We start from the raw sequence: 47,644 nt of genomic DNA on the forward strand, positions 1-47,644 counted from the left end.
CAGCCGTAGATCCTGCCGGCATCCTTCAGATAGCTAGCGAAGAGCTTTTCGAATTGCGCCTCGGAGACCAGCAGATCGTCATCCTGAAACCAGATCGTGTCGTTGTCGGCCAGCGCGACCAGGCCGTATCGCGCAAGGCAGCCGAAATTCCGTCCGGAATTGATAATCGTGGCGCCCGGGAGTGTCAGGTTTTGATCGGGATTGTTGTTCCAGACCATGATCTCGCCAATCCGCTTCCAGGTCCGAAGCTCCGCGACAATGCGTGCGATGTTCTCCGGCCGCCGCCACGACAACAGAATCGCGCTCACCCTGGAATCGGATGCCGGTGCGCGAACCGGTAGCGGCGGTCTTGCGTCAACACCCGGAAGTTCACGCACGACGAACCGATCCTTTTCTGTTGAACGCCGGGCGGCGCCTTCGAAACTCCTGCCGCGGTCGCGCGCTTTCTGGTCGGCTGCCACGTCGCGGTTGCATTACCCGGCTTTCTCCTCGCCAGCCTATGGTGACAAATACCGAATTTGGTTACAATCTGGAAATAGCCGGCCCGGCACCCAGAAGTAGTCCCCCAAGAACTATCTTATTGAGGTAGGATATCTCCGCCATCGTCCTTTCAATGGTTTGGCTGTTGGGCGGCATATTGGTTTCTTGCGCCCTGGTTGAAGCGTTTGAACTGATTGAACTGCAGGCCGCAAGCTCGAATATTCCCGCCATCGTCCCGCCGCCCGGGCAAACACAGCCTTTTGTCAGCTTTCACGTCCCCATCTGCTCCGAACCGCCTGAGGTCGTCGCCCGGACGCTTCGCGCGCTGGACAGGCTCGAATACGATTCGTTCGAAGTGCTTGTCATCGACAATAACACCCAAGACGAGCAACTGTGGCGTCCGATAGAGGCGCTTTGTCGCGAGCTGGGCCCCCGCTTCCGGTTTTTTCACCTCGAGAATTGTCCCGGCTTCAAGGCCGGCGCCTTGAACTTCGGCCTGCAACGGACGGCGGAAGCGGCGGTCCTGATCGGCGTGGTCGACGCCGATTACGAAACGGTTCCGAAATTTCTCGCCGAGCTTGTCGGGTATTTCAGCGAACCAGAGATCACGTTTGTTCAGACGCCGCAGGACTATCGCGATTGGTCATCGAAGCCGTTCTCACGGATGTGCTACTGGGAATATTGGCAAGTCTTCGCCATTTCGATGCTGGTTCGCAGCCGGCACAACGCGATTCTGATGCATGGAACGATGAGCCTGATCCGCAAGGACGCCATTGCGCGCGCCGGCGGCTGGGCGGAATGGTGCCTGACCGAAGATTCGGAGTTGGGCCTGCGTCTATTGGGGAGCGGCTCCCGCAGCGTCTACACCACCAAGACCTATGGCCGCGGCCTGGTGCCGTTTACTTTCCGCGATTACAAGCGCCAGCGCCGGCGCTGGGTGATCGGTGGAGTCCAGCAGATCAAGCGCCATTTGCCGATCTTCCTGTCGAAGCCGAGCCACATGACGGCGATCCAGAAATTTGAATATATCCGCGGCTGGCTGCTGTGGTTTCGTGACGCCGTCATCGTCTGCTCGATCCCGGTGCTGCTGCTCGCCGCCGCCGGTATTTTGGCCGGCGTAATGAACCCGCACGTCCTGGCCCCGCTTTCGATCGGGTTGTTCGCCGTCGTACTTCAAATCGTTATTCGGCATCTCATCGTGTACCGGGTGTGCCTTTCGGTGAACTGGCGCGATGCTTTTGGCGCGATGGTGGCCAATTGCAGCCTGACCTGGACGGTGGGCTGCGCCTATCTGGTCGGTTCAACGACCGCGGACCAGGTGTTTCAGCGGACGCCGAAACGGCCGCATTCGGAACCAAGCTGGATCAGCAGCGTCCGCGCCGAGGCCCTGGTCGGCGCCATGATGCTGGCGCTCGCGGTCGCGGTCGGTATCCGCTACGGAGCCGGTGGCTGGGTCACCATCGTCGCGATGCTTTGCTACGCATGGCTGCTGCTGTCGGCGCCCTTTATGGCCTGGAGAGCGGCGATCGATGCATCCAGTTGAGCGCTGGTTTAGCGTCGATTCACCGAGGTGAAACCTCAATGAAGGCGCGCGCCGTCAGCGGCCTAGCGCAACAGAAGGGTGACACCGCTGGATGCGGCGATGCCGAGGATAATGAGGCGAAGCCGGTTTCCGTCGATGTGACCGGCCAGATGCGGCGCGACAGCGAGACCGATCGCGACGCCAGGCAACAGGATCGCGGCGCGCACCAGATGGGGGATACCGAACAATCCGAACCCTGCAAGGGCGGCAACAGCGCCCAGATAGGCAATCGAGAAGAAGGCACCGAGCATGGCCCGAGCGACACGCGGTTCGGCGTTTTGAAAGACGAGAGAAATCGGCGGTCCGTGGATGCCGACCATGGCTCCCATCACGCCGGCGGCAGCCCCGGCAAGCGCAAGCGAACGAGGCGTGGCTTCGAGCTTGTAGCCGGATACGCTGAGCAGAACCGCGAGCAGGACCAGCCCGCCAAAGGTCTTGTCGAGATTGAGGCCGGACGCGAATCGGAGCGCAAGCGCGCCAATGATTGTTCCGACGGCAAGTCCGGCCAGCGAATTGCGCAGCGCCGCAACATCGATGGCCGTCCGCTCCCGATAGGCGGTCAGCAGCGCGAGCATGACTCCGGCGAGCAGCATCGGGCCGGGAATAAAGCTTTGATCGACCAGCGCGAGAACCGGCACCACAAGAAGCGCAAGTCCAATTCCAACGGACGCCTGCAACGCCGAACCGATCGCCATGATGGCAACGGCGATGGCGACGTTAAGCGGTTCGAGCGGCTGTTCGATCATTGCCTGAGCTTAGCTGAAGTCGCTTCGCCAGCTCACGGTACATCGCGCGAGCCCAACATCATTCCGCTGCCACCATCTGCTGGGTGCGCCATTGCCCCAGCAGGGCGCGCAGCGAGGCCGGCTTGACCGGCTTGTTGAGCACCGCGATGTTCTCTTCGCGCGCGGCGGCCCGCACATGCGGGCTGCGATCGGCGGTGATCAGGATCGCCGGAATGTTCTCGCCGAAGCGGTGGCGAATGTCGCGGATCGCGGCGACGCCGTTGCCGCGGTCGAGATGATAGTCGACCAGGAGCCCGGTGACTTGTCCGCCCGCGGCCGCGATGGCCGCGATGGCGGCGTCCGGATCGGTCACCGCGATGACGTCGGCGTCCCAGGCCGTCAGCAGGGTTTTCATGCCGTCGAGAATCGCCGCATCGTTCTCGATGCAAATGATCAGGGCGCCGCTGATCGGCGTTTTGTTGAGCGGGGTCGCGGTGGTGACGGCCGCGGTGTAGTTGATCGCTGTCGCGATCGGCACCATCACCGAGAAGAACGAACCGCCGCTGAGATTGGAGTCGAGCGCGATGCCGTGGTTGAGGACGCGGGCGAGCCGCTCGACAATGGACAGTCCGAGCCCGAGGCCGCGCGCGATCCGCGCGCCTTGCTCCAGCCGATGAAATTCCTTGAAGATCTCGCTGCGCTTGAGAATCGGAATGCCGACCCCGGTGTCGTAAACGCCGATCTGCAGCGATTGGCCGTGGCGACGGCAGCCAACCAGCACGCGCCCGCGCGGCGTATATTTGATGGCGTTGGAGACCAGGTTTTGCAAAAGCCGCCGCAACAGCAGGCGGTCGGATTCCACCGGCAGCGAGCAGGGCACGAATGTCAGCTTCAGCCCCTTGTCACGCGCGATCGGCGCAAATTCGATTTCAAGCGAACGCATCAAATCGCTCATCTTGAAGCTCGCGATCGAGGTCGCCATGGCGCCGGCGTCGAGCCGTGAAATATCCAGCAGCGCCCCGAGGATTTCCTCGATCGCCTCCAGAGAATCGTCGATGTTTTCGACCAGCCGTGAATCCTCGCCGCCGCTCTGGCGCTCCACCAGGCTCGTCACATAGAGCCGCGCGGCATTGAGCGGTTGCAGGATGTCGTGGCTTGCGGCCGCCAGAAAACGCGTCTTCGAAATATTGGCGTCTTCCGCGGTGCTCTTGGCCTGCGCCAGTTGCGAATTCAGCCGGGTCAGCTCCTCGGTGCGGTCGCGCACGCGTTTCTCCAGCGTGGCATTGGCGCGCTCCAGCGCTTCGGCGGCCTCGAAGCTCGGCGTGACGTCGGAAAAGGTGATGACCAATCCGCCGCCGGGCATCCGGTTGCTGCGCACTTCGATCACCATGTGACGATCCGGCAGGCGTTCCAGGTAGGGCTCGCCCTCGATGGTGTAGGCGGCCAGACGTTTCTCCAGCAGTTGCTCGCTGTCGCCGAAGTTGGGCGGGTTGATCGTGCCCATGAATTCAAGGATTTCCCGCAGTGGAATCCCGATCTGCACCAGATCCGGCGGCAGGCCGAGAATTTCGCCGAACTGACGGTTCGAGCAGATCAATTGCAAATCGGCGTCGAACACCGCGATGCCCTGCCGCACATGGTTCAGCGCGGTCTGCAGGATCTCGCGGTTGAAATGCAGCGCGGCGTGGGAGTCATCGAGCAGTTTGAGCGCCGCCTTGGCGGAGACCGTGCGCTTGCGCAGCAACAGCGACATCACGAGGCGCGAGGATGCCGCTCCGATCGAGGACGCGATCAGATGCTCGGCATGCTGCAGCAATTCGAAATCCGCCGGCGCGGCCGGATCGACATCGGCGCCACGGGTGGCCGCGAATGCCTCGAACGAATGACGGGCGCGATCGGGGCCGAGATATTGCGCCACCGTTCCCTCGATGTCCTGCACCGTCACGGTGCTGCGCCAGCGCCGGAACGTCGGGGTCATCGGCGCCAGTGCGTTCGGTACGAACAGGTCCGCCTGCAACCGTTCGATCGATGACGGCTGGCGTGCCAGTGACAGCACGACATAGGTCAACAGGTTGAGCGAGAGCGACCAGAGCACGCCATGCAACAGCGGCGGCAGGTCGGCGCCGAACAAGGCTTGCGGACGCAGCGCCTCGATGCCGAACGGTCCGTGCTGCAAAAGCAGAAGCCCCGCGGTACTGCTGTCCAGGAAGCTTGGCAGAAACAGCGTGTAGACCCACACCGCGAAGCCGACCAGCATGCCGGCGATGGCGCCGCGCGCGGTCGCGCGCCGCCAGAACAGGCCGCCGAAAAATGCCGGGGCGAGCTGCGCGATGGCGGCAAAGGACAGCAGGCCGATCGCCGCCAGCTGGGTATTGCCGAGCGCGCGATAGTAAAAGTATGCCATCACCATGATGGCAAAAATCGCAAACCGGCGCATCCGGAGCACGAAGTCGCCGAAATCCTTTTGCCCGGTGCGCGCCTGCGGGCCGCGCTGCAGAACCAGCGGCATCACGATATCGTTGGACACCATGATCGACAGCGCGACGCATTCCACGATCACCATGGCGGTCGCCGCCGACAACCCGCCGATAAAGACGCCCACGCTGAGCAGGGGAGCATTCCCCTCCATCGGCAATGCCAGCACAAACATGTCGCTGTCGACCGCGCCGAACGGAAAGGTCACGAGCCCCGCCAGCGCGATCGGAATCACGAACACGTTGATGGCGATCAGATAAAGCGGAAACAGCCAGCGTGCCCGCCCGACCTCGGTATCGCTGGAATTTTCCACCACGCTGACGTGAAACTGCCGGGGCAGCAGCATGATCGCGCAAAACGACAGCAGCACCATGGTCAGGAAATTGCCGATCGAAGGCGAATAGTTGATGGCGCGCAGCGCTTCCGGGGTCTTCATCGCCCGTTCGACCAGTTCTACGGGGCTGAACATCCAGAACGTGACGAACGCGCCGGCCGCAAGGAAGGCCACCAGCTTGACGATGGATTCGGTGGCGACCGCCAGCATCAGGCCATGCTGATGCTCGGTCGCATCGGTCTGGCGGGTGCCGAACAGGACCGCGAACGCCGCCATCGCCAGCGTCACGTCGAGCGCGATATCGCCGATGATCGGAATCGAGGAGAAGGCCTGGTCTTCGCTCAGAATGGTTTCAAGCGACGACGCCACGGCCTTGAGCTGCAGCGCGATGTAGGGAACCGATCCGATGATCGCGATCAGCGCGACGGTCGCGGCAACCGACTGGCTCTTGCCGTAACGCGCCCCGATAAAATCGGCGATCGAGGTGATGTTCTGCGATTTCGCCAGCTGGATCACGCGGCGGATCAGCGGCGAACAGCATGCGATCATCAGGATCGGGCCGATGTAGATCGCGATGAAGTCGACGCTGGTGCGGGAGGCGAATCCGACTGAGCCGAAAAACGTCCAGGACGTGCAGTAGATCGCCAGCGACAGCGGATAGATCAGCGCGCTGGCGCGGCCGCGCCGCAGCGGCGACAGCCGGTCGCCCCGGCTAGCCACGAAAAACAGGAACCCGATGTAGCCGAAGGCGGCTGCGATCACGCCCCAATCGTGCAGCATCGCTGCTTGCTCCCTTGCGAAGGCTGACGCCCCGATCCGCGGCGAAACCTACCGCTTTGCGCCGCCGCAAGCGACAGCGAATTTCTGATCCAATCCGGAAATCAGGATCGTCGTTAAGTCCAGCGGGGGGCGAGGAAAATGCCGATAGCGAGGGTTAACCGGACGAGGCCGCAATCGCCAACCTGGATCGATGCCTTCTGCGCTGAAGCAGTACGATCCCTGCCAGCAGCAGGAAGGCGGGCAGCGTGAACAGATAGCGGCTGGGCCGGTGAGCCGGCACAAGCACCGCGGTGATCTCGTCCCCCGGGGCAAGGCCGTATTTGGCCGCCTCGCTGCCAAAACTGACCAGCTTGACCATGACAGTGTCGCCGAGCGTCGACAATGACAGCCCCGCGCCTTGCAGGCGTTGGGTTGCGGTCTTGCCCGATCGCATCGTCAGGCGCACCAGCTTCTCGACGTTGTCCCCGGCGCGCGATTGGCTTTTCACCCGGAAGCGCAAGGTCAAACCTTGCGGCACCGTTTCGGCCACCTTGACAAGGTCCGCAGGCGGACGCGCATCGAAAGGAGCCTGCAACCGGTCGAGCCAGTAACCGGGCCGGAACAAGGTAAAGCAGATCAACAACAGCGCGATTGTCTCGTACCACCGGTTCCGCGTCACCAGCCAGTCCTGCGTCGCGGCCACAAAACAACCCATCGCGACGATCGAACAGACCACCACCAACAGGAAATGGGTGACGTCGCCGATATCGATCAGCAGCAGCTCGGTGTTGAAGATGAAAATGAAGGGGAGCAGACCGGTGCGGATTTCATACCAGAATCCCTGCAGCCCGGTTTTGATAGGGTCGGCGCCGGAGATCGCCGCCGCGGCATAGGCAGCAAGGCCGGCCGGCGGATGCACGTCAGCCATCAATCCGAAATAGAACACGAACAGGTGTACCGCGACGAGCGGTACCGCCAGATCATTTTGCTGGGCGACCTCGACCAGGACGGGAGCCATCAGGGTCGCGACCACGACATAATTCGCGGTCGTCGGCATGCCGATACCCAGGATCAGGCAGATCAGCGCTGTCAGGAACAGCATCAGCATGAGATTGCCGCCGGACGCGGTCTCGACTATTTCGGTCATCACCAGCCCGATGCCGGTCAATGAGACCGTTCCGACGATAATGCCGGCGGCCGCCGTAGCGATGCCGACCGAGGTCATGTTGCGCGAGGCGTTCTGCAGGGCGGAAATGAGATCGTCAAAGCCTTCATGCAACCGCGTCACGAAGGCGTCCTCGCCGCGAAACGCCGCCACCAGGGGGCGCTGCGTGACCATGATGAAAATGAGGAACAGCGTGCCCCAGAAGGCCGACAGGCCGGGCGACATTTCCTCCACCATCAGGCACCAGATCAAGACGACGACGGGAAGCAGGAAGTGCAAGCCGGTGCGCGCGGTGTCGAAGAAATCCGGTACCCTGACGATCGCCTTGGTAAGATCGTCGATCGGCAGATCCGGATGCCTGGCTTTGTAACGAAGCAGTGCGATATAGGCCGCCAACAGCGCTGCACCGAGCATCCAGATCGCGGCGTCGCCGAATACGGTCTTGGTCCAGCCGATGCCCCAGTAAACGACGCCGCTCAGGATGATCATGCCGCACAGCGTCATCAGCGCACGCAGCAAGGAGTGGTGAATGGGCGCGGTGGACGATCGAGACAGCCCGCGCAATCCCAGTTTGGCCGCCTCGATGTCGACAATGTAGAACAGCGCGCCATAGGTGAGGAATGCCGGCAGGAAGGCGTGCTTGACCACTTCAGCGTAAGTAATGCCGACATATTCCGCGATCAGGAACGCCGCGGCACCCATCACCGGCGGCATCAATTGTCCGTTGACCCCGGCGGCGGCTTCGATTGCACCGGCTTTCACCGCCGAATAGCCGACGCGCTTCATCAGCGGAATGGTGAAGGTGCCGGTCATCACGGTGTTGGCGATCGAGGAGCCGGAAATCATGCCGGTCATGCCCGAAGCGACGACCCCCGCCTTCGCCGGGCCGCCGCGAAACGTGCCGAGCATGGCGAAGGCAAGCTGGATAAAATAATTTCCGGCGCCGGCCTTCTCCAGCAGGCTGCCGAACAGCACGAAAAAGAATACGACGTTGGTCGATACCCCAAGCGCTACACCGAAAATGCCTTCCGAGGTAAGCCACATCTGCGAGGCGACGCGCGAGAGGGACGCACCCTTGTGCCCCATCATCCCGGGCAGCCACGGGCCGGCAAAAATATAGACCAGCATAACAGCCGCGATGATGGCGAGCGCCGGTCCAACGGCACGCCTTGCGGCCTCCAGCAACAGCAGCACGCCGATGGTCGAAATCACCACGTCGGGCAACGTAGGCAAACCGGGGCGCAGCGAAATTTCCTGGTAGAAGGCGAGTAAATATGTCGCCGCGCCGACGCCGAGGGCCGCTAGGATCCAGTCGGTGATCGGAATTCGGTTGCGCGGAGATGATTTCAACGCCGGAAAGGTGGCAAAGGCCAGCAGGAACGCGAAGGTCAAATGAATGATGCGGGCCTGGCCGTCATTGATCACGCCGAAATGCAGTTTGTAGGGAAGCGGCGAGGCGTACCAGAGCTGGAACAGCGCCCAGGCCAGCGAGATGGCGAAAATGTAGCTCTTGGCAAGACCGGTCGGCTTGCGTCCGCCGGTGTCGGCTTCCGCCACCATGGTCTCGAGCGCCTCACGCTCCGGCGTTGCCAGAATGCTGTCCGTCATCGCGTTCCCCGCCCAAGCACGCAGCTTCATCGCAAAGGGGGCGGCCGCTGCCGCCCCCTCGGCCGAACTCACATCCAGCCTTTTTCCTTGTAGAACTTGATCGCGCCCGGATGCAGCGGCGCCGACAGCCCGTTCTTGATCATGTCCTTCGGATCGAGGTTGGCGAAGGCGGGATGCAGCTTCTTGAACTCATCGAAGTTGTCGAACACCGCCTTGACCAGTGCGTAGACAGTGGTGTCGGCGGCCTTCGCCGAGGTAATGACGGTGGCGAGTACGCCGTAGGTTTCGGTCGGATTGGCATTGTTGGCGTACATGCCGCCGGGGATCGTCGCCCTGGCGTAATACGGATGGGCGTTGAGTAGCGCGTCTATCGCCGGTCCGGTCAGCGAAATGAGCTTGGCGCCGCACGCGATGGTCGGGTCCTGAATCGCAGCCGACGGGTGGCCGACGCCGTAGAAGAATCCGTCGATCTTGTTGTCGCACAGCGCCGTTCCCTGCTCGTCGGCCTTGAGTTCGGCGGCGAGCGAGAAGTCGGCCTTGGTCCAGCCCATCTGCTTGAGCAGTTCTTCCATCGACGACAGCGTGCCGGAACCGGGATTGCCGATGTTGAAACGCTTGCCCTTGAAATCGGTGAACTGGGTCACGCCGGCGTCCTTGCGGGCCAATACCGTGAACGGCTCCGGATGCACGGAGAACACCGCGCGCAGATCGGGATCGGCCTTGTCCTTGAACTGGCCTTCGCCTTTGGCGGCCGCGAACTGAATGTCGGATTGCGCGAGCCCGAAATCGAGCTCGCCGGTCTTAATGGCGTTGGCGTTGAAGACGGATCCGCCGGTCGACTCGACCGAGCAGCGCAGGCCCGTTTCCGCCCGATTCTTGTTCATCAACCGGCACACCGCGCCGCCTACGGCGTAGTACACTCCGGTAACGCCGCCGGTGCCAATGGTAACGAATTTCTGCTGCGCCATTGCCGGCATGGTCAGCGATGTCAACGCGATCAGCGCCGCAGCCAGGCCCGTATTTCCGGTTCGAAACTTCATCAGCATGTCCCTCCATTTTTGGTGATTAACGCCCTGAACGTGTACCGGAGATGATCCGGGTCGATCTCGCTACGCCCCGACGGCGGCATCGATGGCGTCTCCCAGTCGTTCGACGATCGTGTCGATTGCTTCGCTGTCGATGATGAACGGCGGGGCCAGCAACACATGGTCGCCCTGCGTGCCATCGACCGTTCCTCCCATCGGATAGACCATGAGCCCGCGCGCCATCGCTTCACGCTTGATCTGCGCGTGCAATTTGCGCTGCGGATCGAACGGCTTTTTGGTGCCGCGGTCGGCCACGATCTCGAGCCCTTGAAACAGGCCGCGGCCACGCACGTCGCCGACGAACGGATGATTGCCGAATCGCTCCTGCAGCCGTCGCGCCAGATGGCCGCCCTGCTGGCGGACATTGGCGAGCAGATTGTCCCGGCGAATGACCCGCTGCACCGCCAGCGCTGCGGCGCAGGCGAGGGGGTGACCGGTATAGGTGTGGCTATGCTGGAAAGCGCCCGAGCCTTTCGCGATCGTCTCGAAGATTTTCCGATGCAGCAGGATCGCGCCGATCGGCGCGTAGCCGCCGCCCAGCCCCTTGGCGATCGCCAGGATATCCGGGCTGACGCCTTCCTGCTCGCAGGCGTGCAAGGTGCCGGTTCGGCCGATGCCGCACATCACCTCGTCGAGAATGAGCAAGATTCCATGCCGGTCGCAGATGTCGCGTACGCGTCTGAAATAGCCGGGCACCGCGGGGACCGCCCCGAGGGTGGCGCCGACGACCGTCTCGGCGACAAAGGCGATGACGTTCTCGCCGCCCAATTCCTCGATCTTGGACCCGAGCTCCGCGGCAAGCCGTTTGCCATAGGCTTCGGGCGTCTCGTCCGAACGGCGGTCCCGATATTGATAGACCGGCGACACATGATGCGTATCGATCAACAGCGGAGCGAATTGCCGGCGCTGCCATTCGCGGCCGCCGGTCGCCAGTGCCCCCAGCGTGACGCCGTGATAGCTCTGACGCCGGGCAATCAGAAAGCGTCGCTGCGGTTCGCCGCGTTCGACGAAATATTGTCGCGCCAGTTTCAGCGCCGCTTCGATCGCTTCGGATCCGCCGCTGACGAAGAAGGCATGGTCGAGGCCTTCCGGCGCGTGTGCGACCAGATCGTCGGCAAGCTCTTCGGCCGCTTGCGAGGTGAAGAAGCTGGTATGCGCATATTCCAGCCGGTCGAGCTGCGCGCGCATGGCGGCTAGAATGTCGGGATGCGAATGGCCGAGACAGGAAACCGCGGCGCCTCCGGAAGCGTCGATATAGTCTCTGCCCGCTGTATCGCGGATGTAGATGCCCTTGGCGCTTTCGGCGACCGGATAGCTGTGGTTGATCTGTCTGTGCAGGACGTGGGTCACGATCGATTGGGCCGCTTTCTTGTTGCCGGGAGATAAGTGTCGAAGGCTTCGAGCTGCTGCTCGCTTGCCGCCAGCGACTTGATGGTCTGGGTTCCCCTGCGCGCCGCAACCAGAGCCGTCAGGCATTCGATCGCGGCGAAGGCGGGTGTCATGGTGTGAAAGAACGAAGGTGTTTCGGTGCCGACGACCAGCGTCTGCCGGGATAACATCGCAAGCGGCGAGACCTCGCTGTCGGTAATGGCAATGATCCGTGCCCCGCGCTTGTCGGCGTAGCGGGCGGCCTGCACGGTCTGCCGCGTGTAGGGCTTGACCGAGATCGCCAGCAGCACATCGGCGGGACCGATCGTCCGCAACGCGTCGGTTGCAATGCCGCCGGGACCGTCGACCAGCACCGAGGCGGCCCCGAGCAGCGAGCGGGCATAATGAAAACCGTAAGCCACCGAAAAGGTCGAGCGCAACCCCAGACAAAACACGCGTTTGGATTTGGCGATGATTTCCGCGGCGGCCCTCAATCGATCGATCGCCGGTGGCGTCGAGAGTTCCTGCAGGTGAAGACTCAGCGAGGAAAAAATGTCCTGGATCAGCGCTTCGTCGCCCTCGCTGTCGCGCCGCCGCAGGAGCTCTGCGGCGCGCCCGCGATAGCTCTCCGGGCGCTGGCGGAAAGCTTCGGCGAACAGTCCGCGAATTTCGTCATAACCCTGGAGCTTGAACCGCTGCGCCAGCCGCGTCAGCGTTGCCGGCGGGATGCCGGCCCGCCGCGCCTGTTCGCGCATGGTGAGCAGCGCAACATCGGCTGGATGATCGATCACCCATCGCGCCGCCTCCTTCAGTTGCGGCGGCAACTCGTCAAAGCCCGCCGTCAGCTCAACAAGCAACTGTTTCATCGCCAAGGGGTCTGTCCTCGGATTGTCGTCATGACGAGCAGGCTAGATCTAGCACGCCGTGGATGCAACGTTCGTCTCAAAACGCAAGAAAACGGTTCAAACGTTTCGATCTTGCGGCGAAAAGGTCCATGGCCGATCGGTGGCGCGGCATCAGACGTCCCTTCGTCGAGGAGGATGGGATGGGTGGGCGGGGAAGTCGTGCCGGCGTCTCGCGCATGCTGCAAGCAGCGGCTATCCGGGGACCATGTCCGCGAAACGCAGCCTATTCGGCGGCCAGCGATTTCTTCCGGAGTGGCAGGCCGAGGCGCTCCCAGACCTGCAACAGCGCATCGGCGAGCTGATCAATCAATCCGTCGTCGTGATAGGGCGACGGCGTGATCCTCAGGCGCTCGGTGCCCCTGGCGACGGTCGGATAGTTGATCGGCTGGATATAGATATTGTGCTCTTCCAGCAGCAGGTCGGAGGCTTGCTTGCAATGTTCGGGGTCGCCGACGAACAGCGGCACGATATGGGTGTCGCTCGACATCACCGGCAGGCCTGCGGCGGCGAGGATCGCCTTGACGCGGGCGGCGCGGTCCTGATGACGTTCGCGCTCCCAGTTCGAGGTCTTGAGGTGCCGGATCGCCGCCGTCGCCGCCGAGCAGATCGCCGGCGGCAGCGCGGTCGTGAAGATAAAGCCGGGCGCGTAGGAACGGACGGCATCGATGATGTCGGCGCTTCCGGCGATGTAGCCGCCGAGGCAACCGAATGCCTTGGCCAGCGTGCCTTCCAGAATATCGATGCGGTGCATGACGCCGTCGCGCTCGGCGATGCCGCCGCCGCGCGGACCGTACATGCCGACCGCGTGAACCTCATCGACAAAGGTCATCGCGCCGTAACGTTCGGCGAGATCGCAGATCTTCGAAAGCGGCGAGATATCGCCGTCCATCGAATACAGGCTCTCGCAGACGATCAGTTTCGGCCGGTCAGGGCCCGCCGCGCGCAGCAGTTCCTCCAGATGCGCCATGTCGCTGTGACGGAACACCTGGCGCTCGCAGCCGGATTGGCGGATGCCCTCGATCATCGAATTGTGATTGAGCGCGTCCGACAGGATCAGGCAGTTCGGAATCAGCTTGCAGATCGTCGCAATGCCGGTCTGGTTCGAAACATAACCCGAAGTGAACAGCAGTGCCGCCTGCTTGCCGTGCAGATCGGCCAGTTCCTGCTCGAGTTGCACCAGGGGATGGTGCGTGCCCGCGATATTACGGGTGCCACCGGCGCCGGTGCCCACCCGGGTGGCGGTCTCGACCATGGCGCCGACTACCTTCGGATGCTGGCCCATGCCGAGATAGTCGTTGGAGCACCAGATCACGACATTGCGCGCGCCCTTGGGCGAATGCCACACCGCATGCGGAAACCGGCCCGCGATCCGTTCGAGATCGGCGAAAACCCGGTAACGCCGCTCGTCATGCAGGCGGCTGAGGGCGGTACTGAAGAACTGGCTGTAATCCATCGCAAAACCTGAAGCTGTGCCGAGGCAACGGGCCAACGCGGCGAGGCCTTTTTAGAGCGTTTCCAGGTTTGATGTCGAGCCGGAATTGGGCCTTCGGATGCCTCGTCGGCGGGACGCCGGGTTGTTTCAGGCGCGGATCAAGACACGCTTGTCTCTGCGGCATGCGAGGCGCCGTTTGGCGGGGCCGCGCCGATGCGCCGGAAACCGGCATTTTCCGGCCGTAACGCGCTCACGACGCTGGCGCAGCGTGCCATTGACGCCGGAAAATCAGCGTAGGACATTTCAAGCACGAGCGAACGGGAAGCCGGCCATGGATGTCTACCATTTCAAGAATTTCGAAATGCTCGATCCGGCGGCCGGGGAATTGCGCGGCGGCCACGAACTGGTGGTCGAAGGCGACACCATCCGGGAAGTCTCGGAGAAACCGATCAAGCTTGCCAACGCCAGCATCGTCGACTGCGGCAAGCGCACGCTGATGCCCGGCCTGATCGACAGCCATGTGCACGTGGTGCTGTCCGAGGTCGTGATCCGCAATTTGGAAAGCATGCCGTTGACGCTGATGACCGCGCGCGCGGCCGGCCTGATGCGCAAGATGCTCGACCGCGGCTTCACCAGCGTGCGCGACACCGGCGGCGCCGATTGGGGCCTCAAGGAAGCGACGGATAAAGGGTTGTTGCCGGGGCCGCGGTTGTTCATCGCCGGACGCGCGATCGGGCCCACCGGCGGCCACAGCGACGGCCGCCGCCGCACCGATGTTGGCGCACGCTGTCAATGCTGCAACGCCTTGGCGTTCTCCATGGGCATCGCCGACGGCGTTTCCGAAGTCCGCCGCGCGGTGCGCGAGGAAATGCGCCAGGGTTGCGACCAGGTGAAGATCATGATGTCCGGCGGCGTCGCCTCCCCCTACGATCCGCTCGATAGCCTGCAGTTCTCGGTGGACGAGGTGGCGGCGGCGGTGGAGGAAGCGCGTGCCTTCGGCCGCTATGTCTGCGCTCACGCCTATACGCCGGAAGCCATCACGCGCGCGGCGCATGCCGGCGTGCGCACGATCGAGCACGGCAACCTGATCGACGATGCCTCGGCAAAGCTGATGGCCGCGAAGGGCATGTTCCTGGTCGCCAATCTCGTCACTTATTTCGAGATGAAGAAGCATGCCGCCGAATACGGCATGAGTTCGGATATGCTGGCCAAGAACGACCTCGTTATCGACGGCGCCTTGAAGTCACTCGAAATCTGCAAGCGCCACGGCATCCCGGTCGCCTACGGCACCGACCTGCTCGGCCAGTTGCAGGTGGCGCAGTCCGACGAATTCACGCTCCGCGCCCAGGTGCTGTCGCCGGCCGAGATCATCCGCTCAGCCACCACGATCGGCGCAGCGGTCGTGCGCATGGAGGGCAAGCTCGGCTGCCTGAAGCCGGGCGCCTTTGCCGACCTGCTGGTCGTCGACGGCAATCCGCTTCTGAATCTGAAGCTGTTTCAGGAGGAAGGTCGGCACCTTTCGGTCATCATGAAAGGCGGACGCTTCCACAAGAACCGGCTGCAGTGATGTCCCGGCAAATCCTGTTCAGGAATTTCGAATTGCTCGAACCCTCGTTCGGCGAATTGCGTGGCGGCTATCAGTTGCTGGTCGAGGGCGACACCGTCAAGGAACTCAGCGACAGGCCGATCGAGGCGCGTGAAGCGACGGTGATCGATTGCGGCAAGCGCACTCTGATGCCGGGACTGATCGACTGTCATGTTCACGCCATCCACAGCGAGGTCAACGTCCGTTTCATGGAGGCGATGCCGCTGACGTTGATTGCGGCGCGCGCGGCGACGCGATTGCGCGCCATGCTCGACCGCGGCTTCACCACCGTGCGCGACACCGGAGGGGCCGACTGGGGCATCAAGACCGCGATCGAAACCGGACATATCACCGGTCCGCGTATTTATATCGCGGGACAGTCGATCGGCCCCACCGGCGGTCATTCGGATTCGCGCCGCCGCACCAACCGGGGCGGCGAATGCGTCTGCTGCAACGGCCTGCAGTTCAAGTCCGCCATCGCCGACGGCGCCGATGAAGTCCGCAAGTCCGCGCGCGAGCAGATGCGCCAGGGCGCCGACCATGTAAAGATCATGATGTCGGGCGGCGTCGCATCGCCCTACGATCCGCTCGACAGCCTGCAATTCTCCGACGGCGAAGTCAGCGCGGCGGTGGAAGAGGCGACCGCCTTCGGGCGCTACGTCTGCGCCCATGCCTATTCGGCGGAGGCCATCACCCGCGCCGCGCGGCTTGGCGTGCGCACCATCGAGCACGGCAATCTGATCGACGACGCCAGCGCGAAAGCAATGGCGGAAAAGGGCATGTATCTGGTTGCCAACCTCGTCACTTACTACGCCATGAAAGAGCGGGCCGCGCAGTGGGGCATGATCGGTGAAAGCCTCGCCAAGAACGAAATCGTGCTGCAGGGCGGGCTGAAGTCGCTGGAAATCTGCAAGCGCCACGGCATCCCCGTCGCCTATGGCAGCGACCTGCTGGGCGAGTTGCATTGGGACCAGTCGAGGGAGTTCACCATCCGTCAGGAGGTGGTCGCGCCGATCGAGATCATCCGCTCGGCGACCACCATCGGCGCGGAAGTGCTGCGCATGCCGGGCAGGGTGGGCACGTTGCAGCCGGGCGCCTTTTCCGACGCTATCGCCGTCGACGGCAATCCGCTGAAAGACCTTGCGCTGCTTGGCGATCAGGGCAAACATCTTTCCCTGATCATGAAGGCGGGTGTGTTGCACAAGAACCGGCTGAATTGATCGAAAGATGCGCGCAGCGAGGCGATCTTGACCGTCGTTCCCGGATGGACTTCATCACGCGTCGTCGGCCGCGTGGCGCTTGGAACCGCGGCCGGCGTGTCGCTGGCGTATATCCTGCTGCCGATGTTCTTCGTGATCTGGCTGGCGTTCTTCGCCCAGGAAATTCCGTCGTTCCCTCCGGAAGGCTATTCGCTGAAATGGTTCCGCGCCATTCCGGGCAATGACAGGTTCGTCTCGGGATTCCTGCTCAGCCTGCAGGTCGCCGTGGTCGCGACCTTGATCGGTCTTGCCATCGGCGTTCCCGCCGCGGTTTGCCTGGTGCGAGGGCGCTTCATCGGGCGTGAAGCGGTGAACAACCTGCTGTTGCTGCCGCTGATCGTGCCGGGCATCGTGCTCGGCATCGCGCTGTTTGTCTTCCACGTCGAGGCCGAGATCGCGACCGGCTGGCCGATCCTCGGTTCGCTCGGCGGTCTGATCGCCGGTCACGTCCTGATTGCCATACCCTGGACGGTGCGCCTCATCACCGCCAGCCTTGTCGGCATGGATCGCGCCGTCGAGGAAGCGGCGCAAAGCATGGGCGCGAACCGCCTGACCACGTTCCGGCGCATTACCCTGCCGGCCATTTTGCCGGGGATCGTTGCGGCAGCCTTGTTTGGCTTCGTCGCCTCGTTCGGGAATCTGGAAATGAGCCTGTTTCTGGTCGGTCCCGGCCGCACCACGCTGCCGATCGCGATCCTGCAATACCTCGAATGGAAGATCGACCCGACCATCGCGGCGGTGTCGGTTCTCCAGATGCTGTTCATCGGCGGCGCCATGCTGTTGACCGATCGTTTCGTCAAAATCGGCCGGGTGGTCTGACGATGGCGCGCCTGCAACTGACCGGCATCACCAAATGCTACGGCGACTTCAAGGCCGTCGATGACGTTTCGCTCGAGATCGTCGACGGCGAGTTCCTGGTCCTGCTCGGTCCCTCCGGCTGCGGCAAGACCACGACCTTGCGCGTCGTTGCCGGCTTCATCGAGCCGACCTCCGGCACCGTGCGGCTGGGCGAACGCGACATCACCGCGCTGCCGCCTTGGAAGCGTAACGCCGGTCTGGTGTTCCAGAGCTACGCGCTGTTTCCGCACATGAGCGTGGCCGAGAACATCGCGTTCGGTCTCGAGATGCGCAAGATGCCGAAGGCGGAGATGGCGCCGAAGATCGCCGAGGCCTTGCGCCTGGTGCGGCTCGATCATCTCAGCGACCGGCTGCCGCGGCAATTGTCCGGCGGCCAGCAGCAGCGCGTGGCGCTGGCCCGCGCGCTGGTCTTCCGGCCCGATGTACTGCTGCTCGATGAGCCGCTGTCCAATCTCGACGCCAAGCTGCGCCAGGAGGTTCGGGTTGAAATCCGCGAACTGCAACGCAAGCTCGGATTGACCACCGTGATGGTCACCCACGACCAGGAGGAAGCCTTGACCATGGCCGACCGCCTCGTCGTCATGAGCGAGGGCCGTATTCGCCAGGTCGGGTCGCAGCAGGATCTCTACGAGCGCCCGTCGGAAAAATTCGTCGCGGATTTCGTCGGCCGCTCCACCTTCATCGATGGCCGCATCGAGGGTCCCGGCCGCTTCGTCTCGGCCGGCGGCCTCGTCGTCGCCTGCGATGCCTCCGGCGCCGGCAGCGCCGCGCTCGCGCTGCGCCCCGAACGCCTTGCGCTGATGACGGCCGCAGCACCGGCGATGGACAACAGCTTTCCCGGATCAGTGGAATTCATCTCCTATCTCGGGTCGCAGGTCGACCTGCACGTCCGCCTGTCGCCGCTGGAACGGATCATCGTGCAGATCCAGAACCGGCCGGAACAGCCCTTGCCGGTGATCGGACAACAGGTCCATGTCGGCTGGAGCAAATCGACAGGCCGCGTATTCCAGTCATAATGTCCCCGCCAACCATTCAACGCCCGGAGGTGTCCACATGACCAGATCGAAATCGCGCCGCGAAGTCCTGCTCGGCGCAGCAGCGCTGGCCGGCACGGCCTGCCTGCCTCGCAATGCATCGGCGCAATCGAAGGGCCGCATCGTCGTCGGCACCTGGGGCGGCGACTACGCCCGCTTGCTCAACAAGAATATCGAGGTGCCGATCCTGATCAAGGACGGCTGGGAAGTGGTGCAGGATCAGGCCGGCGATCCCGAGCGGCGCTCCAAAATGATCGCCGAGCAGCGGCTGCCGCGGGGCACCTCGGACGTGCAGGGTCTATCGGCGCTCAATATGGCGCAGATGCAGGATGCCGGCACCGTGCTGACGATCGATTACGGCAAGCTCAAGAATGCCGGCAATCTGCTGCCGTCGATGAAGTATCCCTACGGCGTCGGCCACATCTATTCGGGCAAGGTCGGCGTCTACAATCCGAAGATGTTCACGACGGCGCCGGTCAGTTACAAGGACGTGTTCAATCCCGGGCACGGCAACAAGCTCGGCATCATCGACATCCAGTACCAGTACACGCTGGTTTGCGCGACGCTTGCCGCCGGCGGCAAGGTCAACGATCTCGAGCCCGGCAAGAAACTGCTGCTGGAATGCAAGAACGCCGGCATGCGGATTTACCCCACCAACGAGGCGTTCGCGCAAGGACTGAAGGCGGAGGAATTCGGCGTCGGCGCGATGTGGAAGGCGCGTGTCGTTCAATGGCAGAACGCGGGCATTTCCGTCAACGCCGTTGCGCCTGCGGAAGGAACGCTCGCCTACATCTCCGGTTTCGTCATCCCGAAGAACGCGCCCAACAAGGACGGCGCCTACGCCTATCTCGACGCCATGCTCGACAAGAGCGCGCAGGAAGCCTTCGCCGTCGACATGGGTTACAATCCCACCGTCACCAACGCGGTGGTCGCGCCGGATCTCAACAAGCGCATCGGGTTCACTCCCGACGAGATCAAGAAACTTGTCGATCTCGACTATGATTACATGAACAAGAACGACATCGCGCTCAAGGAATGGTGGGACAAGGTGCTGAAGAGCTGAGCGGCCAGTCGCGAAACCGCCGATGGCCGCGACAGTTCCAGGGCAATTGCAGCCGGACGAGGCGCCTACGTCATTGCTCTCGGCCGCGGCGCTGGTCGGGCCGGCGACGGTGTTCGTGACCGTCGGCCTGCTGGCGCCGCTGGCGATCCTGTTGCGCTATAGCTTCAATACGCTCGACCCGCGGCGCATCATGGTGGAGACGTTCTCGCTCGACAATTACGTAAAATTTTTCGCCGATTCCTATTACACCGGCGTGCTGTGGACGACGTTGCGGGTGGCCGCCTTGTGTACCGTCACCTGCCTCGTGATGGGTTTTCCGCTCGCCTACGTGCTGGCGCGCACCCAGTCGCGGTTCAAGAATGTACTGATCATGCTGGTGGTACTACCGTTGTTCGTCGGCAATGCCGTGCGCGCGGCCGGATGGATGACCCTGTTCGGTTCCAGGGGTTTCCTCAACGTGACCTTGATGCAGCTTGGCATCATCACCGAGCCGCTGGAGATCATGTACACCGAGGGCGCCGTGGTTGCCGGCATCATTGCCGTCAATCTGCCCTACATGGTGCTGACGTTGCAGAGCGTGATCGAAGGCATCAACCGTAATGTCGAGGAAGCCGCCTTCAGTCTTGGCGCCGGGCCGATGACGATGTTTCGCCGCGTGCTGCTGCCGCTGTCGCTGCCCGGCATCCTTGCCGGCACCATCCTGATCTTCATTCTCGGCATGAACGCCTATGCGACGCCCGTGCTGCTCGGCGGCCCCAAATTCAAGATGATGGGGCCGCTGGTCTACGGGCAGTTTCAACTCAACAATTGGCCGTTCGGCGCTTCCGTTGCGTTCATCCTGATGACCGCGACCCTGGGGCTGACGGCGACGGCAAATGTCCTGGTACAGCGCCGGTTCCGGCGGTGACGATCGGATGACAATTAAAAGGGACTCGCGATGACGGTTGGCGTTGGCGGATCGACGGCGGAGGCGGAACTCGTCGCCATGGAGAACATGCGCGGGGACGTGCCGCCGATCGGCGTCGATGAGCGGCTGCGGCGCATCGCCCGCGCCCAGGCGATCATGCGCGAGAAAGGCATCGACGCGCTCTATCTCGATGTTTCCTCCAGCATGACCTATTTCACCGGATTGAAATTCCGTCGCACCGAACGCATGCACAGCGCGGTGCTGCCGGCGAGGGGCGAGATCGTTTATGTCTCGCCCGCCTTCGAGGTCGAGAAACTCAAGACCATGATCTCGTTCGGCGACAAGATCGCGGTCTGGGAGGAGGAGGAGGATCCTACCGCGACCGTGACCGAGACCGTGCGCGCGCTCGGTTATCCCAGCGGCACGATCGCCGTCGACGAGGCGACGCCGTTTTTCACTTTCGACGGACTGCGCCGCGCCGGCAACGCCTACACCTTCATCAACTCGATCGACGTCACCGCCGGTTGCCGCATGATCAAGTCCGAGCACGAAATCGCGCTGATGCAGACCGCCAAGAACATCACGCTCGAAGCGCACAAGGCCGCCGCCCGCATCATGCGCGAAGGCATCACCACCACCGAAGTGCAGGCCTTCATCACTGCGGCGCACCGCAAGCTCGGTTCGGAAGGCGATCCGCCTTTCAACGCGGTGCTGTTCGGCGAGGCTTCGGCCTATCCGCATGGCGTGCCCTATCCGCAGACGCTCCGGGAAGGCGACATGATCCTGATCGATACCGGCGCGCCGGTCGACGGCTATCTCTCCGACATCACGCGTTCCTACGTCTTCGGTGAGCCGACCAAACGCCAGCGCGAGGTCTGGAATCTGGAGAAGGCCGCGCAAGCCGCAGGCTTCGCGGCCGCCAAGCCGGGCAACCGCTGCGAGGATATCGACATTGCCGCCCGCGCGGTCATTAACGGCGGCGGGTTCGGGCCGGGCTATGCGACACCCGGCCTGCCGCACCGTACCGGCCACGGCATCGGGCTCGACGTGCACGAGTGGCCTTATCTGGTGAAGGGCGACAAGACCGTGCTGAAGCCCGGCATGACCTTTTCGAACGAGCCGACCATCTGCATCTACGGCGAATTCGGCGTCCGCCTCGAGGATCACATGATCATCACCGAAACCGGCGCCCGCTGGTTCACCCAGCCGGCCTATTCGGTCGACGATCCCTTCGGTTTGGAGCGCTGAGGACGCGCGATACTTCAGCGCCAGGAGATCCGGGCCTGAGAACTCAGGTGGTCCTGAAGCGCAGCACGCCGTCGCTCTCCTCGGCGGTCAGGCGCCCCTCGACCAGCATGTAATTGACGTGGGCGATCAACTCGCCGGCGGCAAAGCCCATCTGGTGCACGTCCAGCACATGCTTGTGGAACACCACCGGCACCAGTTCCTTGGAGGTTTGCGGCGTTTCCCGGCAGGCGTCGGCGATCAACCGGCAGCGCTCCTCGTGATGATCGGCCAGTTGCTTGATGCGCGTTTTCATCCCGTAGAACGGCACGCCATGGCCGGGCAATACCAGGAGGTCATAGGGCAGCGTGGTGGTGAGGCTCGCCAATGAGGCCAGATATTCCCCCAGCGAATTCTGGTCGGGTTCGACCGCCCATACGCTGACATTGGGTGAAATCTTGCTCAGCACCTGATCGGCCGAAAGGAACAGCTTGTCGGCGGCGCAATACAGCATCACCTGGTCGAGCGCATGGCCGCCGCCGGTAATGACCTTGAAGCGCCGCGTCCCGATCGAGACTTCGTCGCCATGCGAGATGCGGCGATAGGCCGGCGGCAGGATGGAAACCCGTTTCAGATAATCCTGGCCGCGGCCGAGCAGTTTGTCGGTCAGGTTCTCGTCCATGCCATGACGCCGGAAGAACAGCCGCTGCGCGTTTCGCCGTTCCTCGGTGCCGCGGTTCTGATGGTAGACCGACTGCAGATATTCGACCTGCGACATATGAAGCGGACAGTTGAAGCGCTCGACGATCCAGCCGGCGAGGCCGACGTGATCGGGATGCGAATGGGTGACGATCAGCCGGGTGATCTTCACATGCGCCAGCGGGCCCTCGAACAGCGCGGTCCAGGCCGCGATCGATTCCTCGTTGCCGAAGCCGGAATCCACCATGGTCCAGCCGTCGCCGTCGGCGAGCAGGTAGATGTTCACATGGTTGAGGCGGAATGGCAGCTTGAGGCGGACCCATAGCACGCCCGGCATCACCTCGACGACCTCATTGGGGCCGGGATGATTTTCCCAAGGGTATCGCAGAGCCTCGACCGAGGACTGAACCGTGTCGGTTTTTGAATGCATGGTTTCGCGTCACAGTTTTCTGCTACCGGCTTAGCCGCACAATCGGGCTCGCGCCAGCCGAAAAAACGGATGCGGCTTTGGGCAAAACACATGGCGCCGTCATTCCGGGGCTGGTGCTTCGGACCATCCCGGAATGACCGATATCTCAGGCGGCCCGGATATTGGACAGGAACGAGTCGATTTCCGCGCGCAGCACGTCGGCTTCGCGGCGCAGTGCGCCCGAGGCGCTCAATACCTCGCCGGCGGCCGTTCCGGCCTCGGCTGAAGCTGTGCTGACGCCGACGATGTTGCTGGAAACCTCGGAAGTGCCTCCGGCAGCGTGCTGGATGTTGCGGGCGATCTCGCGCGTCGCCGCACCCTGCTCCTCGACCGCGGCCGCGATCGCGGTGGTCACTTCGTTGATCTCGCCGATGGTTCGGCCGATGTTCCGGATGGCGCCGACCGCCGATGTGGTCACCAACTGCATGTTGGCGATTTGCGAGCGGATTTCATCGGTCGCTTTGGCGGTCTGGCTGGCGAGGCTCTTCACCTCGGATGCGACCACCGCAAATCCGCGGCCGGCCTCGCCGGCGCGCGCGGCTTCGATGGTGGCGTTGAGCGCGAGCAGATTGGTCTGCGAAGCGATGGTCTGAATCAGGTCGACCACGACGCTGATGCGGCCGGCATTTTCGGCGAGCCCCTGCATGGTCGCGTCGGTCTGGCCGGCTTCTTCGACAGCCTTGCGGGCAATTTGCGCCGAATTGGTCACCTGGCGGCCGATTTCCGTGATCGACGATGTCAGTTCCTCGGTACCGGACGATACGGTCTGGACATTGACCGAAGTTTCCTCGGCGGCGGATGCTACCGCACCGACCAGGGTGCTGGATTGATCGGCGGTCATTGACATGTTTTGCGCCGTGACCTGCATGGAACCGGCCGATGCCTGCAGGCTGTCGAGCGCGGCGCGCACGGTTGTCTCGAATTCGACGATCCGGGCCTCCATGCGGGTGGCCCGTTCGGCCTTGGCGATGCGATCCCTGTCCTGCTCGCTGCCCAGCGCGCGGGCCTCGATCATGCTTTCGCGGAAAATCTCCAGCGAGCTCGCCATCGAGGCGATCTCGTCGCGCTGGTTGCTGCGATAAATTTCCGATTCAAGGTCACCGTCGGACAGAAGCTGCATCGAGCGTTGCAGATTGCCAATTCGCCGCAGGATGTTGCGGCCGACATAGAGCCAGACGAATAGCGCGGATGCGACCAGGGTAAGGCCGCCAAGCGCCAGCATGATCGCAGTCGCCAGCGAAATTTCCCTGCGCGCCTGCCAGGTCGATGCGTCGGTATTGGTCTGCACGCCGGTCACCAGCTGTTCGACGCTATCGCCGAGGTTGGCATTGAGCCTGGCGGTCTGTTCGAGAATGACCCGGCCGCGATCGTCGGCGTCGAGTTCCTTGCGGCGGATGTTGAAAACGCCGGATTCACTTTCGCCCAGCGCCAGCAATTTCAGGGCGGCGTCTCGCAGCGCCATGGTTCCGTTGTTTTTGGGCAGCAGGTCGAGGTTGGTCCTGACACGCGCCTGGGTGACCTTAAATTCCTGTTCGATCGTTCCGAGCGTGTCGGCGCTGTTGGCCGAGAGCGCGGCGGCCATGTTGGATGCCATCAGATTGCTGCTGGCGATGACATTGCCGAGCTGGTCGACCGTCCGCGCCGCCTGCACGGCGTCGTCCTGGGACAGGCTGGCGGATCCGAAGATGGCGTTGATGCGGGTCTGGGCGTCCATCATCGCGGGACTGGCGGCGGCGACGAAGCTTGCCTGCGCCTTGCGCAAGGCATCGTATTGCTTCTGATGCAGGCCGGCCGCCTCGATCCGCTCGCGGGCCGCGGTACCGAGACCTTTGATCGCGTCGTCGATGTTTTGGATCGTCTGGCTGAGGGCGGTGACCACGGCCTTGTCAGCGCCGAGTTCGATGATCTCGCCAAGCTTCTCGCTGGCGACTTCCTGGGTTTGCTTTATTTTCGCGGAGCGCTCGTTCAGCGTCTCCTCGCTTCGCGACGCCAGCAGCGCCGGTCCCTGGCTGGCAAGACTGGCGCTCTGGGCCGCCAATTGCAGGCTGGCCGCAAGACGGGGAATGTCCCGCCCGCTCAGATCCATCATGGTGCCGCCGAGATGTCCCAGCACCATGCCGGCGCCAGCGCTGATGGCGATAGCCATGCCCGCGATGACGGCGAAGGCGGCAAACAGGCTGCCCCTGACGCCCCATTGTGGACGCCAAAAGCCGAGCCGCCCGGATTTGCCAGTGGTGGATCGTAACGCCATGCTGCTGCCCCGGGGCCCGCATTCATCCCTGCGATGAATCTTGGATGAATCGCCGGGGCAGTATCGGGTTACAGGGTTAACAAAATCGGGAAAACTGGCGGAATCTGGCCGATTTTTGCGACCTGAAACAAAAAGGCCGGCGCGAAGCCGGCCTTTCCGAATCTTGTCAAAACGGGGGATCAGTACCTCGCAACCAGCGGGCTGCCCCAGTTGAAGCGATAATTGACGCCCGCCTTCACGGTTTGGTCTTCGGTAAGGAAGCTGCCGACCGGAATGAGAGGGGTGGGAGCAGTGAACCGGCTGCGGCCGAAGTCATAATATTGATACTCGACCTTGGCCGACCAGCTCGGCGCGAACATGTATTCGACGCCGGCGCCGACGGTGTAACCGTTGCTGTGGCCGCTATCCAGCGCGAACGCGGCTGGCACACCGCCGAGCGTCAGGCTGTCGTTGTTGTCGGAGTAGGCATAGCCGCCCTTGACGTAGAGCAGCCCCGCGCCCCAGGTGTAGCCGATGCGGCCGGTTACCGAGGCGAGCGCGCGCTGGTTGTTGTTGTAGAAGTAGCCGCCGGGAAGTGCGGTGCTGCCGTTATTGCCAAGCCAGCTGTACTGGCCTTCGATCCCGGCCACCCAGCTCGGCGCGAACTGGTAATCGGCGCCGGCCTGCACGCCGCCGAGCAATCGGCTGTCATTGTTGCTGAGCCCAAAGCCGCCGAAGTTGTCGTTGCCGCCAAAGGCGCCGCCGACGTGGCCGCCGACATAGAAGCCGGTCCAGTTGTAGATCGGCGCGACATAGGCCGGAGGAGCCTTGGCGTAGGGGTTGTAGGTGCGGGCGCCGAGGTCGGCTGCAAGTGCTGGCACGGTCGCGCCGAGAGCGACGAGGGCCACAGGTGCGAACAGGAACTTCTTCATTGGTTTGTCTCCAGGAGATCGGTTTAGATGAGCCGCGCGCCGGCTCCGTCCATGGAGGCCAGATAGACAGCTTTTTTCTAAAATGCTGTCACTTCCGGATCACAGCGGGGAATAACCCAACCTATTGGGAAACAACTGCTTTTTGTGCTTAATGAAGTCCTAATCAAAGCCTAAGGAAGCCTTAATTTTTTCAAGCTGCAACGCGCAAGGATCGTTTCGGCTGCCGCTGGATCTGCGAACCATTGGCGCCGCCGTTGCCGCGATGTTCCAGCCGCGGCTTAGGGTTCGTGCACCCACCACTCATACGTCGACGCCGCCGTCTTTTGACGCTCGTTTGGCATGCGTTTTTTCGAAAGTCATCCCGAAACAAGATGCTCCTGATAAAATTGCCTCAAAGTGCCTTTGCTCAACATCTTGAAAATCACGTTGTGGCCGGTGACCTGAATTGGTACGCGCGTGACAGGAAACATGGTCGCGAGATGGTCGACCGCTCTTCGGTCTTCCTCCTTCATCCCGTAGACGCAAACGAATTTTGCCGCATCGGACGCCTTGCAAGCACACAGAAGATCGAAAGCCGGCATCGCCGAGTCCGCAACGAGCCGCTGGACATGCCAGGGAAATCTGCCGCCAACCGAGATGGACTTGGTGTCGAGCAGCAGGCCGGAACGCAACGCAACGAAACCTCCCATGCTGGTTCCGTAGCAACATACGTTCTTGTAGGTACCAAGGTTAAAATCCTTGCCCAATCTGGTAACAAGCTGGAAAAAATCCGATGCATATTCTCCACATCCCCCGGCAAAGTGATTGCGGCCCGGATCATTCAGGATCACGACGTCGACCTCTTTGCACGGGAGGAGCTGCAGGAAAACGCCGGTTGGTATCATGAGCCGGTGGGCTCTGCCGCAGAACGCGAGAACAATGCACTTTTTGGCACGCTCGACATCCGGATCGTGAAACAGGGTCACGTCGGGCGTGATCGGTTTGCGCACATAGCGGGCGGGTGCTTCCTTCGCCAACAATTGCGAAAGCAGAAGGTTTTGCATATCAGCCCGCGCATCGGCGAACCGCTCGCAGAAAGTTTCAGTGACCAGTTGAAATTCCAGGGGCGTCAGGCACTGCTCGGCGTCCCATAGCGCACGCTGTCTCCGTGCAATCGATTGGTTCCCGACCGCAAAGAGAGACTCAAGTCTGGAAAGGGTCTCGAAAATCACGCGGCGGTTGCCCTCCGGAGGATATGTTCGGCGAGCTTGTTGATCGAGTCATGGATCGCCAGGTCCGCTGGATCGATATCGATACCGACGTCGTCCTCAAGCGCCATGCAACACTCGACCGCGGCAAGACTGTCGAGCTCCAGTTCGGCGAAAGTGACATCGACGGCTGGATCGTGGAGCGTGCCGCTCAGTTTCGGATTGTTGAAGACGTTGATCGCGACATCAAGCGCCCGCAGAACTTTTTGGCGAGCTTCCGCCGAGGTCATGCGTGCAACCTTACGTTCAGGTGCGACGGACATAGAAATACATAGTCATCCGTTCGCCATTCGTGAGAAACGACATCTGCATATAACGGGATCTTGCCAAGGGCGGACGTCATCTCTCTCCAGAGATCGAGCGACAAGGCTTTCCCCATGCAGAGGTGATTGCCGACACCGAAGATTTTGGACTGGTCCAGAGCCGATTCGGAATACGCAAAAGCCTGGAAATATATCCGAAGCCGGTCACCGGCATTGAATCGCGTCCGCTGGTCGGAAAAAGCGTGGATGGCGATCCTCTCGATGTAGGGTACGCCGGTTTCCGGCGGCATTTCCGGATAGATGATTTCGTTCAAGCGGCGACCCCGGTTCGCGGAAAGGATGGAATAGAGACTGGCACCGATCGTCCCTATCAAGGTATCGCGCCCCAGCACGGCCAAGGCAAGCCGCAAACCCACCTCATCTTCCGAGGCATCGGGGTCGAGCTTGCCGACGATCGCGGCGCGCATCAGGCCGAGTTCCGCATCGATGCGTTGACGCTTGCGAGGTCCGATCGATTTGTCGAAGATCGTCGAGACCGTTCGACATTGTGCGGCAACGGCGGGCGGCACATCGGTGAGCGGTTCGGTCACGCCGAGAACAAGAGGCAAAAGAACCTGGCTTATGATTTCCAACTCGCCTTCCTGACGAAGCGGTTGCAGATGTGCGGCGAGGCTTTTCGACATGCTGTCCGACAGATCGGACTTGCGGGCGGCCAGATGCGCGGCCACGCGGCGTCGGGCTTTGCGGTGCGCTTCTTCGTGGAGACACATCGGAATATGCAGGAAAGCCAGCAGCACATTCGAAAAGTCGATCCCGAGCCGCTTCTCCAGAGCGGCATAATCATCCGAATAGGTCGCAGGGCGGGTATCCGGAGAGGTCAGCAGCCGCTCGCAGCACCCCGGGTCTGATATGATCCAGGCTTTGATCACGGGATCAAACACTGGATCCATCCCGCGCAAATACCAGGCATGGCGCTCGGCAGATCGATGGAAGGTCAGGAAGCCCTTATCCATAGCGGTTCCGCATTCTTGCTCCTGACATGACCGAGCCGCGGCTTCCGGTCATCGGCGACCCGGTCAGCGACTGTCGGGGGTCGGCTGAACGGCCGGAGCGAGCACCTTATTCTCGGCGTCGCCAAGTTAAAGGGTCACTGCAACAGCTTGGCTTGGTCCCGCCTCGCACATCAAAAAACCAACGTGCTGAACCCCAATAGACTGGTGCTGCCAGACAGGATTGAACTGTCGACCTCTCCATTACCAATTATGAGGTCTGTAATATCCTGAGATTACTCAGCATTTCCGAAATATCAAAAATGCCATTGCTATAAGGGTTTCCCGCTTTACGATGGTTCCTTGAGATTACCCGTGATTCCCACCATGTGGTTACGCGGTGGTTCCGTGGTTCCTGAAGGACGCTCGGCAGTGGCATCATCCCAGATCACTAAACGGCGGATTGACGGCCTAAAGCCTCAAAAAACCGAATACTTCGTTTGGGACGGCTCGCTGCCGGGCTTTGGTGTGCGCGTTCAGATCACGGGTTCGATGTCCTATGTCGTGAAATACCGGGCTGGCAGCGGTCGCAGTGCGCCTACCAGACGCCTTACGGTGGGAAAGGTTGGCACAATTACCCCGGACGAAGCCCGGACGTTGGCTAAGAGGACGTTGGGCTCTGTCGCCCATGGTGCCGATCCGGCAGCCCAGCGGGCCGCTGACAAGCGTGCATCCACCCTCGCGGAGGTGGCTGAGCAATTCCTGATCGAGCATGTAGAGGCCAAGCGCTCGGCATCCTCCGCCAGATCGTACCGGGACTTGCTGGAGAGGCTGGCTTCTCCGGAAATCGGGAAGCGCAAGGCCGACAAGATCACATCCGCCGAAATTCAGCGGCTCCACAGCAAGAATGCCCACACTCCCTATCAAGCTAACCGGTTGCTTCGTGTCCTCAGTAGCCTTTTTACCTTCGCAGGAAAGACTCATGTTGTACCGGTCGGGTTCAATCCCTGCCGGGGGATCGAATACTTCCCGGAAGAAGGCCGCGAACGATACCTGACGACGCCGGAGTTGGCGCAGATTGGGGAAGCCATCCGAGAGGCCGAAACTGTCGGGCTGCCCTATACGGTGGACGACACCAAGCCCAAGGCCAAACATGCGCCCAAGGAAGACAACCGCCGCACCGTTATTGGACCGCACGCCGCCGGTGCTCTCAGGTTGCTGATCTTCACCGGCGCTCGGCTCAGGGAAATTCTGCACCTGAAATGGGACCATGTTGATTTCGAGCGCGGGCTATTGCTGTTGCCGAAAAGCAAGACCGGCAAGAAGACCATTGTGCTGAACGCCCCAGCCTTGGCAATTCTGAATGAGCTGCCCAGAGCGAGCAGCTTTGTTATTGCGGGCAGCTCGGCGGATAAGCCCCGTTCCGATCTCAAGAAGCCATGGAAAGCCGTTTCCGCATATGCGGGCCTGACTGGCGTCCGCATCCACGATCTGCGCCACACTCACGCCTCGGTGGGAGCCGGTGCCGGGCTTGGCCTGCCGATTATTGGCAAGCTGCTAGGTCACACGCAAAGCGCAACGACGCAACGCTATGCCCATCTCGACAATGACCCGTTGAAAAAAGCATCCGAACATATCGGGAGCCGGTTGGCGACGGCAATGGGCGAAGTAAAGGCCCCGCGCGCGAACGTCACCGACATATCGAAGGCGAAACGATCAAAGAACCGGCGCAGATGAGACACCCGTTGGGGCTATGTCCGCGGTTGCGCCCCCGTCAACAGGACATTTCCACGGGTTGAAGCCCTAGCCTGTTGCACCTAAATTCATGATCAGCGCGGCTAGGGTAGCTCCCGAAAGGCTGGTCCGCACCAGCCTGCCGCTTAGTCCCCTCGCGGTTGCACTAGCGGACTGCTGGCCATGGTTCTCAAAAAACCGGTAATAACTGACTCTAATCTCCCTGAACCGAAAGCTATCGACGACGATTGGCTCAGAGCTATCTTCGATGCCTTCGCTGTTGAGCCCGAGCGTCGAGACGCGACCAAGAAGTATATATTGACCCTTATCAGGGAATGGCCTGTCGAGATGAGAGAAATAAGGCTGCAACCAAGTCGAGATGCAGACCGGCAGAAAATAGACGATGCGGCTGGGAAGATACGGCAGGCCATCGAGCTTCTAAGCAGCGTTGGACCAGCGGGGCGGGAGGCGCTGCGGTCAGCGACGCCATCTCCCATAAGTAAAATGCTTAACACCGGATGGTTACGAGAGGAATTCCCAGATGAGGACACGCTGCCATTGCGATCTTCTGGCCTCGCTGAAGTTCGTTCTCCACGAAGGAGCCGTCAAGTCTACGTTGAAGAAGACACAGAGGAGGGTCGTTACCACGCGGTGAACCACAGGCCGTCACAAACGATCACCGCTATCTTGCGAGATATCGATGCCGCCGTGTCTCAATCGCTTGTCATCACAAAAGAAGCTGGCGGGAGGAAGCCCGCCACCCTCCGAGAGTTCTTCATTGTGAACCTGTATGAAGCATGGCGGATCAGCGGTAAGCCGGTTGAGGCTAGCCAAGAGTTCTTCGACTTTTGTGGAGCTGTTTTCGAGGGGGTCGGGTGGTCCGATCAAGGTATAGCCGATGAGGTCTTGAAGTCGATGCGGGGCTTATAGTCCGGAGCGATCCGAAGTTTTATCGGTGACCTTCCCGTACCTAAATGGAGGAAGAAGTCTTCAGTCTCAGATATTATTATCAACGACGGCCTTCATTTTCATGCGATTTTGCTCATTCCACCCAAGTCATTGCTTAAGGTCTCCGTTGAAGAACATTTTGATAAGCATTCGGAAAACTATTTGGGTGACCGACGCACGATTGATCGGATCGATATTGAGCCAATCAAGACGAAGGCCGCATTCAAGGCGACTGATTACGTTTTAAAATCTATTAAGCGGGGATTCTTCTCTTACGACGACATACTAATTTTGCCAAAGGCGTTATCGGAAATGAGCTAGCCTGATTTGGTAGCTATCTAGTTTCTTCGATTGTAAAACAAACATAGTCGTTCTTGAATTGTAAAACGCAGACACCATTCAATTGTAACACGTCAACACAACTCGACTTGTAAGACGAAAAGAGAGAAAACAATTCTGCGGCTTCTCTGCGCGTGCGCGTTTTCACACAGGCTGGACCCAAAGCGGACATTCAGCACTAGAGACACCGACCTGAATTTGGCATAGCGTCCCTTCCAACATCGCTTGCTTGAGATATCGGGCGCCGCTCACGTCGGGGCGTCCAAATCGGAAATGCTCAGCAGCGATACTTGCTTGCTGCGAGATGAGGAATCTTTGGGCTCTGGTTGCTGATGTCCGCTTGGGGCTGCGATGAACACGACACTGCGAGACAGGATTGGCAATTGGGCAACCCGTCTCGGATGGAGGATTGTATGGAGCCTCGACGATTTCTACGCCCGCTTCAGCAAGCTCGGTGATCACGAGTTTTTTGACAATCGCGAATTCCCCTGGATACCGGACATCGAAGCGGACTGGCGCAAGGTCCGGGCCGAGCTGGATGGGCTCTTGCCGTACACGTCCGACTTGCCGAACTTCCAGGATATTTCCAGAGAGCAGCGCGATCTCAGTCAGGACGATGGCTGGAAGACCTACTTCTTTTACGCCTTCGGCCTGAAAGCCTGGGGTGCCTGTCGCCGCTGTCCTGAAACAGCGAAGCTTCTGCAACGTATTCCCGGCATGAAAACCGCATTCTTCTCGATCCTCGCACCGGGCAAGCGGCTGCCAAGGCATCGCGGGCCGTACAAAGGGGTGCTTCGCCTTCATCTCGGCCTGCTGATCCCCGAGCCGGCGGAACGCTGCGCGATCGTCGTCAATTCCAAGCTGCGGCATTGGCAGGAGGGTAAGGCACTAATATTCGACGATTGCTTTTTTCATGAAGCCTGGAACGAGACCGACTCGTTTCGGGTCGTGCTGTTCGTGGACCTGATCCGGCCCATGCGCTTCCCGGCAAACATTGTAAACGCGGTGATGATCTGGGGGATCGCACTCTCGCCGTTCGTGCTTGGGTCGGCCAGGGGGTATTTTCGCTGGGAACGTCGCTTCGAAAAAATAATGAACCAGAGAAAGCCAACGCGTTAGTCCGCGTCGCCGCATGCCTGGAACAGCTTGCTCGAAAAAAGGCTTCGGCACGTTCGCGCCGGCGCCTTCCACACTGCCGGAAGGAGAGATTGCGGTGGCGCTCGCCATGCGACACGGCTCCGCCCAGTACTATGAGCTGGCCCAGAGGCTGAACAAGGTTCTGCTGGATAGATTTGGATGGCTATATCAGCGCGTCCTGGACGTACTGTCGAAAGAAATGGCAGCGCCTTGCTGTTATGCGCAGAAATTTGCATTGTCCGGATTTCACATCTTTCAGACTGAACCCCTCTTTATAAGTATCCCCGCGAAAATCCACTGCGATCTGCAATACGAACGGCTGGACTGGGCGGGGATTTCGGCACCGGATTTCAGCAATCCTTTGTCATTCACACTTTCAATTGCGCTTCCGGCAGCAGGTGGCGGGCTTAATATATGGAATATTCAACATGCTGATATGCACGGACTCTCGATTCCGGAGCTGCGAGCTTTGTTCCATGCGCATCCAGGCAGTTACGAACCCTATCGGGTCGGCGAGCTTAGCGGCCCTGGATCAAACCCCGGTCAGCCATCACGTCCGCGTTGCATCACCAACCGATCATCGAATGCGATCACCGGCGCCAGCAGACATAGAAACGCGATCCAAACCCAAACAACTAAACCGGTGTACCAAAAAAGAGAGCTGATCATTTATTCCACCTTCCTCTTCCGCGGGGGCGCGCCCGATGCCAGGGCCTTGCTCAATCCGAACGAAGATCGAAACTCGAACTCAAACTATCCTGAACCTCAATTGCCGCGCGGTGCGCCAGGTCGCCATCCGCTTCGCCAAGGTCCAATACCGAGATCGACCAATTGCAGCCGGCCCGATCGTCGATGATGGAATGAATGCCGACGTCGACGACAGTCGCGCAGCCGCGATAGGCTCGGATGTGTCCCAAAGCCATTTGCTTCAGCTCTTCGGCGGACTTTCGAATTTTCGACATGGAAAGGATCAAAAAAACAGACTGGCGGAATGCCGCTAACCAAAGGCAACCGGCGAGCGGGATCAGGGTTGCGCGGATGGCTCAAAAGAAAAGAGCCCCGGCAATGAACCCGGTGCCCTTGGTGGCCCGAAACGTGCTTGTAAAATTGCGCCTTGGTGGGTTACACCCATTCCACCCCCATCGCGGCACTCCTTACCTTGATCGCCGCAACTACCCGGCTGCGGCGGCCATTTTTCGAACAGTAGCCAACAGTAGCCGCGTGGTTACGCGGTGGTTCCTTTGAAGATCGACGAGAAGAGCCGCGCAAATAGATCAATAAAATTATAATGATTTCAATTAGATGGTTGGTGCTGCCAGACAGGATTGAACTGTCGACCTCTCCATTACCAATGGAGTGCTCTACCACTGAGCTACGGCAGCGTGCCTGAGGCGGGAATCGGTCAAAAAGCCTCCGCGGGGCGGGCCGATCCTTGCCACAAGGCCCCCTTGCGCGCAAGCGCGCGGCCGGCCGGCGGCGCCCCAACGGGGGCTGGAATCAGCGCTGCGCGCCAGCGGTTTCCTTGAGCCGGGCCAATTGCGGGCCGATTCGGTTCCCCATTTCCTCGCCGAGCGCAGCCAGCGCCTTGATCGGGCGGACCATGACCTCGAATTCGACCATTTCGCCGGCCTCGTTGAATTTCAGGAGATCGATGCCCTTGAGCTGCCATTTGCCGATATTGGCGGAAAATTCCAGCGCGGCGTCGTGGGGGCCGGCGAAAAACGTCCGGTGATAGCGAAAATTCTCGAAAATCTGCACCACCGTGGTCAGCACCAGCAGGGTCGCAGGCCGCCCCGGAATCGGCGATTGCACGAACGGCGAGCGAAACACAATATGTTCCGACAGCAGCGAGGCCAGCAGGTCGCGATCGCCGGAGGCGACAAAGCGATGCCAGCCGTCCAGGGTCCGCTGCGGCAAAGGCGCCAATGCGTAGTTTTCGCCCATCGGCTGTTCTCCAGGTTGGACCTCTCCACGATGACGGATGACAAGGATAAACGCGAGGGGCAAATCCCGAGCCAGCGGCAGGACCGGTTGAAACTGGCGTTGCGCGAGAATCTCAAGCGGCGGAAATCGCAGGCGAGGGGGCGAAGCGATGCCAGCGCCGCACCTTCCGACGACCTTGACGCCTCACTACATGATGGCCGTGGAAAAAAGCCGGGCGGCTAGCCGGGCGATGTGAGACCGGAATGGGCGCAGCCTCAACGACGGGAGATAAAGCGGACGCGGCCGCATCCGCGTTTCCGCGTCACGATCAGACCTTCCCGGCGCTGACGCCGCAGGAAATCGCGCGCATGCGCCGGTTCGGCGACAACGTGACCTACAGGCACGGTGAAAAACTGTTCGAGACCGGCAAGCCGGGGCCCGGCATGTTTGTGGTGCTGTCCGGTCATGTCGCCATCACCCAGCGCGACGGCCTCGGTCATGTTACGCCGGTCATCGATCAGGGGCCGGGTCAATTTCTCGCCGAGATCGGCCAGCTTTCCGGCCGCGTCGCGCTGGTCGACGGCCACGCCGAGGGCGATGTCGAGACGCTTCTGATTCCGCCGGAGCGTTTGCGCGCGCTGCTGGTGGCGGAAGCCGATCTCGGCGAGCGCATCATGCGCGCGCTGATCCTGCGCCGGGTCAGCCTGATCCAGGGCGGGGTCGGCGGCCCGGTGCTGATCGGGCCGTCGAACTCGCGCGGCGTGATTCGCCTGCAGGGATTTCTCACCCGCAACGGCTATCCGCATCATCTGCTCGATCCGGAAAAAGATCACGACGCTGCCGAACTGATCGCGCGCTATTCCCCGTCGTCGGCCGATTGGCCGCTGGTGGTGACGCCCGACGGCACCGTGCTGCGCAACCCCAGCGAATCCGGTCTGGGGCGGGCGATGGGCATGATACGCAGCCCCGCCAGGAACAAGGTTTACGACGTCGCCGTGGTCGGCAGCGGGCCCGCCGGCCTGTCGACCGCGGTGTATGGGGCGTCCGAGGGGCTCAGCGTCGCGGTGTGCGATGCGCGGGCGTTCGGCGGGCAAGCCGGCGCCAGCGCGCGGATCGAGAATTACCTCGGCTTTCCCACCGGCATTTCCGGACTGGCGCTGACCGCGCGGGCCTACAATCAGGCGCAGAAATTCGGCGCCGAGATGATGATTCCGGTCGAAGTGCGGGCGCTCGATTGTTCGCGCGACGACGGCGCGTTCGGCCTCAAGCTCGACGATGACGAGGTGCTGCGGGCGCGGTCGGTCGTGGTGGCGAGCGGCGCGCGCTAACGGCGTCCCGAGATCGAGAACCTCGCCGATTTCGAAGGCCGCGGCGTCTGGTACTGGGCCTCGCCGATCGAGGCGCGGCTGTGCGCCGAACAGGAAATCATTCTGGTCGGCGGCGGCAACTCGGCCGGACAGGCGGCGGTTTTCCTGTCGGGGCATGCCAAAAAAGTTCACATGGTGATCCGCGGCGGCGGCCTTGGCGCCAGCATGTCGCGCTACCTGATCGAACGCATCGAGGCCGCGTCGAATATCGAGCTGGTGTTCAACACCGAAGTGGTCGCGCTGGAAGGCACGCAGGACACGTCGCTGGAACGCGTGCGCTGCCGCAGCCGGTTGTCGGGCGAAGAAACGACCGTGCCCGGAATCCGCAACCTGTTTCTGTTTGTCGGCGCCGATCCTGCCACCGGCTGGCTCGACGGCTGCGGCGTCATGGTCGATCGCGGCGGGTTTGTGATGACGGGCGAGCAATGCAGCAAGGGCGATGGGCAGGCGTCGGCGCTGGAAACTTCGGTGCCGGGCGTGTTCGCCGTGGGCGATGTGCGCTCAGGCTCGGTCAAGCGGGTCGGCGGCGCGATCGGCGAGGGCGCACAAGTGGTGGCGGCGCTGCATGGATTTCTCGGCGATACCGCAAAACCGGCGCTTTAATCGGGCATTGGCGCCGGAACGTTTGTTTTCGCGGACGATTAAAACACGTTAGCATCGGCACAACGAGTGTATAGCACAACAGAGGAGCGCACATGGCCCAAGTCCTCGTGACCTACAAGACGCCGAAAGACACGGCTGCTTTCGATAAATACTATGCCGAAACCCACATTCCGCTGGCCAAGAAAATGCCGGGCCTTCGCAAATATCAGGTCAGCAAGGGCGCGGTTGCGACCCCCGCCGGGCCGTCCGGGATTCATCTGATCGCGACGCTGACCTTCGACAGCATGGCCGCGGTGCAGGCCGCATTCACCAGCGCCGAGGGACGAGCTACGGCGGCCGACGTGCCGAAATTCGCAACCGGCGGCGCCGACATCATGTTCTTCGACACCCGCGACGTGTAGGCCGGTCATGGCCGGGCATTGCTCGCACCTTGCCGGCATCCGCGATGTGACGCCGAGCGCACTTGGCTGTGAAGAGTGCCTGAAAACCGGCAGCGTCTGGCTGCATCTGCGGATCTGCCGCAGTTGCGGCCATGTCGGCTGCTGCGACGACTCTCCCAACAAGCACGCCACCAAACATTTCCACGCCACCCGGCATCCGATCATCGAGGGTTACGATCCGCCGGAAGGCTGGGGCTGGTGCTATGTCGATGAGGTCGTGTTCGACCTGTCGGACCGCAAGACGCCGCATAACGGTCCGATCCCGCGGTATTATTGAGGACGATTTTGGTTACAGCGAAGGGAATTTCAGGTGCAACCACAAGGCAAATTCGCCGAGGTCAACGGCGTCAGGCTGCATTATCTTCTGGCCGGGGCGGGCGATCCGGTGGTGCTGCTGCACGGCTTTGCCGAAACCAGCCATATGTGGCTGCCGTTGATCGCCGGGCTTGCCGACAGGCATACCGTGATCGCGCCGGACTTGCGCGGCTTCGGCCAATCCTCCGCGCCGCCGGATGGCTACACCAAGACGGCGATGGCGCAAGACATCCACGCGCTGGTGAAGAGCCTCAACTACGATCGCATTCGCCTCGTCGGCCACGATATCGGACTGATGGTTGCCTATGCCTATGCGGCGCAATATCCCGCGGAAGTCGATCGCCTGGTGCTGATGGAAGCATTCCTGCCCGGCATCGGCGACTGGAACTGCGTCTTTCTGCTGCGCGACCTCTGGCATTTCCATTTCTACGGCAAGACGCCGCTGGCGCTGGTTACCGGCCGCGAACGGATTTATCTCGAACATTTCTGGAATGATTTTGCGGCCGATCCCGCCAAATCCGTCCCGGAATCCGATCGTGAATTCTATGCGAAGCAATATGCGAGGCCAGATCACATGAAGGCCGGGATGGAGGTGTTTCGCGCTTTTCCAAAAGACGCTGAGGACTTTGGGGGATTCGCAAAAACCAGGCTCTCGATGCCGCTGCTGGTTCTTTCCGGCGAAAAGGCCGGCGGCCCATTCCTGATCGAACAGGGCAAGATGGTGGCCGATAACGTCGAGGGCGTGCTCGTCAAAGGCGCGGGCCACTGGCTGATGGAAGAAGCAGCGGACCGGGTGATCCCCAAGCTGGTCGAATTCCTCAACCGTTAGAACGTGATCCGGGCTTGAAGCAGACCTGGCGAAACAGACTTGGGGATAGCGGCCGGCGTTTTTTGTGACAGCCGCGCAATGAGGTCGGTGGCCGCCTGTCTAGATTGCCGCGTCACGACTTTCCGCCGTGGCAATTCCCGACCGGGAGTCGTAGCATTTGCCCGGTTTTTCAAAAGGGGAGGACGTCATGCAACTGGGTTTGAGTTTGCCGGCGTTCACGGCCGTGCACGTCATCATCAGCCTGATCGGGATCGCTGCGGGTATTGTCGTGATGTTCGCGCTGCTCGGCTCCGAGCGGAAGCCGGGCCTCACCGCGATATTCCTGCTTTTTACAATTCTGACCAGCGCCACCGGTTTCCTGTTTCCGTTCGAGAAGCTGCTGCCGTCGCACATGATCGGCATCCTGTCGCTGGTGCTGCTGGCGATCGCATGCATCGCGCTTTACGGCATGAAGCTCTCCGGTGCGTGGCGCTGGATCTATGTGGTAACCGCGATGATATCGCTTTACCTCAACGTGTTCGTGCTGGTGATCCAGGGCTTCCTCAAGATAGGTCCGTTGCATGAACTGGCGCCGGGCAATCCGCCGGGCGGACCGGTATTTGCGATCGTCCAGGGCGTGGTGCTGGTGTTCTTCGTCATCATTACCATCGGCGCGGTGAAACGCTTCAGGCCGATGTAATTTTTCGATCGTCGTTGCGGTCTGTGCGTGACCGTCTCATCCGGAATAACGTATCCATAACGGGAGTTGCGTCATGCCGAAGATCAAGACCAAGGATGGCATCGAGATCTATTACAAGGACTGGGGCAGCGGGCAGCCGATCGTGTTCAGCCATGGCTGGCCGCTGTCGGCCGATGACTGGGACGCGCAGATGCTGTTCTTCCTCAATCACGGCTATCGCGTCATCGCCCATGACCGCCGCGGCCACGGCCGCTCCAGCCAGACCGGCGACGGCCACGACATGGATCATTACGCCGACGACCTCGCGGCGGTGACGGCGCATCTCGATCTCAAGAATGCCGTTCACGTCGGCCATTCCACCGGCGGCGGCGAGGTGGTGCATTACCTGGCGCGGCATGGCGAAAGCCGGGTGGCGAAGGCGGCCATTCTCTGCGCGGTGCCGCCATTGATGCTGAAGACGCCGGCCAATCCCAACGGCCTGCCCAAGGAGGTCTTTGACGGATTTCAGACGGCGCTTGCGGCCAATCGCTCGCAATTCTATCGCGACGTCGCTTCAGGTCCGTTCTATGGCTACAATCGGCCGGGCGCCAAGCCTTCCGAGGCCGTCATCCAGAATTGGTGGCGTCAGGGCATGATGGGCGGCGCCAAAGCGCATTACGACGGCATCGTGGCGTTCTCGCAGACCGATTTCACCGAAGACCTCAAGAAGATCTCGACGCCGGTGCTGGTAATGCATAGCGAAGACGATCAGATCGTTCCCTATGTCGCCGCCGGGCCGCTGTCGGCGAAACTCCTGAAGAATGGCACGCTGAAGACCTACAAGGGTTTTCCGCACGGCATGCCGACGACGGAAGCAGCCACCATCAACGCCGATTTGCTGGCGTTCTTGAAGAAATGAAGGTCATCCTGTTCGGCGCCACCGGCATGGTCGGGCAGGGCGTGCTCCGCGAATGTCTGCTCGATCGCGGAAATCAACGCGGTCTGGATCGGGCTGTCGGTCCCGGGCGAGGAATGACGGTCAACCCCATCAAATAGCCGCAAATTCCGGTGCTTTTGCCATCAGGGCCGCTTCTGCCCTATACTTTGTGCTTAGCAAAACGGGAATTGCCATGGATCGCATTCGCATCGTCGGCGGCGCCAAGCTCAATGGCACCATTCCGATCTCGGGCGCGAAGAATGCAGCGCTGCCGCTGATGATCGCAGGCCTGTTGTCCGAGGAAACGCTGATCCTCGATAACGTGCCGCGGCTGGCCGATGTTGCCCAATTGCAGCGCATCCTCGGCAATCACGGCGTCGATATCATGTCGGCCGGCAAGCGTCCCGGCGCTCGGGAATACCAGGGCCAGACCCTGCACATTTCGGCGGCTGACATCATCGACACCACCGCGCCCTATGAACTGGTATCGCGAATGCGCGCGAGTTTCTGGGTGATCGCGCCGCTACTGGCGCGGATGCATGAGGCCAGGGTCTCGCTGCCCGGCGGCTGCGCCATCGGGACAAGGCCGGTCGATTTATTGATCATGGCGCTGGAGAAACTCGGCGCGGAAATCACCATCGACGGCGGCTATGTGATTGCGAAAGCGCCCGGCGGGCTCAAGGGCGCTACAATCGAATTTCCCAAGGTGACGGTGAGCGGCACCCATGTCGCGGTGATGGCGGCCACCCTGGCCAGGGGCACCACGGTCATCACCAATGCCGCCTGCGAGCCGGAAATTCTCGATGTCGCCGACTGCCTGAACAAGATGGGCGCGCGCATCCTGGGCGCCGGCACGCCGCGCATCGTCGTCGAGGGCGTGGTCAAGCTCAATGGCGCGCGGCACACGGTGCTGCCGGATCGAATCGAGACCGGCACCTATGCGATGGCGGTGACGATGACCGGAGGCGATGTGCAACTGGCGGGGGCGCGGCCCGAGTTGTTGCAATCGGCGCTCGACGTGCTGACGCAGGCGGGTGCGGTCGTCGCCGTCAACAATGAAGGTATTCGGGTCACCCGCAACGGCGCCGGCATCCGGCCGGTGAAGGTTTCGACCGCGCCGTTTCCGGGCTTTCCCACCGATCTGCAGGCGCAGTTGATGGCGCTGATGGCCTGCGCCGGCGGAGCCTCCCGCATCACCGAGACGATTTTCGAAAACCGCTTCATGCATGTGCAGGAACTGGCGCGGTTCGGCGCGCGGATAAGCCTCGATGGCGAAACCGCCACCATCGATGGCATCGCCAGACTGCGCGGTGCGCCGGTGATGGCGACCGACCTGCGCGCCTCGGTGTCGCTGGTGATCGCGGGGCTTGCCGCCGAAGGCGAGACCATGGTCAACCGCGTCTATCATCTCGACCGCGGGTTTGAGCGGCTCGAGGAAAAGCTGTCGGCGTGCGGCGCTTCGATCGAGCGCATCAGCGATTGAGTTCTCCTTGAGGTTTTGCGGTGACGGCCCAACCCAAATTGATCGCGCTCGACGCCGACGGCCTTGCGGTGATTTCCGCGCATCTGCGCGGCGCCCGCGTGCAGGCGCGCGACATCATCTGGCGGCAGGGCGAAAAGCGTCTGGTGGTCGGCATGAACCGGCTGGACCCGGAGCAGGCGGATTTCGGGGCGACCGGCCCGCGCCGCCTGGTGGCGGCGCTGCGCTTCGAGCGGGTATTGTCGTGCAAGTCGCGCAACATCGATCTGGAGGCGCCGGAAACCGCGCTGGAACTGTTCGGCATCGAGTTTCACCCGGCTGAAGCTCCCGGCGGCAGCGCGGTGCTGATATTCGGGCATGGCGGAGCGCTGCGGCTGGACCTCGAATGCCTGGAATGCGAACTGGCCGATCTTGGCGCCGACGATCTCGGGACTTCCGAAATCGCCGAAGGCAGCGAACCGCCGGGCATGGATGGGTGAAACCCAAACGCCTCTTTCTTACCCTCCCCTGGAGGGGGAGGGTCGGCTCGCAACGCGCGAAGCAAGATGCGAGACGGGGTGGGGTGACAGTCTCTCAACTTGGGCATTGTTGGAGTGGAGAGACCGTCACCCCACCCCGCCGCTCATTTCATTCGCGTCGACCCTCCCCCTCAAGGGGAGGGTGAGCCGGACTAAGGGTTGACGGCGATTTGTCGCCGCGCCATTGAGCAGTGGGCCTTAAGACCACTGGAAAGCCACGATGCCTGTTCGTCTCAACACCAGCAGCGCCGGTTTCGCCGGACAATTCGCCGGATTCCTCGCGATGAAACGCGAGGTAGCGGCCGATATCGAGGCGGCAACCCGCGCCATTGTCGATGACGTGGCGGCCCGCGGCGACGCAGCGCTGATCGAGGCGACGCGCAAGTTCGACCGGCTGCAGCTAAAGGCCGGGGGTTTGCGGATCACGCCTGCCGAAACCGACGTCGCGGTGAAAGCCTGCGACGCCGCGACGCTGGATGCGCTGAAATTCGCACGGGACCGGATCGAGGTGTTCCACCGGCGCCAACTGCCAAAGGACGACCGCTTCACCGATGCGCTCGGCGTCGAACTCGGCTGGCGCTGGAGCGCCATCGAATCGGTCGGCCTCTATGTGCCGGGGGGCACCGCAGCCTATCCGTCCTCGGTGCTGATGAATGCGGTGCCGGCGAAAGTCGCGGGCGTCGCGCGGGTGGTGATGGTGGTGCCGTCGCCCGACGGCAAGCTCAATCCGCTGGTGCTGGCGGCGGCCCACCTTGGCGGCGTCTCCGAAATCTATCGCGTTGGCGGCGCGCAGGCCGTGGCGGCGCTGGCCTATGGCACGGCGACCATCGCGCCGGTTGCAAAGATCGTCGGGCCCGGCAACGCCTATGTTGCCGCCGCCAAGCGGCTGGTGTTCGGCAAGGTCGGCATCGACATGATCGCCGGGCCCTCGGAAGTGCTGGTGATCGCCGACCGCAGCGGCAATGCCGGCTGGATCGCCGCCGATCTGCTGGCGCAGGCCGAACACGACGTCAACGCGCAGTCGATCCTGATCACCGACGATGCCGCGCTCGCCGATGATGTCGAACGCGCGGTGGAGACCCAGCTTGTGACCTTGCCGCGCGCCGATATCGCGCGGGCCTCGTGGAACGCGTTCGGCGCGATCATGCTGGTGAAAAATCCGGGCGAGGCCGCGGCGCTGGCGAATGCGATCGCGGCCGAGCATGTGGAAATCATGACGTCGGACCCGGAAAGCCTTGCCGCGCAGATCCGCAATGCCGGCGCGATCTTCCTCGGGGCCCACACGCCGGAAGCGATCGGCGATTATGTCGGGGGCTCCAACCATGTGCTGCCGACGGCGCGGTCGGCGCGGTTCTCCTCCGGGCTCGGCGTGCTCGATTTCATGAAGCGGACCTCGATCCTGAAATGCGGGCCCGACCAGTTGCGGGCATTGGGACCGGCGGCGATGACGCTGGGCAAGGCCGAAGGCCTCGATGCCCATGCGCGCTCGGTCGGGCTGCGTCTCAATCTGCCATGAACAAGCCACCTGCAGCGGACGATTCGCAGAACCGCATCGTCGCGGTGACCCTCGATGAGGAATCGATCGGGCGTTCCGGCCCCGACATCGAACACGAGCGCGCGATCGCGATCTACGACCTCGTCGAGAAGAATCTGTTCGCGCCGGAAGGCGCCGAAGGCGGGCCGTTCACGCTGCATATCGGCATTACCGGCAACCGGCTGATGTTCGACATCCGCCGCGAAGACGGCACGCCGGTGGTGGCGCATCTGTTGTCGCTGACGCCGTTCCGGCGGATCGTGAAGGACTATTTCATGATCTGCGACAGCTACTACCAGGCGATCCGCACCGCCACGCCCGACAAGATCGAAGCCATCGACATGGGCCGCCGCGGCATCCATGACGAGGGTTCGCGCACGCTGCAGGAACGCCTGAAGGGCAAGGTGCGGATCGACTTCGAGACCGCGCGCCGGCTGTTCACGTTGATCTCCGTGCTGCACTGGAAGGGTTAGGGCATGACCCGGAAAAGCAGGCACCGGTGCTCCGAAAAGAGCATGCCCAAGACCAGAGAATCCTGAGCGCATGGCGGCGCGCACTCCGCAGGCCGTGCTGTTCGCATGCGGCTTGAACAGCGTGCGGTCGCCGATGGCCGAAAGCCTGCTGCAGCGGATGTTTCCCCAGGCGCTTTATGTCAAGTCCGCCGGCGTCAAGAAGGGCGAGCTCGACCCGTTCGCGGTCGCGGTGATGGCGGAACTCGGCCAGGATATTTCGGGCCACAAGCCGACCACGTTCGAGGAACTCGACGATTGGGAAGGGCTGAATTTCGACCTCATCATCACGTTGTCGCCCGAGGCGCATCACAAGGCGCTGGAACTGACGCGCACGCTGGCGGCCGATGTGGAGTACTGGCCGACCCAGGATCCCACCGGCACCGAGGGCAACCGCGAGCAGAAGCTGGAAGCCTATCGCGAGGTCTGCGACAGCCTGATGCTGCGCATCCGCAGGCGGTTTTCGAAGGTGGGGGCGGCGAGCGGGTGATATTCCCGCATCGTCGTCCCTGCGAATAACCCTTCATGTCGTCCCCGCGTTCGCGGGGACGACATGAAGGGGACGACAACGGTGGTTGTCTCATCGCATCCCTTCCGATAGGTTCCGCGCAATTCTTCCCCAAGGTTCCTTCCCAGCAAAAATCCGCATGCTAGGCCGCCCCAAATTCGTTCTTGCTTCCGGCTCGCCACGGCGTCTCAGCCTGCTCAATCAGGCCGGCATCGAGCCCGATGCGTTGCGTCCCGCCGATGTCGACGAGACCCCGAAGCGCGGTGAATTGCCGCGCGCCTGCGCCAACCGGCTGGCCCGCGCCAAGGCTGACGCCGCGCTCAAATCGGTGCAACTCGACGACGAATTGCGCGGCTCGTTCATTCTGGCCGCCGACACCGTGGTCGCGGTCGGCCGCCGCATCCTGCCGAAGGCGAATCTGGTCGACGAAGCCGCGCAATGCCTGCGGCTGTTGTCGGGGCGCAACCACCGCGTCTACACCGCGATCTGCCTGGTGACGCCGAAGGAGACGTTTCGCCAGCGCCTGATCGAGACCCGCGTGCGCTTCAAGCGGCTGAACGAGGACGATATCCAGGCCTATATCGGCTCCGGCGAATGGCGCGGCAAGGCCGGCGGCTACGCCGTGCAGGGCATCGCCGGATCGTTCGTGGTCAAGATGGTCGGCTCCTATACCAATATCGTCGGATTGCCGCTCTATGAGGCGGTCGCCCTGCTCGGCGGCGAAGGTTTCCCGATCCGCTTTGGCTGGCTGAATGCCGGCTAAACCGCCAGCCGGCGCCGGCAAGGAAACCGGCAAGGAAACCGGAAAGCCGTGCCCGATCTGCGGCAAGGCCGCCAAGGAGGCTTCGCGCCCGTTTTGTTCCGAGCGCTGCCGGGCTGTCGACCTGAACCGCTGGCTGTCGAATTCCTACGCCATTCCCGCCGCCAGGGATAACGACGAAGACGCCGATTGAGCGTCTTTTCGCCGTTTTGGGCCCCGTCGTCGCCCTTCGGGCCATGCCGGGCGCGGCCCCGTTTCGACCGTGCCCGACGGGGGTCCGCCGCCGCCTTTTGGGCCAAACCGCCAAGCATGGCCGAGCCATGCGAAGCCGCAAGGCGAAGCATGGACAGGCCCCCCCGGCCTGACTATAAACCGGCGCTCCCGGCGCCTGCGCCGGGACCTGCCCAGGTAGCTCAGTTGGTAGAGCATGCGACTGAAAATCGCAGTGTCGGTGGTTCGATCCCGCCCCTGGGCACCATAAGATCAATGGCTTAGCCGGTCTTCGCCAACGCGGTTAGACAGCTTAGGCCAAGAGTTAGACACTTATGTTCGCGCTTTGGTCCCGAGTGGATCGAGCTTTGTAATCACATCGCTCATGCGGTGTGAGGTGTTAGCCGTTTCCGAATAGTGGATCGCCATCGCAAGTGTCTTTTGGCCGAGCCAGCGGCGCACAGTGTCGAGGTCATAGCCAGCTTCGACGAGCAGGGTCCCGACAGTGTGCCGCAAACCATGAAAGGTAAGGCCTTCACCGATCTTTCCATCGCGTTTCAGTGCAGCCATCGCTTTGATGAAAGACGAGTTGAAGCCGCTCTCGGTCCAAGGGGTGCCCTTCGTCGTGGCAGCAATAGTAACCGCGTCATGCCTTGGCGCGGTTGCCAGCAACTGAGCCAGATCCGGATGAACCGGGATCGAAACTTCTTGCCCCGTCTTGTTAGTCCTTCGCCAAATTTTGCCGTCTCGGATCGCCGCCTTGGTGAGGGTAAGCACGTCACCCTTACGCAAGCCTGTGAACATTCCGAGCGCAACAGGAAGCCTCAATTGCTGGGGAATGCTGCTGATCACTATTCTGCACTCATCCAGGGACCATGGACGATTTGCGGGCTTGGCATCTCTCGCTCGCTTGACCCGCTTCACTCCCTTGACTGGATTTTCGTTGATGATCCCGTGTTCCTTTCCATGCTCGCAAGCCACCGAAATGACGGCCATGACATAGTTCGCCTGCCTGCGACCGTGCTTCGCGGCCATTCGATCCCTTAGTCCGGCGATGAATTGCGACGTAAGTTCGACAAGCGGCATTGCATCAAGTGGCATCAGCAGGTTCATCATCCTTGCATAGCCCTGTCGCGTGGCAGGGGCCAAATCAACGTAAGCTGGGGAGACGCGATAAGCGCCAAGCAGTAGTCCCAAGGTACCGGGCAACGCGGTTCGCGTTTCCAGCTTTCGCTCCAGCGTAGCCAACTCGGCAATGAACTCGGCGGTGCCAAATTCAGACTTGAGCCGGGTACTGCTCTTACGATGGTAGGCGTACCAGCGCCCTTTGACACGATATCGCTTAAGTCCCTTCACGCGAACCACGGTCATTGACCGTTGCGTCACGCTCCGTGTCTCGGGGACTCGTCTCTGTTGAGCCGGACGCAGGGACTTTAGTGGTCTATGCCGCAAAGGATGGTGAGACGGCGCTCGATGGTCAGGGGTTCAACAGCCCGTTTGCCGAAGCATTTGTGAAAAATCTGCAGACGCCGGGCCTTGAGGTCCGCAGAATGTTCGATTTCGTTCGCGACGACGTAATGGAGGCTACGCAGCGAAGACAGAAGCCATTCAGCTACGGTTCGATTTCCGGTCGGCAGGATTTCTATTTCGTCGCCGCCAAATGATTAGTTCTTCAGTACGGAGGCGGCAGGACTAATGCCTACATGATTATCCGTGACTTTTGAGGGTTAAGGCGAAGTAGGCCAAGCCTCCCGTAACAACGAGGCCAATCCAACTAACCCACATTGGCGCGCTCCAGCCGCCAACCACAACTGGCCAACCCATATAGATTCGTAAAACATGAACCAGCGCAACAACTGCGAAAATTGTGCCAGCTATCAGATGGAATAATTTGTCATTCATGGCGCTCTCCATTCAATCGGACAATAAAAATAAACGTCGCAAATAATATTCCGATTCCATGGGCGCAGCAACTCGGATGCCATGGAACGAGTTGCAGCGCAGCGAAACAAACCGCTTAGAAACGTATCTGCTAGAAATCAGCTAGAATATCTGTTTCTGGCAGATTTTGTTCTCTAATCCGGGTCTAGGTGTCAAGCTCTCCGACGATCAACGTTGCTGAACGTAATTCCAATTACCTTTTCCAACGTGTTCGGCTCCATCTGAACCGCTTCTCTTAATTCATTGCCTCCCTCGGCTAATTCACAACGCTTCTGAT

At 61.7% G+C, this 47,644-nt stretch carries 42 protein-coding genes, 2 tRNA genes and 2 pseudogenes; 29 read left to right on the plus strand and 17 right to left on the minus strand.

Annotated elements, in window-relative coordinates; translation table 11 throughout:
- The coding region (locus E7813_RS03825) for a hypothetical protein (protein ID WP_291571046.1) at positions 1-308 on the minus strand (308 nt) is incomplete at its 3' end.
- A gap of 305 nt (positions 309-613) precedes the next feature.
- Here E7813_RS03825 and E7813_RS03830 point away from each other — a divergent pair.
- On the plus strand, positions 614-2,023 hold the full coding sequence (locus E7813_RS03830; protein ID WP_291571047.1) for a glycosyltransferase: 1,410 nt from the start codon (positions 614-616) through the stop codon (positions 2,021-2,023).
- A gap of 62 nt (positions 2,024-2,085) precedes the next feature.
- Here E7813_RS03830 and E7813_RS03835 read toward each other — a convergent pair whose 3' ends face one another.
- The 7 genes from E7813_RS03835 to hemA form a co-directional block, all read right to left on the minus strand.
- Positions 2,086-2,808 (minus strand): TSUP family transporter, encoded by a 723-nt coding sequence (locus E7813_RS03835; RefSeq protein ID WP_291571049.1) that lies wholly within the window; start codon positions 2,806-2,808, stop codon positions 2,086-2,088.
- 58 nt (positions 2,809-2,866) lie between these two features.
- Complete coding sequence (locus E7813_RS03840; RefSeq protein ID WP_291571051.1) at positions 2,867-6,376, minus strand: hybrid sensor histidine kinase/response regulator; 3,510 nt, start codon at positions 6,374-6,376, stop codon at positions 2,867-2,869.
- A 154-nt stretch (positions 6,377-6,530) separates the two neighbouring features.
- A complete protein-coding gene (locus E7813_RS03845) occupies positions 6,531-9,128 on the minus strand; it encodes a TRAP transporter permease (protein WP_291571053.1) in 2,598 nt (865 codons plus the stop codon).
- Between the two features lie 68 nt (positions 9,129-9,196).
- Positions 9,197-10,168 (minus strand): TAXI family TRAP transporter solute-binding subunit, encoded by a 972-nt coding sequence (locus tag E7813_RS03850; RefSeq protein ID WP_291571055.1) that lies wholly within the window; start codon positions 10,166-10,168, stop codon positions 9,197-9,199.
- 69 nt (positions 10,169-10,237) lie between these two features.
- Positions 10,238-11,563 (minus strand): aspartate aminotransferase family protein, encoded by a 1,326-nt coding sequence (locus E7813_RS03855; RefSeq protein WP_291571057.1) that lies wholly within the window; start codon positions 11,561-11,563, stop codon positions 10,238-10,240.
- Positions 11,560-12,447 (minus strand): MurR/RpiR family transcriptional regulator, encoded by an 888-nt coding sequence (locus E7813_RS03860; protein ID WP_291571124.1) that lies wholly within the window; start codon positions 12,445-12,447, stop codon positions 11,560-11,562. Before E7813_RS03860 ends, E7813_RS03855 begins: the two co-directional genes overlap by 4 nt.
- A gap of 262 nt (positions 12,448-12,709) precedes the next feature.
- Positions 12,710-13,939 (minus strand): 5-aminolevulinate synthase, encoded by a 1,230-nt coding sequence (gene hemA, locus E7813_RS03865; protein ID WP_291571060.1) that lies wholly within the window; start codon positions 13,937-13,939, stop codon positions 12,710-12,712.
- A 310-nt stretch (positions 13,940-14,249) separates the two neighbouring features.
- On the opposite strand from hemA, the gene E7813_RS03870 reads away from it, so the two are divergent.
- The 7 genes from E7813_RS03870 to E7813_RS03900 are packed head-to-tail and all read left to right on the plus strand — an operon-like array spanning position 14,250 to position 21,872.
- Positions 14,250-15,485 carry an amidohydrolase family protein gene (locus E7813_RS03870; protein WP_291571062.1) on the plus strand — a complete coding sequence of 412 codons (1,236 nt, stop codon included), beginning with the start codon at positions 14,250-14,252 and terminating at the stop codon, positions 15,483-15,485.
- Positions 15,485-16,723, plus strand: a complete 1,239-nt coding sequence (locus E7813_RS03875) for an amidohydrolase family protein (RefSeq protein WP_291571064.1) — start codon at positions 15,485-15,487, stop codon at positions 16,721-16,723. Before E7813_RS03870 ends, E7813_RS03875 begins: the two co-directional genes overlap by 1 nt.
- A 27-nt stretch (positions 16,724-16,750) precedes the next feature.
- On the plus strand, positions 16,751-17,581 hold the full coding sequence (locus tag E7813_RS03880; RefSeq protein WP_291571066.1) for an ABC transporter permease: 831 nt from the start codon (positions 16,751-16,753) through the stop codon (positions 17,579-17,581).
- A 2-nt stretch (positions 17,582-17,583) separates the two neighbouring features.
- Complete coding sequence (locus tag E7813_RS03885; RefSeq protein WP_291571067.1) at positions 17,584-18,636, plus strand: ABC transporter ATP-binding protein; 1,053 nt, start codon at positions 17,584-17,586, stop codon at positions 18,634-18,636.
- Positions 18,637-18,673: 37 nt separating this feature from the next.
- Entirely contained in the window at positions 18,674-19,717 is a 1,044-nt protein-coding gene (locus E7813_RS03890) for an extracellular solute-binding protein (RefSeq protein WP_291571069.1), read from the plus strand.
- Between the two features lie 22 nt (positions 19,718-19,739).
- A complete protein-coding gene (locus E7813_RS03895) occupies positions 19,740-20,624 on the plus strand; it encodes an ABC transporter permease (RefSeq protein ID WP_291571071.1) in 885 nt (294 codons plus the stop codon).
- A 30-nt stretch (positions 20,625-20,654) separates the two neighbouring features.
- Positions 20,655-21,872: a Xaa-Pro peptidase family protein gene (locus E7813_RS03900; protein ID WP_291571072.1), complete on the plus strand. Its 1,218-nt coding sequence runs from the start codon at positions 20,655-20,657 to the stop codon at positions 21,870-21,872.
- Positions 21,873-21,915: 43 nt separating this feature from the next.
- On the opposite strand, the gene E7813_RS03905 is transcribed toward E7813_RS03900, so the two are convergent.
- The 6 genes from E7813_RS03905 to E7813_RS03930 form a co-directional block, all read right to left on the minus strand.
- On the minus strand, positions 21,916-22,977 hold the full coding sequence (locus tag E7813_RS03905) for an MBL fold metallo-hydrolase (protein ID WP_291571073.1): 1,062 nt from the start codon (positions 22,975-22,977) through the stop codon (positions 21,916-21,918).
- Positions 22,978-23,122: 145 nt separating this feature from the next.
- Positions 23,123-25,267: a methyl-accepting chemotaxis protein gene (locus E7813_RS03910; protein ID WP_291571075.1), complete on the minus strand. Its 2,145-nt coding sequence runs from the start codon at positions 25,265-25,267 to the stop codon at positions 23,123-23,125.
- A gap of 179 nt (positions 25,268-25,446) precedes the next feature.
- Positions 25,447-26,178 (minus strand): outer membrane beta-barrel protein, encoded by a 732-nt coding sequence (locus tag E7813_RS03915; RefSeq protein WP_291571077.1) that lies wholly within the window; start codon positions 26,176-26,178, stop codon positions 25,447-25,449.
- Positions 26,179-26,534: 356 nt separating this feature from the next.
- On the minus strand, positions 26,535-27,389 hold the full coding sequence (locus E7813_RS03920; protein ID WP_291571078.1) for a hypothetical protein: 855 nt from the start codon (positions 27,387-27,389) through the stop codon (positions 26,535-26,537).
- Positions 27,386-27,655: an acyl carrier protein gene (locus tag E7813_RS03925; RefSeq protein WP_291571080.1), complete on the minus strand. Its 270-nt coding sequence runs from the start codon at positions 27,653-27,655 to the stop codon at positions 27,386-27,388. The genes E7813_RS03920 and E7813_RS03925 overlap by 4 nt, the downstream gene beginning before the upstream one ends.
- Positions 27,652-28,701 (minus strand): hypothetical protein, encoded by a 1,050-nt coding sequence (locus E7813_RS03930; RefSeq protein WP_291571082.1) that lies wholly within the window; start codon positions 28,699-28,701, stop codon positions 27,652-27,654. Before E7813_RS03930 ends, E7813_RS03925 begins: the two co-directional genes overlap by 4 nt.
- 408 nt (positions 28,702-29,109) lie before the next feature.
- Here E7813_RS03930 and E7813_RS03935 point away from each other — a divergent pair, with 408 nt between their 5' ends.
- The 4 genes from E7813_RS03935 (at position 29,110) to E7813_RS03950 (ending at position 33,691) form a co-directional block, all read left to right on the plus strand.
- Positions 29,110-30,414: a site-specific integrase gene (locus tag E7813_RS03935; protein WP_291571085.1), complete on the plus strand. Its 1,305-nt coding sequence runs from the start codon at positions 29,110-29,112 to the stop codon at positions 30,412-30,414.
- Positions 30,415-30,594: 180 nt separating this feature from the next.
- Positions 30,595-31,341: a hypothetical protein gene (locus E7813_RS03940; RefSeq protein WP_291571087.1), complete on the plus strand. Its 747-nt coding sequence runs from the start codon at positions 30,595-30,597 to the stop codon at positions 31,339-31,341.
- Positions 31,342-32,049: 708 nt separating this feature from the next.
- The gene (locus E7813_RS03945; protein WP_291571089.1) at positions 32,050-32,817 is read left to right on the plus strand and encodes an aspartyl/asparaginyl beta-hydroxylase domain-containing protein; all 768 of its coding nucleotides are present in this window, start codon (positions 32,050-32,052) and stop codon (positions 32,815-32,817) included.
- 94 nt (positions 32,818-32,911) lie between these two features.
- Positions 32,912-33,691: a hypothetical protein gene (locus E7813_RS03950; RefSeq protein WP_291571091.1), complete on the plus strand. Its 780-nt coding sequence runs from the start codon at positions 32,912-32,914 to the stop codon at positions 33,689-33,691.
- A gap of 451 nt (positions 33,692-34,142) precedes the next feature.
- Here the strand turns inward: E7813_RS03950 and E7813_RS03955 are convergent.
- Both E7813_RS03955 and E7813_RS03960 read right to left on the minus strand, forming a co-directional pair.
- A tRNA-Thr gene (locus E7813_RS03955) sits at positions 34,143-34,217 on the minus strand.
- Between the two features lie 115 nt (positions 34,218-34,332).
- Positions 34,333-34,779, minus strand: a complete 447-nt coding sequence (locus E7813_RS03960) for a nuclear transport factor 2 family protein (RefSeq protein WP_291571093.1) — start codon at positions 34,777-34,779, stop codon at positions 34,333-34,335.
- Positions 34,780-34,809: 30 nt separating this feature from the next.
- Between E7813_RS03960 and E7813_RS03965 the strand changes: the two genes are divergently transcribed.
- The 16 genes and pseudogenes from E7813_RS03965 to E7813_RS04040 all read left to right on the plus strand — a co-directional run bounded on the left by E7813_RS03965 (position 34,810) and on the right by E7813_RS04040 (position 45,694).
- Complete coding sequence (locus tag E7813_RS03965) at positions 34,810-35,001, plus strand: hypothetical protein (protein ID WP_291571095.1); 192 nt, start codon at positions 34,810-34,812, stop codon at positions 34,999-35,001.
- 20 nt (positions 35,002-35,021) lie between these two features.
- Positions 35,022-36,728: pseudogene (locus tag E7813_RS03970) on the plus strand (FAD-dependent oxidoreductase).
- A 92-nt stretch (positions 36,729-36,820) separates the two neighbouring features.
- Positions 36,821-37,129, plus strand: a complete 309-nt coding sequence (locus E7813_RS03975) for an EthD family reductase (RefSeq protein ID WP_291571097.1) — start codon at positions 36,821-36,823, stop codon at positions 37,127-37,129.
- 7 nt (positions 37,130-37,136) lie between these two features.
- Positions 37,137-37,445, plus strand: a complete 309-nt coding sequence (locus E7813_RS03980; RefSeq protein ID WP_291571099.1) for a UBP-type zinc finger domain-containing protein — start codon at positions 37,137-37,139, stop codon at positions 37,443-37,445.
- 33 nt (positions 37,446-37,478) lie between these two features.
- Complete coding sequence (locus tag E7813_RS03985) at positions 37,479-38,312, plus strand: alpha/beta hydrolase (protein ID WP_291571102.1); 834 nt, start codon at positions 37,479-37,481, stop codon at positions 38,310-38,312.
- A 187-nt stretch (positions 38,313-38,499) separates the two neighbouring features.
- On the plus strand, positions 38,500-38,991 hold the full coding sequence (locus E7813_RS03990; protein ID WP_291571104.1) for a hypothetical protein: 492 nt from the start codon (positions 38,500-38,502) through the stop codon (positions 38,989-38,991).
- A gap of 73 nt (positions 38,992-39,064) precedes the next feature.
- On the plus strand, positions 39,065-39,889 hold the full coding sequence (locus E7813_RS03995) for an alpha/beta hydrolase (RefSeq protein ID WP_291571106.1): 825 nt from the start codon (positions 39,065-39,067) through the stop codon (positions 39,887-39,889).
- Positions 39,886-39,954, plus strand: a pseudogene (locus E7813_RS04000) (epimerase); the annotation flags it as partial. The gene E7813_RS03995 and the pseudogene E7813_RS04000, both read left to right, overlap by 4 nt.
- A gap of 146 nt (positions 39,955-40,100) precedes the next feature.
- Positions 40,101-41,390 (plus strand): UDP-N-acetylglucosamine 1-carboxyvinyltransferase, encoded by a 1,290-nt coding sequence (murA, locus tag E7813_RS04005; RefSeq protein ID WP_291571109.1) that lies wholly within the window; start codon positions 40,101-40,103, stop codon positions 41,388-41,390.
- 20 nt (positions 41,391-41,410) lie between these two features.
- Positions 41,411-41,866 (plus strand): DUF2948 family protein, encoded by a 456-nt coding sequence (locus tag E7813_RS04010; protein WP_291571111.1) that lies wholly within the window; start codon positions 41,411-41,413, stop codon positions 41,864-41,866.
- 259 nt (positions 41,867-42,125) lie between these two features.
- Positions 42,126-43,421: a histidinol dehydrogenase gene (hisD, locus tag E7813_RS04015; RefSeq protein WP_291571112.1), complete on the plus strand. Its 1,296-nt coding sequence runs from the start codon at positions 42,126-42,128 to the stop codon at positions 43,419-43,421.
- Positions 43,418-43,912, plus strand: a complete 495-nt coding sequence (locus tag E7813_RS04020) for a UPF0262 family protein (RefSeq protein ID WP_291571114.1) — start codon at positions 43,418-43,420, stop codon at positions 43,910-43,912. The genes hisD and E7813_RS04020 overlap by 4 nt, the downstream gene beginning before the upstream one ends.
- A 70-nt stretch (positions 43,913-43,982) precedes the next feature.
- Positions 43,983-44,438 carry a low molecular weight phosphatase family protein gene (locus E7813_RS04025; RefSeq protein WP_291571117.1) on the plus strand — a complete coding sequence of 152 codons (456 nt, stop codon included), beginning with the start codon at positions 43,983-43,985 and terminating at the stop codon, positions 44,436-44,438.
- Between the two features lie 157 nt (positions 44,439-44,595).
- Positions 44,596-45,219 (plus strand): Maf-like protein, encoded by a 624-nt coding sequence (locus E7813_RS04030; RefSeq protein WP_291571118.1) that lies wholly within the window; start codon positions 44,596-44,598, stop codon positions 45,217-45,219.
- Positions 45,209-45,409 (plus strand): DNA gyrase inhibitor YacG, encoded by a 201-nt coding sequence (gene yacG, locus E7813_RS04035; protein WP_291571120.1) that lies wholly within the window; start codon positions 45,209-45,211, stop codon positions 45,407-45,409. Before E7813_RS04030 ends, yacG begins: the two co-directional genes overlap by 11 nt.
- A gap of 209 nt (positions 45,410-45,618) precedes the next feature.
- Positions 45,619-45,694 (plus strand) — tRNA-Phe (locus tag E7813_RS04040).
- 65 nt (positions 45,695-45,759) lie between these two features.
- Here E7813_RS04040 and E7813_RS04045 read toward each other — a convergent pair.
- A complete protein-coding gene (locus E7813_RS04045; protein ID WP_291571122.1) occupies positions 45,760-46,797 on the minus strand; it encodes a tyrosine-type recombinase/integrase in 1,038 nt (345 codons plus the stop codon).
- Between the two features lie 20 nt (positions 46,798-46,817).
- Between E7813_RS04045 and E7813_RS04050 the strand changes: the two genes are divergently transcribed.
- A complete protein-coding gene (locus tag E7813_RS04050) occupies positions 46,818-47,090 on the plus strand; it encodes a caspase family protein (protein WP_291571126.1) in 273 nt (90 codons plus the stop codon).
- Positions 47,091-47,644: the final 554 nt, after the last annotated feature.

Origin of the sequence: Bradyrhizobium sp. (assembly GCF_004799405.1) — a bacterium.
Lineage (GTDB): Bacteria > Pseudomonadota > Alphaproteobacteria > Rhizobiales > Xanthobacteraceae > Bradyrhizobium.

Bases quoted from the DNA above. Each gene is read 5' to 3' on its own strand.
- hemA (WP_291571060.1), bottom strand. From the start codon at position 13,939: ATGGATTACAGCCAGTTCTTCAGTACCGCCCTCAGCCGCCTGCATGAC.
- yacG (WP_291571120.1), top strand. From the start codon at position 45,209: ATGCCGGCTAAACCGCCAGCCGGCGCCGGCAAGGAAACCGGCAAGGAA.
- E7813_RS03830 (WP_291571047.1), top strand. From the start codon at position 614: ATGGTTTGGCTGTTGGGCGGCATATTGGTTTCTTGCGCCCTGGTTGAA.
- E7813_RS03910 (WP_291571075.1), bottom strand. From the start codon at position 25,267: ATGGCGTTACGATCCACCACTGGCAAATCCGGGCGGCTCGGCTTTTGG.
- E7813_RS03895 (WP_291571071.1), top strand. From the start codon at position 19,740: ATGGCCGCGACAGTTCCAGGGCAATTGCAGCCGGACGAGGCGCCTACG.
- E7813_RS03890 (WP_291571069.1), top strand. From the start codon at position 18,674: ATGACCAGATCGAAATCGCGCCGCGAAGTCCTGCTCGGCGCAGCAGCG.
- E7813_RS03840 (WP_291571051.1), bottom strand. From the start codon at position 6,376: ATGCTGCACGATTGGGGCGTGATCGCAGCCGCCTTCGGCTACATCGGG.
- E7813_RS04045 (WP_291571122.1), bottom strand. From the start codon at position 46,797: ATGACCGTGGTTCGCGTGAAGGGACTTAAGCGATATCGTGTCAAAGGG.
- E7813_RS03975 (WP_291571097.1), top strand. From the start codon at position 36,821: ATGGCCCAAGTCCTCGTGACCTACAAGACGCCGAAAGACACGGCTGCT.
- E7813_RS03845 (WP_291571053.1), bottom strand. From the start codon at position 9,128: ATGACGGACAGCATTCTGGCAACGCCGGAGCGTGAGGCGCTCGAGACC.
- hisD (WP_291571112.1), top strand. From the start codon at position 42,126: ATGCCTGTTCGTCTCAACACCAGCAGCGCCGGTTTCGCCGGACAATTC.
- murA (WP_291571109.1), top strand. From the start codon at position 40,101: ATGGATCGCATTCGCATCGTCGGCGGCGCCAAGCTCAATGGCACCATT.
- E7813_RS03905 (WP_291571073.1), bottom strand. From the start codon at position 22,977: ATGCATTCAAAAACCGACACGGTTCAGTCCTCGGTCGAGGCTCTGCGA.
- E7813_RS04025 (WP_291571117.1), top strand. From the start codon at position 43,983: ATGGCGGCGCGCACTCCGCAGGCCGTGCTGTTCGCATGCGGCTTGAAC.
- E7813_RS03835 (WP_291571049.1), bottom strand. From the start codon at position 2,808: ATGATCGAACAGCCGCTCGAACCGCTTAACGTCGCCATCGCCGTTGCC.
- E7813_RS03850 (WP_291571055.1), bottom strand. From the start codon at position 10,168: ATGAAGTTTCGAACCGGAAATACGGGCCTGGCTGCGGCGCTGATCGCG.
- E7813_RS03930 (WP_291571082.1), bottom strand. From the start codon at position 28,701: ATGGATAAGGGCTTCCTGACCTTCCATCGATCTGCCGAGCGCCATGCC.
- E7813_RS03990 (WP_291571104.1), top strand. From the start codon at position 38,500: ATGCAACTGGGTTTGAGTTTGCCGGCGTTCACGGCCGTGCACGTCATC.
- E7813_RS04020 (WP_291571114.1), top strand. From the start codon at position 43,418: ATGAACAAGCCACCTGCAGCGGACGATTCGCAGAACCGCATCGTCGCG.
- E7813_RS03940 (WP_291571087.1), top strand. From the start codon at position 30,595: ATGGTTCTCAAAAAACCGGTAATAACTGACTCTAATCTCCCTGAACCG.
- E7813_RS03925 (WP_291571080.1), bottom strand. From the start codon at position 27,655: ATGACCTCGGCGGAAGCTCGCCAAAAAGTTCTGCGGGCGCTTGATGTC.
- E7813_RS03965 (WP_291571095.1), top strand. From the start codon at position 34,810: ATGACGGATGACAAGGATAAACGCGAGGGGCAAATCCCGAGCCAGCGG.
- E7813_RS03900 (WP_291571072.1), top strand. From the start codon at position 20,655: ATGACGGTTGGCGTTGGCGGATCGACGGCGGAGGCGGAACTCGTCGCC.
- E7813_RS03870 (WP_291571062.1), top strand. From the start codon at position 14,250: ATGGATGTCTACCATTTCAAGAATTTCGAAATGCTCGATCCGGCGGCC.
- E7813_RS03860 (WP_291571124.1), bottom strand. From the start codon at position 12,447: ATGAAACAGTTGCTTGTTGAGCTGACGGCGGGCTTTGACGAGTTGCCG.
- E7813_RS03915 (WP_291571077.1), bottom strand. From the start codon at position 26,178: ATGAAGAAGTTCCTGTTCGCACCTGTGGCCCTCGTCGCTCTCGGCGCG.
- E7813_RS03885 (WP_291571067.1), top strand. From the start codon at position 17,584: ATGGCGCGCCTGCAACTGACCGGCATCACCAAATGCTACGGCGACTTC.
- E7813_RS03980 (WP_291571099.1), top strand. From the start codon at position 37,137: ATGGCCGGGCATTGCTCGCACCTTGCCGGCATCCGCGATGTGACGCCG.
- E7813_RS04030 (WP_291571118.1), top strand. From the start codon at position 44,596: ATGCTAGGCCGCCCCAAATTCGTTCTTGCTTCCGGCTCGCCACGGCGT.
- E7813_RS03945 (WP_291571089.1), top strand. From the start codon at position 32,050: ATGAACACGACACTGCGAGACAGGATTGGCAATTGGGCAACCCGTCTC.
- E7813_RS03875 (WP_291571064.1), top strand. From the start codon at position 15,485: ATGTCCCGGCAAATCCTGTTCAGGAATTTCGAATTGCTCGAACCCTCG.
- E7813_RS03960 (WP_291571093.1), bottom strand. From the start codon at position 34,779: ATGGGCGAAAACTACGCATTGGCGCCTTTGCCGCAGCGGACCCTGGAC.
- E7813_RS03995 (WP_291571106.1), top strand. From the start codon at position 39,065: ATGCCGAAGATCAAGACCAAGGATGGCATCGAGATCTATTACAAGGAC.